This is a genomic window from Pseudomonas sp. GW823-FHT02C02 (assembly GCF_058797635.1).
The window spans coordinates 457,523-513,644 of the sequence record NZ_JBXAJV010000002.1; the positions used below are offsets into that span (position 1 = coordinate 457,523).

At 59.5% G+C, this 56,122-nt stretch carries 54 protein-coding genes and 1 pseudogene (1 of these 55 only partly in view); 31 read left to right on the forward strand and 24 right to left on the reverse strand.

Annotated elements, in window-relative coordinates:
• Window positions 1-594: the 5' end (the start) of an OmpP1/FadL family transporter gene (locus AC1ROI_RS04795; RefSeq protein WP_102593359.1), read on the reverse strand. It extends 675 nt beyond the left edge of the window; the window shows 594 of its 1,269 coding nt (coding positions 1-594); it begins with the start codon at window positions 592-594; the stop codon falls past the left edge of the window.
• A gap of 220 nt (window positions 595-814) precedes the next feature.
• Between AC1ROI_RS04795 and AC1ROI_RS04800 the strand changes: the two genes are divergently transcribed.
• The gene (locus AC1ROI_RS04800) at window positions 815-1,609 is read left to right on the forward strand and encodes a transporter (protein WP_256580129.1); all 795 of its coding nucleotides are present in this window, start codon (window positions 815-817) and stop codon (window positions 1,607-1,609) included.
• 117 nt (window positions 1,610-1,726) lie between these two features.
• Here AC1ROI_RS04800 and AC1ROI_RS04805 read toward each other — a convergent pair whose 3' ends face one another.
• Together AC1ROI_RS04805 and AC1ROI_RS04810 are read right to left on the reverse strand one after the other, a co-directional pair.
• Entirely contained in the window at window positions 1,727-3,385 is a 1,659-nt protein-coding gene (locus tag AC1ROI_RS04805) for an arylsulfatase (RefSeq protein WP_083377110.1), read from the reverse strand.
• Between the two features lie 312 nt (window positions 3,386-3,697).
• The gene (locus AC1ROI_RS04810) at window positions 3,698-4,147 is read right to left on the reverse strand and encodes a hypothetical protein (protein WP_102593361.1); all 450 of its coding nucleotides are present in this window, start codon (window positions 4,145-4,147) and stop codon (window positions 3,698-3,700) included.
• Between the two features lie 635 nt (window positions 4,148-4,782).
• Here AC1ROI_RS04810 and AC1ROI_RS04815 point away from each other — a divergent pair.
• Window positions 4,783-5,184, forward strand: a complete 402-nt coding sequence (locus tag AC1ROI_RS04815; RefSeq protein ID WP_256580128.1) for a VOC family protein — start codon at window positions 4,783-4,785, stop codon at window positions 5,182-5,184.
• Between the two features lie 135 nt (window positions 5,185-5,319).
• Here the strand turns inward: AC1ROI_RS04815 and AC1ROI_RS04820 are convergent, their stop codons facing one another.
• Window positions 5,320-5,568 (reverse strand): hypothetical protein, encoded by a 249-nt coding sequence (locus tag AC1ROI_RS04820; protein ID WP_077750078.1) that lies wholly within the window; start codon window positions 5,566-5,568, stop codon window positions 5,320-5,322.
• Window positions 5,569-5,775: 207 nt separating this feature from the next.
• On the opposite strand from AC1ROI_RS04820, the gene AC1ROI_RS04825 reads away from it, so the two are divergent.
• From AC1ROI_RS04825 to AC1ROI_RS04835, 3 genes and pseudogenes are all read left to right on the forward strand, one after another.
• Entirely contained in the window at window positions 5,776-6,117 is a 342-nt protein-coding gene (locus AC1ROI_RS04825; RefSeq protein WP_077750079.1) for a YajG family lipoprotein, read from the forward strand.
• 248 nt (window positions 6,118-6,365) lie between these two features.
• Window positions 6,366-7,364 (forward strand): acyltransferase family protein, encoded by a 999-nt coding sequence (locus tag AC1ROI_RS04830; RefSeq protein ID WP_102593362.1) that lies wholly within the window; start codon window positions 6,366-6,368, stop codon window positions 7,362-7,364.
• Window positions 7,365-7,562: 198 nt separating this feature from the next.
• Window positions 7,563-8,292 (forward strand): annotated as a pseudogene (locus tag AC1ROI_RS04835) (MBL fold metallo-hydrolase); the annotation flags it as partial.
• 66 nt (window positions 8,293-8,358) lie between these two features.
• On the opposite strand, the gene AC1ROI_RS04840 reads toward AC1ROI_RS04835, so the two are convergent.
• Window positions 8,359-8,757 carry a winged helix-turn-helix transcriptional regulator gene (locus AC1ROI_RS04840; protein WP_083377109.1) on the reverse strand — a complete coding sequence of 133 codons (399 nt, stop codon included), beginning with the start codon at window positions 8,755-8,757 and terminating at the stop codon, window positions 8,359-8,361.
• Window positions 8,758-8,848: 91 nt separating this feature from the next.
• On the opposite strand from AC1ROI_RS04840, the gene AC1ROI_RS04845 reads away from it, so the two are divergent.
• The 4 genes from AC1ROI_RS04845 to AC1ROI_RS04860 all read left to right on the forward strand — a co-directional run bounded on the left by AC1ROI_RS04845 (window position 8,849) and on the right by AC1ROI_RS04860 (window position 11,488).
• On the forward strand, window positions 8,849-9,985 hold the full coding sequence (locus AC1ROI_RS04845; protein WP_102593364.1) for an alkene reductase: 1,137 nt from the start codon (window positions 8,849-8,851) through the stop codon (window positions 9,983-9,985).
• Window positions 9,986-10,164: 179 nt separating this feature from the next.
• On the forward strand, window positions 10,165-10,329 hold the full coding sequence (locus AC1ROI_RS04850; protein WP_010459110.1) for a DUF2986 domain-containing protein: 165 nt from the start codon (window positions 10,165-10,167) through the stop codon (window positions 10,327-10,329).
• A 90-nt stretch (window positions 10,330-10,419) separates the two neighbouring features.
• Window positions 10,420-11,010, forward strand: a complete 591-nt coding sequence (locus AC1ROI_RS04855; protein WP_102593365.1) for an eCIS core domain-containing protein — start codon at window positions 10,420-10,422, stop codon at window positions 11,008-11,010.
• 19 nt (window positions 11,011-11,029) lie between these two features.
• Window positions 11,030-11,488, forward strand: coding sequence for a metallophosphoesterase family protein (locus AC1ROI_RS04860; RefSeq protein WP_102593366.1), 459 nt, complete (start codon window positions 11,030-11,032; stop codon window positions 11,486-11,488).
• A 93-nt stretch (window positions 11,489-11,581) separates the two neighbouring features.
• Here AC1ROI_RS04860 and AC1ROI_RS04865 read toward each other — a convergent pair whose 3' ends face one another.
• Entirely contained in the window at window positions 11,582-12,646 is a 1,065-nt protein-coding gene (locus AC1ROI_RS04865; RefSeq protein WP_077750086.1) for an alpha/beta fold hydrolase, read from the reverse strand.
• A gap of 280 nt (window positions 12,647-12,926) precedes the next feature.
• Between AC1ROI_RS04865 and AC1ROI_RS04870 the strand changes: the two genes are divergently transcribed.
• Both AC1ROI_RS04870 and AC1ROI_RS04875 read left to right on the forward strand, forming a co-directional pair.
• Complete coding sequence (locus tag AC1ROI_RS04870; protein WP_102593367.1) at window positions 12,927-13,862, forward strand: Ppx/GppA phosphatase family protein; 936 nt, start codon at window positions 12,927-12,929, stop codon at window positions 13,860-13,862.
• Window positions 13,863-13,992: 130 nt separating this feature from the next.
• Window positions 13,993-14,421 (forward strand): DUF1801 domain-containing protein, encoded by a 429-nt coding sequence (locus tag AC1ROI_RS04875; protein WP_010459115.1) that lies wholly within the window; start codon window positions 13,993-13,995, stop codon window positions 14,419-14,421.
• 180 nt (window positions 14,422-14,601) lie between these two features.
• Here the strand turns inward: AC1ROI_RS04875 and AC1ROI_RS04880 are convergent, their stop codons facing one another.
• Window positions 14,602-15,045, reverse strand: coding sequence for a hypothetical protein (locus AC1ROI_RS04880; protein ID WP_102593368.1), 444 nt, complete (start codon window positions 15,043-15,045; stop codon window positions 14,602-14,604).
• A 455-nt stretch (window positions 15,046-15,500) separates the two neighbouring features.
• On the opposite strand from AC1ROI_RS04880, the gene AC1ROI_RS04885 reads away from it, so the two are divergent.
• From AC1ROI_RS04885 to AC1ROI_RS04900, 4 genes are all read left to right on the forward strand, one after another.
• Window positions 15,501-16,505 carry a PdxA family dehydrogenase gene (locus tag AC1ROI_RS04885; RefSeq protein ID WP_010459116.1) on the forward strand — a complete coding sequence of 335 codons (1,005 nt, stop codon included), beginning with the start codon at window positions 15,501-15,503 and terminating at the stop codon, window positions 16,503-16,505.
• 41 nt (window positions 16,506-16,546) lie between these two features.
• Window positions 16,547-17,425 (forward strand): alpha/beta fold hydrolase, encoded by an 879-nt coding sequence (locus AC1ROI_RS04890; RefSeq protein WP_102593369.1) that lies wholly within the window; start codon window positions 16,547-16,549, stop codon window positions 17,423-17,425.
• Window positions 17,426-17,488: 63 nt separating this feature from the next.
• Window positions 17,489-18,769 (forward strand): MFS transporter, encoded by a 1,281-nt coding sequence (locus tag AC1ROI_RS04895; RefSeq protein ID WP_102593370.1) that lies wholly within the window; start codon window positions 17,489-17,491, stop codon window positions 18,767-18,769.
• Window positions 18,770-18,921: 152 nt separating this feature from the next.
• Entirely contained in the window at window positions 18,922-19,257 is a 336-nt protein-coding gene (locus AC1ROI_RS04900) for a hypothetical protein (RefSeq protein ID WP_010459119.1), read from the forward strand.
• 141 nt (window positions 19,258-19,398) lie between these two features.
• On the opposite strand, the gene AC1ROI_RS04905 is transcribed toward AC1ROI_RS04900, so the two are convergent.
• Window positions 19,399-21,084, reverse strand: a complete 1,686-nt coding sequence (locus tag AC1ROI_RS04905; RefSeq protein WP_102593371.1) for a sensor domain-containing diguanylate cyclase — start codon at window positions 21,082-21,084, stop codon at window positions 19,399-19,401.
• Between the two features lie 143 nt (window positions 21,085-21,227).
• Complete coding sequence (locus AC1ROI_RS04910) at window positions 21,228-22,121, reverse strand: AraC family transcriptional regulator (RefSeq protein WP_077750090.1); 894 nt, start codon at window positions 22,119-22,121, stop codon at window positions 21,228-21,230.
• Window positions 22,122-22,259: 138 nt separating this feature from the next.
• On the opposite strand from AC1ROI_RS04910, the gene AC1ROI_RS04915 reads away from it, so the two are divergent.
• Genes AC1ROI_RS04915 through AC1ROI_RS04925 form a run of 3 tightly spaced genes read left to right on the forward strand, consistent with a single transcriptional unit; the run spans window position 22,260 to window position 24,388 of the window.
• On the forward strand, window positions 22,260-23,003 hold the full coding sequence (locus AC1ROI_RS04915; RefSeq protein ID WP_083377104.1) for an SDR family NAD(P)-dependent oxidoreductase: 744 nt from the start codon (window positions 22,260-22,262) through the stop codon (window positions 23,001-23,003).
• A gap of 18 nt (window positions 23,004-23,021) precedes the next feature.
• Window positions 23,022-23,423, forward strand: coding sequence for a VOC family protein (locus AC1ROI_RS04920; RefSeq protein WP_102593372.1), 402 nt, complete (start codon window positions 23,022-23,024; stop codon window positions 23,421-23,423).
• Window positions 23,420-24,388, forward strand: a complete 969-nt coding sequence (locus AC1ROI_RS04925; protein ID WP_102593373.1) for a saccharopine dehydrogenase family protein — start codon at window positions 23,420-23,422, stop codon at window positions 24,386-24,388. The genes AC1ROI_RS04920 and AC1ROI_RS04925 overlap by 4 nt, the downstream gene beginning before the upstream one ends.
• Here AC1ROI_RS04925 and AC1ROI_RS04930 read toward each other — a convergent pair.
• Window positions 24,385-24,690 (reverse strand): DUF7693 family protein, encoded by a 306-nt coding sequence (locus AC1ROI_RS04930; RefSeq protein WP_102593374.1) that lies wholly within the window; start codon window positions 24,688-24,690, stop codon window positions 24,385-24,387. The genes AC1ROI_RS04925 and AC1ROI_RS04930 overlap by 4 nt on opposite strands.
• 172 nt (window positions 24,691-24,862) lie before the next feature.
• Here AC1ROI_RS04930 and AC1ROI_RS04935 point away from each other — a divergent pair, with 172 nt between their 5' ends.
• The 3 genes from AC1ROI_RS04935 to AC1ROI_RS04945 all read left to right on the forward strand — a co-directional run bounded on the left by AC1ROI_RS04935 (window position 24,863) and on the right by AC1ROI_RS04945 (window position 27,931).
• Window positions 24,863-25,243, forward strand: coding sequence for a c-type cytochrome (locus tag AC1ROI_RS04935; protein WP_077750094.1), 381 nt, complete (start codon window positions 24,863-24,865; stop codon window positions 25,241-25,243).
• Between the two features lie 881 nt (window positions 25,244-26,124).
• Entirely contained in the window at window positions 26,125-27,333 is a 1,209-nt protein-coding gene (locus AC1ROI_RS04940) for an MFS transporter (RefSeq protein ID WP_102593375.1), read from the forward strand.
• Between the two features lie 118 nt (window positions 27,334-27,451).
• Complete coding sequence (locus tag AC1ROI_RS04945; protein WP_010459133.1) at window positions 27,452-27,931, forward strand: VOC family protein; 480 nt, start codon at window positions 27,452-27,454, stop codon at window positions 27,929-27,931.
• Between the two features lie 25 nt (window positions 27,932-27,956).
• Here AC1ROI_RS04945 and AC1ROI_RS04950 read toward each other — a convergent pair whose 3' ends face one another.
• The 8 genes from AC1ROI_RS04950 to AC1ROI_RS04985 all read right to left on the reverse strand — a co-directional run bounded on the left by AC1ROI_RS04950 (window position 27,957) and on the right by AC1ROI_RS04985 (window position 40,104).
• Window positions 27,957-28,820 carry an alpha-amylase family protein gene (locus tag AC1ROI_RS04950; RefSeq protein WP_077750097.1) on the reverse strand — a complete coding sequence of 288 codons (864 nt, stop codon included), beginning with the start codon at window positions 28,818-28,820 and terminating at the stop codon, window positions 27,957-27,959.
• Complete coding sequence (locus AC1ROI_RS04955; protein WP_102593376.1) at window positions 28,817-29,791, reverse strand: alginate O-acetyltransferase AlgX-related protein; 975 nt, start codon at window positions 29,789-29,791, stop codon at window positions 28,817-28,819. Before AC1ROI_RS04955 ends, AC1ROI_RS04950 begins: the two co-directional genes overlap by 4 nt.
• The gene (locus AC1ROI_RS04960) at window positions 29,788-30,441 is read right to left on the reverse strand and encodes an alginate O-acetyltransferase AlgF (protein ID WP_083377096.1); all 654 of its coding nucleotides are present in this window, start codon (window positions 30,439-30,441) and stop codon (window positions 29,788-29,790) included. The genes AC1ROI_RS04955 and AC1ROI_RS04960 overlap by 4 nt, the downstream gene beginning before the upstream one ends.
• An 8-nt stretch (window positions 30,442-30,449) precedes the next feature.
• Window positions 30,450-32,993 carry an NfrA family protein gene (locus AC1ROI_RS04965; protein ID WP_102593377.1) on the reverse strand — a complete coding sequence of 848 codons (2,544 nt, stop codon included), beginning with the start codon at window positions 32,991-32,993 and terminating at the stop codon, window positions 30,450-30,452.
• On the reverse strand, window positions 32,990-35,104 hold the full coding sequence (locus tag AC1ROI_RS04970; RefSeq protein WP_102593378.1) for a glycosyl transferase family protein: 2,115 nt from the start codon (window positions 35,102-35,104) through the stop codon (window positions 32,990-32,992). The genes AC1ROI_RS04965 and AC1ROI_RS04970 overlap by 4 nt, the downstream gene beginning before the upstream one ends.
• 12 nt (window positions 35,105-35,116) lie before the next feature.
• Window positions 35,117-37,330, reverse strand: a complete 2,214-nt coding sequence (locus tag AC1ROI_RS04975) for a hypothetical protein (protein ID WP_102593379.1) — start codon at window positions 37,328-37,330, stop codon at window positions 35,117-35,119.
• 41 nt (window positions 37,331-37,371) lie between these two features.
• Window positions 37,372-38,610: a non-hydrolyzing UDP-N-acetylglucosamine 2-epimerase gene (gene wecB, locus AC1ROI_RS04980; RefSeq protein ID WP_081854013.1), complete on the reverse strand. Its 1,239-nt coding sequence runs from the start codon at window positions 38,608-38,610 to the stop codon at window positions 37,372-37,374.
• 606 nt (window positions 38,611-39,216) lie between these two features.
• Window positions 39,217-40,104 (reverse strand): LysR substrate-binding domain-containing protein, encoded by an 888-nt coding sequence (locus AC1ROI_RS04985; RefSeq protein WP_102593380.1) that lies wholly within the window; start codon window positions 40,102-40,104, stop codon window positions 39,217-39,219.
• 134 nt (window positions 40,105-40,238) lie between these two features.
• Here AC1ROI_RS04985 and AC1ROI_RS04990 point away from each other — a divergent pair, with 134 nt between their 5' ends.
• From AC1ROI_RS04990 to AC1ROI_RS05005, 4 genes are read left to right on the forward strand one after another with little or no spacing between them, the layout of a single operon-like run.
• Entirely contained in the window at window positions 40,239-41,291 is a 1,053-nt protein-coding gene (locus AC1ROI_RS04990; protein WP_102593381.1) for an agmatine deiminase family protein, read from the forward strand.
• Window positions 41,292-41,295: 4 nt separating this feature from the next.
• On the forward strand, window positions 41,296-42,204 hold the full coding sequence (gene aguB / locus AC1ROI_RS04995; protein ID WP_077750105.1) for an N-carbamoylputrescine amidase: 909 nt from the start codon (window positions 41,296-41,298) through the stop codon (window positions 42,202-42,204).
• 1 nt (window position 42,205) lies between these two features.
• The gene (locus AC1ROI_RS05000) at window positions 42,206-43,303 is read left to right on the forward strand and encodes an extracellular solute-binding protein (RefSeq protein ID WP_102593382.1); all 1,098 of its coding nucleotides are present in this window, start codon (window positions 42,206-42,208) and stop codon (window positions 43,301-43,303) included.
• Window positions 43,304-43,326: 23 nt separating this feature from the next.
• On the forward strand, window positions 43,327-44,445 hold the full coding sequence (locus tag AC1ROI_RS05005) for an agmatine deiminase family protein (protein ID WP_102593383.1): 1,119 nt from the start codon (window positions 43,327-43,329) through the stop codon (window positions 44,443-44,445).
• A 49-nt stretch (window positions 44,446-44,494) separates the two neighbouring features.
• On the opposite strand, the gene AC1ROI_RS05010 is transcribed toward AC1ROI_RS05005, so the two are convergent.
• Window positions 44,495-45,445, reverse strand: coding sequence for a helix-turn-helix domain-containing protein (locus tag AC1ROI_RS05010; protein WP_010459147.1), 951 nt, complete (start codon window positions 45,443-45,445; stop codon window positions 44,495-44,497).
• Between the two features lie 294 nt (window positions 45,446-45,739).
• On the opposite strand from AC1ROI_RS05010, the gene AC1ROI_RS05015 reads away from it, so the two are divergent.
• The 3 genes from AC1ROI_RS05015 to AC1ROI_RS05025 all read left to right on the forward strand — a co-directional run bounded on the left by AC1ROI_RS05015 (window position 45,740) and on the right by AC1ROI_RS05025 (window position 49,171).
• Complete coding sequence (locus AC1ROI_RS05015) at window positions 45,740-47,047, forward strand: ABC transporter substrate-binding protein (RefSeq protein ID WP_102593384.1); 1,308 nt, start codon at window positions 45,740-45,742, stop codon at window positions 47,045-47,047.
• 196 nt (window positions 47,048-47,243) lie between these two features.
• Window positions 47,244-48,017: an L-iditol 2-dehydrogenase gene (locus AC1ROI_RS05020; protein ID WP_077750110.1), complete on the forward strand. Its 774-nt coding sequence runs from the start codon at window positions 47,244-47,246 to the stop codon at window positions 48,015-48,017.
• Window positions 48,018-48,244: 227 nt separating this feature from the next.
• Complete coding sequence (locus AC1ROI_RS05025) at window positions 48,245-49,171, forward strand: Gfo/Idh/MocA family protein (RefSeq protein WP_077750111.1); 927 nt, start codon at window positions 48,245-48,247, stop codon at window positions 49,169-49,171.
• Window positions 49,172-49,259: 88 nt separating this feature from the next.
• Here AC1ROI_RS05025 and AC1ROI_RS05030 read toward each other — a convergent pair whose 3' ends face one another.
• The gene (locus AC1ROI_RS05030; RefSeq protein WP_219734250.1) at window positions 49,260-49,970 is read right to left on the reverse strand and encodes a tRNA (adenine(22)-N(1))-methyltransferase; all 711 of its coding nucleotides are present in this window, start codon (window positions 49,968-49,970) and stop codon (window positions 49,260-49,262) included.
• A gap of 276 nt (window positions 49,971-50,246) precedes the next feature.
• On the opposite strand from AC1ROI_RS05030, the gene AC1ROI_RS05035 reads away from it, so the two are divergent.
• The 3 genes from AC1ROI_RS05035 to AC1ROI_RS05045 all read left to right on the forward strand — a co-directional run bounded on the left by AC1ROI_RS05035 (window position 50,247) and on the right by AC1ROI_RS05045 (window position 53,571).
• Window positions 50,247-52,106, forward strand: a complete 1,860-nt coding sequence (locus AC1ROI_RS05035; protein ID WP_077750115.1) for an ABC transporter ATP-binding protein — start codon at window positions 50,247-50,249, stop codon at window positions 52,104-52,106.
• Between the two features lie 254 nt (window positions 52,107-52,360).
• Window positions 52,361-52,855 carry a cupin domain-containing protein gene (locus AC1ROI_RS05040; protein ID WP_010459158.1) on the forward strand — a complete coding sequence of 165 codons (495 nt, stop codon included), beginning with the start codon at window positions 52,361-52,363 and terminating at the stop codon, window positions 52,853-52,855.
• A gap of 257 nt (window positions 52,856-53,112) precedes the next feature.
• On the forward strand, window positions 53,113-53,571 hold the full coding sequence (locus AC1ROI_RS05045) for a MarR family winged helix-turn-helix transcriptional regulator (RefSeq protein WP_010459160.1): 459 nt from the start codon (window positions 53,113-53,115) through the stop codon (window positions 53,569-53,571).
• 14 nt (window positions 53,572-53,585) lie between these two features.
• Here the strand turns inward: AC1ROI_RS05045 and AC1ROI_RS05050 are convergent, their stop codons facing one another.
• The 4 genes from AC1ROI_RS05050 to AC1ROI_RS05065 form a co-directional block, all read right to left on the reverse strand.
• On the reverse strand, window positions 53,586-54,038 hold the full coding sequence (locus AC1ROI_RS05050; protein ID WP_102593386.1) for a hypothetical protein: 453 nt from the start codon (window positions 54,036-54,038) through the stop codon (window positions 53,586-53,588).
• Between the two features lie 110 nt (window positions 54,039-54,148).
• Complete coding sequence (locus AC1ROI_RS05055; RefSeq protein WP_010459164.1) at window positions 54,149-54,577, reverse strand: nuclear transport factor 2 family protein; 429 nt, start codon at window positions 54,575-54,577, stop codon at window positions 54,149-54,151.
• Window positions 54,578-54,775: 198 nt separating this feature from the next.
• The gene (locus tag AC1ROI_RS05060; protein WP_102599589.1) at window positions 54,776-55,099 is read right to left on the reverse strand and encodes a hypothetical protein; all 324 of its coding nucleotides are present in this window, start codon (window positions 55,097-55,099) and stop codon (window positions 54,776-54,778) included.
• 131 nt (window positions 55,100-55,230) lie between these two features.
• The gene (locus tag AC1ROI_RS05065) at window positions 55,231-55,803 is read right to left on the reverse strand and encodes a chorismate mutase (protein ID WP_102594920.1); all 573 of its coding nucleotides are present in this window, start codon (window positions 55,801-55,803) and stop codon (window positions 55,231-55,233) included.
• Window positions 55,804-56,122: the final 319 nt, after the last annotated feature.

The window sequence follows — 56,122 nt, forward strand, 5'->3', positions numbered from 1 at the left end:
GTACTGACCGTCAGCGCGATCGGTGAAACCGAAGGGAGAGCGGTCGATGGCGGTTTGCGCCTGCAACATGCCGTACATGGCCTTGACGCCAACGCCCACCGACCATTGCTCGTTGAAGCGATACGCCACGCTGGGCACCAGGGACAGACCCAGCAGGCTGGAGTTCTGCGCGAAGTAGCGGCCGGACCAATCGTTGTCGTAGTTGACCGCCAAGCCGAAGTCGCCGTACTGGCCGAAGCCGACGCTCCAATGTTCATCCAGTTCATGGCTGATGAAGAAACTGCCACCGGGGATCGGTTCGAGGGCATTGCCACTGCCGCTGCCGGCCACATTGCTGCCGGCGTCGCGATCGAAGCTCAGGTCGCCATACAGCACTTGCAAGCCGCCGGTGATCTGCGTGCCCGGCAGGTAACTCATACCCGCCGGGTTACTGGCGATGGTCGCTGGGCCTTGGGCCCGGGCGGCGGCACCGGCGTTGGCCAGGCCAGCGTTATCGGTGCCGATTTCGTAGAGCATGATGCCGCCGGCCCAGGCTTGCTGGCAGCACAGCGCGAGGAGCGTACAAGCAGGCAGGGCAGTGGTTTTGGTTGGCATGGTTAACCTCTATCCATTTTCGAATTAACGTAGCGCACGCACGCATGTCCATGGAGTAACAGCAGGCATCCCACGCGCCTTCTCAAGTCGAATTGATACTAGTCGAGAAAACCTGAACTAAGCTCTCCGGGTCGCTTCGCATCGAGGCGGCACAACCGCAGTGGTAGTGCATATTCTCGTTATCGAGAAGGAGCTACTGATGAGCAAAGTCGTCCACCTCATGCCTGTCATTGCCCTGGTAATTATCTGGCCCGATACCGGCAAAACTGCCGATAGCCAGGCCGAGCTGGCCAAACAATCACTGAACCCGGTTGCTGCGCTGTACAGCGTGCCGATTCAGTACAACTGGAACCAGAAACTCGGCCCCAGTGGCGAGGGCTACCAAAGCGTCACCAATATCCAGCCGGTGCTGCCCTTCACCCTCAATGACGAGTGGAACCTTATTTCCCGAACCATCCTGCCAGTTATCGATCAACACGGTCTGGTACCGGGTGGGCAGGCGGACAAGTCCGGGGTCGGTGATGTGACCCAGAGCTTCTTTTTTTCACCCAAACACCCGACACCGAGCGGCTGGATTTGGGGGGCAGGACCGGTAATCCTGGTGCCAACCGGCAGTGATGAGCTGTTGAGTGGTGAGCAGTGGGGGGCGGGTCCTACCGTGGTTGCCCTCAAGCAAAGTAACGGCTGGACCCGCGGTATCCTGGCCAATCACATTTGGTCGCTGGACCACAGCCCTCCCGATGAAAAAGACAAAATCAACCAGACCTTCCTGCAACCGTTCTTCAGCTACACCACCCCTACCTACACCACCTTCGGCATCAACACTGAGTCCACCTACGACTGGAAAACCCGCGAATGGTCAGTGCCAATCAACCTGTTCGTGACCCAGCTGTTCAAAGTGGGTCATCAACCCATGAGCTTGCAAGTGGGCCCACGGTATTGGGCTGAAAGTCCGAAAGATGGCGCACAAGGCTGGGGGGTTCGGGTGGCGTATACGCTGTTGTTTCCAAAATGATTCCAGCTCCGCTGATGCATCTGTAGGCGTCACGAGTGGTCGCTGCTCGCAAACGTCAAAATGGCGAAGTGGCGAAGTGGCGACCTCTGATGAAGCCGCCATGTTTCTCCTGTCTGATCAGTTACCTGCTGGCATCGGCAGGTTGATGCCTTCCTTTTTCAAGGTGTCACGCACGGATTGGAATTTCTGGTATTGCGACAGCTCGATCGGCCCGTCATAACCCATGCTTTGCAGTTTGCGTGGTGGGTAATCGACGTAGGTTTTCATTAGCTTCATGATCGCGCCTGTGATCGGCACCATCGTCCAGGTACGCTCAGTAAAGTTGTTCATGAACAGGTCATAGCGCTCTTGCGGGTCTTGCCACAAGTCAAAGACCTGCGGCACGGTAGCTACATATTTTTCTGCGCCTTTCCATCCCAGGTTAGTGTCCACCGCCAGGCCGCCAGTTTGCGCGCCATCATCGCCGCGCAGGTTGAATACGGCCTTGTAGTTTCCGACACGCGCCGCACCCGGGGACAGTTCGTTCTCGGTGAAGTAGAACCACTCCTTGCGCGGAGAAGGGCCACTGCCGGTGAGTACAGGGGTCATGTCGTAACTGTCGAAGATGATTGGCTGACCTTCGCGATCTTTTTCCGGCAGCTTCACGCCAGCGACAGAGGCGAAGGTCGCCATCAAATCCAGGCCACCGAGCAGCTCGTGGTTTTTTGTGTCGGGCTTGATCTTGTCTGGCCAGACGGCAATGGCTGGTACCCGGTTACCGCCCTCACGCACTGTGCCCTTGGTCCCACGGAACGGGGTGTAGCCGGCGTCCGGATAAACATCCTGCCAGGCACCGTTGTCAGTGGTGTAAACCACAAGCGTGTTCTTATCCAGGCCCAGTGCCTTGAGCTTGTCCAAAATGCGGCCGATGTGGGTATCGAGTTCGACCACCGAGTCGGCGTACTTGGACTTAGACATGGATTTATGCACGAACTCCGGTGCAGGCATGTTCGGCTGGTGCACTTTCATGAAATTGACGTTGATGAAAAACGGCTTGTCCGATTTGGCTGCCGTGTCGAGAAACTCCAGGGCAGCTTTTTCGACATAGTTGTCAAAGAACGGAATGCCGACCACGCCAGGTTTTCCATCCACGACAGGCGTGTCCACGTACTGGCCGTTGACCTTGAATTCTTCGATCGGTTTTTCCCCGGCCTTGCCGGACAATGCGCCCTTGGTCACCTGTTGGAACATGGCGCGGGTTTCCGGGTCCATGTCCGGGAACCAGGTCGGATCGGCGTAGGTGTAAGCGTTGAGGTGATACAGGCCGACGTATTTCATCACGTCATAACCTTGCGCATTGGGTAGCGCATAATCGGCTTCGCCCAAATGCCATTTGCCGGTGAAATAGGTGTCGTAGCCACCGGTTTTCAGCACCGATGCCAGCGTCCACTCGGCTGCTGGCAGGCCACCGCCCTGGCCCTGGAAGGCCACGGTGGTCATGCCGCTACGATTAGGAATACGCCCGGTTTGCATGGCTGCCCGACCCGGTGTGCAGCTTGGCTGGGCATAAAAAGAGTAAAAAGTGACCCCTTCCGCCGCCAGCTCATCGATGCTAGGCGTCGGCATGCCTCGACCGACCCCACCGCCGTAAGGGCCCAGGTCGCCATAGCCGGTATCGTCGGAGACGATAAACAGAATATTGGTCTTTTCCGTCTGAGCCGCATGGGCAAGTCCGTTCAGTGACAAAAGCGCAGCAAACACTATTGATAGTTTGAAACGATCCGATAGCTGTTCCATACCAGGATTCCTCGTTGTTTCATGGTGCTGGCAACCGGTGATGGTGCACATCAACATTGACCCATGGTGCATTGACCACCGAGTAATTAGCCTAGGTACTGCGTACAGAATCATTTCCCCCTGTGGCATGACCATGCACGGGTTAAGGCGCAGGAAGGAGTCTAGTGCGGTTTTTTCAAATCAACGGGGCGATAGCCGTGTTTTGTTGGTGTATGTAACGCCAGGATTACAAACTGAATAGATACCAACCATGAACGCGGTAAACACAATCGCCACAAAGCGCGACTCGACTTAAAAATGACTACCGACGGTTCATCGAGTCGCGTGTGCAATATCGCCGCAGAAAATATCGGCGCTGCCATCCTCGGGTGAAGTACGCACGACAACGGCGTACTTGCCGGAAAGCAGGTCTGGCATTGTAATGGGCGCGCTTCTGTAAAAGGTCCATCCACCGGTGCCTGCATTGGGTTCGGTGTTGACCTTATCGTTCATTGCGTACGCGACTGGCCCGGGTTGCTGGCAACTGCCTTTGTTGATGAAGGTGTAGATGCGCGGCGGCAGGATGGTCCCGTTTGGAACGCCGGTAATGTAGAAGTCAAAGTTGGTTTGATTGCCTTCGCCAGTCAATATAGTCGTGGCGGTATGACCAGGGTTTTTATGGGTCGCTGCCAACGGAAGATTCATTGATTGGTGTGAGGAGCTGGTGCAGCCGAAGAGACTTGCGGTAGTCAATAGCACTGACAGGGGGAGACGGAGTTTCATTGCCAACCTCCAATATTGGAAGTAGTGCGGTGGGGGGACTATTGGGTATAGCTCAATAACGTCGCTGTGCGTTCTTGAACGTCTACTTTTATAGCCCGTTAAATCCCTGAATCCCCCGGTTTATCAATCAGACGTTGTGAGCTCGCATGCTCACACGCTTGAGCACCTGCAAGTAGGTGGGTGGTTGCGGCACGATGCCGCGCTGGCGCTAAAGTGCATGCAATTTAGGCAAGCGGAAATAGGGCGCTGACGCCATCAGATGATGCTCAATATGAAAATTGACCCGGATCGGCGCCACGCAAGCGCGGGCGATCCAACACGGACTGTGTGGTTCGGGTACTGAGCAGTACGTCCGGGCTTGATTCCAGGCAGGCCTGCTCCGCCATGGAGCGAATGTTTCTCACTGATCGAACAGACCTGCTGGCAATTGGCGGCTGCGAAGGACTCTGCGTCGAATTGCGTCCAGAAGGCCCTCAGCCACAACGTGACCATCCCGCGTAACCCGCAATCCGGTCAGCCAACCGGCCAGAAAGAAGAAAGGGACAGATTTGTTTTCTGTACTTTTGACCGGCAGCTTCTGGCCGAGAGTGTGTAAAAACGTCAGATTTGGTTTTCTACATCGACGCCAGGAGACCGTGCTGACGTTTCGCAAACTGATCAAGTCCGTGACGTTTCCACGAACAGTTAAAACCGCTCAGCAAGCTCTTAAAGCCCTTTGGATGGGGCAAAAAAGACCGGTTTTTACGCCGTTAACGCTTTCATCAAGCCAGTGGTGCATATGGGGCGAGAGCGCACCGTCCTTCTTTGTTCTGATATCGGCGAACGACGCACCTGCCAGCGTCGGTAATGGGGTGACCATCAGTTTCGAAGCGCCGCCCCGTGCCGCCATCGACGCGTTCCATGCAGCCGTTTTGGCCGCTGGCGGTACCTGTGAATGCCTGCCGGGACCGCGTGGCTGGGCACCGAATGCCTACGCTGCCTATGCCCGTGATCTGGACGGCAACAAACTGGCGGCCTATTGCTTCAGTCCCGATTAAAACCCGGTTCGCCTTGATTTTCGCCACCATGATCCTGTTGGACATACCCAGCAGGGCGTAGCGCGATTACCCCACTAGATGATCCACCAACGGGTGAACCGTCTCATCGACCGAGACCGGAGTCTGGACCCGCTGTCATTGGTCGGGCGCTAGCCATGTATCCACCACCCGCCGATCCAGCTCCTCCCAATCAGCCATGCCCAACACCCGCGTGGTGTTCAGCCCGCGCAAATAACCGCGCAGCTGGTTGGCGGTGGCACGGGTTAACTCCCGGTCGTGCGGGTTTTCGCACAGCAGTACAGTTTCGTACTGGATCAAGTACTCGGCCACCCGGTCACGGAACTCGGGCAGGACGGCGTCGCGGATCAGGTCAAACGTTCTCAAGGAGAGGCCTCATCAATGTATTTCGGTTGTGATTGAGTGTGTACGAGTCTGCACGGCGCGCAACTATTGCGTGAGGTAATAGTGATAATCACGAAAGACAAGTTCTGCTTTGTCAGTAATCACCGGAAAATCGCCCCCATCGAACACAGCCCGTGACGCTGACCCGTCACGCGATGAACCGGACTTTTTATTTTCAGGATGACATCCATGCGCCCTTTATTTGTGCCTGCCATGGCGTTTGCCTCTTTATTGCTCGCCGGTTGCGCCTCTGCGCCGAACGACCCGACGCTGACCCTGCAGACCAGTAAGACACCTGCGCAATACGCCGACTGCGTCGTACCGAAATTGCAGGGCAGTGCGTTGAACCCGACCGTCTCGCAGACCCAGCGCAGCTACCGGATCGTGGTGCCGAGCAAAGTCTCTGCGGACAACGTACTGGAGGCCTACAAGTCCGGCAGTGGCGGCAAGGTGTTCATCTACGAGCGGCACTTGCTGGCCTCGAACTTCCTGCCGTCGAGTTTCGGACGCGCCGCCCAGGATTGCATCTGACCCCGACCCGTAAACGTTTTTCAAGCGCTCCTTTGGTTGGCCGCAACCAACCAATTTTTTGCCCCGCACCGCCTTTCGGTCGCGGGGCTTTTTTTTGTCAGGGCCAATTCGAATCGCCATACGGCACGGATTGCCTGGTCGATCTCACACGAATGTAAACAGGTTCCCGCAGCACGAAATAATCCTGTTCTCAGGACGCAAAGCATCGTAGTTTACGCGCCATAAATACAAGGACGTCAGGAGTGTAAGTGGGCGCTTATCGTTTGCTGTTGGCTATTCTTGTGGCCGTTTCTCATATGGGTAAAACGTTCGTGGGGCTTAACCCTGGCGTGGTTGCCGTGATTTCCTTTCTGATCATCAGCGGCTTTGTAATGACCTCGCTCATTGAGCGCAATTACAAGGCGCCGCAGAAAATCGGGCTGTTCTACATGGACAGGGCCTTGAGGCTTTACCCTCAATTCCTGTTCTACTTCCTGGCATCGTGCGCCGTGATTTATTGCCTGCTGCCCGGCACGCCTCAAGCCGCCGAGCTGACGCTCGGGAACATCGCGGCGAGCCTCACGATGGTGCCCCTCGGCTTCTACATGTTCGGGCTCGCCGGGCCGCTGATTTTGCCGCCGGCCTGGTCTCTGGGGCTGGAGATGTGTTTCTACCTGGTGATTCCATTCCTGTTGATCTACAAGGCGAGGGGCGTTGCGTTTGTCTTGTCTGTCGCCGTATTTATGACTGCGTGTCTTGGTTTCCTCAACACCGATGTGTACGGCTATCGCCTGTTGCCGGGCGTCTTGTTCATGTTCCTGTGCGGCAGCTACCTGTACAAACCGCAGGCGAAGGGTTTAGCGATCGCTGCCGGCACTGCCGTGGTGGCTGCCTTGATGTTTGCGGCCATCGAAGCGGGACTGATTGAGCGTCGGCCGTTTAACGCGGAGGTGACGGCGGGCATCGCCTTAGGCATCCCGGCCGTGTACGTGCTGACGAAACTCAAGTTTCACCGGGTTGACGAATTCCTCGGGGACATCAGCTATGGCGTGTTTTTGAATCACTTTGTGGTGATGTACTTCCTGCGTGCTTTCTGGCCCGTGGCCTACGACGCGCACATCGTTGCCGCCGTTCTGATCCTGTCGTTCGGGTTGAGTTGCGTTTCGTACTACAGCATCGAACGGCCGGCGCTGAAACTCCGCCATGCGCTTCGGGCGGGCGCGAGGTTCAGCGTGGGTAAACGGCGAGGCGGCGAAAAGGTGGCTTAGTGCGTGTGACTTCGTAGAGCCCGTCTCCACACTTTTGCATGAAACGATCACGCTAAGGTGCAAGCTCACCATACCCGGGTATGGTAGCTGGCGTGGTGCGTCGCGATGCAGACTCGATTCCTGAACGATCAGTCCCTTTCACCTCGAGAGAGTGGCTTTCGCTTAAGACCCCTTGAGTCAGGCAATCGGAGAAAAACCATGACGACGCATCTGAACATCCCCACCCCAAAGGATGGAGCATCTCAGCCAGTGAGCGGTCAGCCGGACTCCGGCTTAAGCTTGTACACCACCTCGAATTTCGGCGGAACGGGGGCGCAAGAGATGGTTTCTTCGCGCTATGCCCTGCGAGTCGGCGAGATTGACGTGCTGGTGATCAGCGATGGGGTGCTGCCGCTGCCGACGTCGACGATGTCCACCAATGTCGACCCCGCCGATCGCGAGGCCTGGTTCAAGGATCAATACCTGGGGCCGGACGCATTCGATTGGCCGCTCAACGTTCTGGTGCTGCGCAGCGGCGACCAGACCATCTTGGTCGACGCTGGGCTGGGTGGGCAGTTCCCCGGCTTTCCGCGGGCCGGGCAGTTCCCCAAGCGTCTGGAGTCGGCCGGCATCGACCTGGCGTCGGTGACCGACGTGGTGATCACCCACATGCACATGGACCATATCGGCGGGCTGCTCGTCGATGAGGTGAAGAACCGGTTGCGTCCTGATGTGCGAATTCACGTTTCGGCGACCGAGGTCGATTTCTGGGCGACTCCCGACTTCACCCAAACCACCATGCCGACGCCGGTGCCCGACGTTTTGCGGTCCACGGCCCAGCAGTTCATGGATGCCTTCCACAACCAGCTGAAGACGTTCGAAGACGAATATGAGGTGGCACCGGGCGTGGTCGTCAAGCTGACCGGCGGCCACACTCCGGGGGGCCACAACTTTTACCGGGCCAGCGCTAACCTGGCCCAATGCGTATCAGCACGGCGCGATGCCGGGCACCCAGTCAGGCATTCTCATTCTCTGATCGGATAATGCGATCTCGAACAACTGCCTCGCAGGGCAACAGCCGATCGGCCTCGTCGAGTTCCATCGCGTGATGGACGCCCCATTCGATCAACAATTCTAGGATGGGCCGCAGGCTTTCGCCCAGCGGGGTGAGCAGGTATTCGACCCCCTGACGATCCCGGGCGCTGGGTTGCCGGCTCACCATCCCGTGTTCCTCAAGCGCTCGCAGTTGCTCGATCAACACCTTCTGTGAAACGCCGACGATGCGCTTCTCCAGATCACAGGTGCGTTGCGGTCCGTCCAGCAGCACATGAAGGATGACTCCCTTCCAGCGCCCGGAGAGCACAGCCAGCGTGCGCTCGATCGGCAAGCCCGGTAGTCTATTGATTGTCTTCATTGGGTACCACTGACTAAACGGTGTGTAGATAGGCACGACTGACGATCAGTACGCTTTTCCTTCCGATCAGATGCGACCCGAAGGAAGCCCAATGATAGACCTGTTTGAATCTCAGTTGGTTGGCGGCACCCTCAGATTGAAAAACCGTATCGTCATGGCGCCCATGACGCGCACGCGGACGTCCGAGGGTGACGTCCCCAATGAATTGATGGCCACCTATTACGGGCAGCGAGCCAGTGCCGGCCTGATCGTCGCCGAGGCAACGGACGTTGCGCCTTCCAGCAATGGCTACGCCATGACACCCGGTATCTACACACCAGCCCAACGGCAAGGCTGGCACCTGGTGACCGATCAGGTTCACCGCAACGGCGGCACGATATTTCTGCAACTGTGGCACGTCGGCCGGATGGCCCATCCATCGCTCATGCCGAACGGCGAGGCGCCTTGGGGCGTGACCGACGAAAGGGCTGAGTCGCAAGTGTTCGCTCACGGCCCGGATGGCAAGTTGGACCACATCCCGGCGGGCCAGCCTCGGCGCCTGACGTCAGAGGAGGTGATGGCATTGGTCGACACGTTTACACAAGAGTGCATCCACGCTCGGGAGGCCGGGTTTGACGGTGTCGAAATCCATGGTGCCAATGGCTATCTGGTCGAGCAGTTCATGAACTCGGTGCTCAATACGCGCACCGATTCATATGGAGGCGGCAGCTTGGAAAGCCGTACACGGTTCCTGCTGGAAGTCGTTGAAGCGGCGGTGCGTGAGTGGGGGCCGGGGCGTGTGGGTGTGCGCCTGTCGCCGTTTGGCAAGTTCAACGGTATTCCGGCGGACCCGCTGACCGAGGAAACCTTGCTGTACGTGGCGGAGCGTCTGGGTCGTCTCGGCGTCGCCTATCTGCACCTGGTCTACGAGCTGATGCCTGAGGAAAACATGGAGTTGGCCGAGTTCAAATCGAACCACCTCGACCACGCTCTGCTGGCCAAGGTTCGGGCCGCGTTCCCTGGCGCAATCATCTGGTGTGGCGGGTTCACTGATCGCAACAGCGCGCAGGCTGCGCTCGACACCGGGTTGGTGGACTTAATTGCCTTCGGCAGACCCTTTATCGCCAACCCGGACCTTGCAGAGCGTCTCAAGCACGGCTGGCCGTTAGCCGAAGCGGACCGATCAGCGTATTACACCCGCCGCGGCGAGGTCGGTTATACGGACTTCCCCGCCTATTCCCTGGGGTAGTGCTTTTCGCAGCCTTGGCCTGATTGCGGCGGTGGCAGGCGTTCGGTGGCGGGCGGTTCTGCCAGCGCCTGCGATTTGTCGTCAATTGCTCGCGTTGTGCATCCTGTGCGCACCCCGGGGATCGGGTCCGGCCATTTAAGCTGATATCATTCGGGCGCTGACACACCGAGTGGAAAACCATGAATCGTCAAAAAAAAATCAAGCAGCTATTAAAGGCGCATGCCAAAAAAGCCAGTGCCAAACTTGCACCGGCAAGCAAGTCTAAATACATCAGCAAGGCTGATCGATTGAAGCTCGCGGCTGAATCCACTCTCGACCCCACCACTTCCTCTGAGAGCGAGTGAGTTGCAGGAAAAAGTGGTCTGTCGTGTCCAGCGATGTTTTGCCGACACGCCGATTCACTGTTAGCGCCGCATCCGTCCCAGGAGCGTCCAATGCCGCCCATCATCACGCGCCTGGTGGCGCTTGTTGTTCTTTGCCTGACGCTTGAAGTGTCAGCCCAGTCCGGCGCCTGCCCGGCTGGCGAGAAGCAAGTGTGCCTGGACGGCTGCATCTGCCTGCCAGACATGGGACTGACGGATGACCTTTACCAGATCGCCGCGCCAGCCTTGGCGCTGTGGCTGACCCAGGCCCGCGCCGACGCCGCCGTCACCGGCCTGCAACCCATTCCACCGCACATCCGGGAGCAATTGCTGCGCTGGTACGATCCCGTCGTCCTCGATGCCGCACGCTACAAAGTCAGCGATAACGGCCAGTTCAACGCCGCCACTGCCATGCTGCAAAACCCCGATGTCGGTGCCGTGACGCTGATCGACATCATCCTCTTCCGGGATGCTGAAAGCGCAGAGCAGAACATCGTGCTCTGGGCGCACGAGCTCAAGCATGTGCAGCAGTTCCAGGAATGGGGGGTAGAAGGATTTGCCCAGCGGTATACACAAGATTTCAATGCGGTGGAGGCGCCGGCTTATGCCATACAGGCTGAGGTCAGGCGGACGTTGCGGGACGGAGCTGTCACTCATCCTTGAACCTGATCTGGAGCGGCGCATGAAAGTTGGTGTGATTTCCGATACTCACGGCTTGCTCCGTGCCGAAGCCCTGGCTGCCCTGGCGGGTTGTGAGCGGATCATTCACGCGGGCGACATCGGCAACGCCGACATTCTCGATCAACTCAAGGCTATCGCTGCGCTGTACGTTGTCCGTGGGAATAATGACCTGGACGCCCCGTGGGCAGAAAAACTTCCTGACCTTCTTCGTTTTGATCTCGATGGATGGGAAACGCTGCTGGTGCATGACATCGCCGATGTCCCGGCCGCGCTCGACTCAGCCATCAAGCTAGTGATCACCGGTCATTCGCACAAACCACGGATAGAGTGGCGTGGCGACCGGCTTTACCTCAATCCCGGCAGTGCGGGGCGGCGGCGTTTCAAGCTGCCGGTGACGCTGGCGCTGCTGGATGTGTTCGAAACGTCCCTGGAGCCGCGTCTGGTGTCTTTGCTGGAATGATGTTCAGAACGGGGTCAGCGGAATTTTTTCCAACATAAAACGGCTCGTTGATAAAACGAGCCGTCGTTGTGAAAGGACTATTTCAGATCGGCCTCAAAGGTGATCCGCATCAATCACTGCCTTGGCGAACGCCTGTGGATCTTCCTGCGGCAAGTTGTGACCGATGCCGCCGCTGATCAGCCGGAACTCGTATTTGCCGGTGAAGCGCTTGGCGTAATCCTCGGGGGCTGGGTGCGGCGCACCGTTGGCATCGCCTTCAAGGGTGATGGTCGGCACGCTGATGGACGGCGCCGTGGCCAGTTTCTGTTCGAGCGCCTCGTATTGAGGCTCGCCCTGGACCATGCCCAGGCGCCAGCGGTAATTGAAGACGGTGATCTCGACGTGGTCGGGGTTGTCCAGGGCCTTGGCGCTGCGGTCAAACGTGGCGTCATCGAACGCCCATTTTGGCGACGCCAGTTGCCAGATCAGCTTGGCAAAATCATGAGTGTTTTTCTCGTACCCGGCACGACCACGGTCGGTGGCGAAGTAAAACTGGTACCACCACTGCAATTCGGCCTTGGGTGGCAGCGGGTTTTTACCGGCCGCCTGATTACCGATCAGGTAGCCGCTGACCGAAACCAGCGCCTTGACCCGCTCTGGCCACAGCGCCGAGACGATGCCGGCGGAACGCGCGCCCCAGTCATAGCCACCGAGCACCGCTTGTTTGATCTTCAGGGCATCCATGAAATCAATGACGTCGCTGGCCAATGCAGCCGGTTGGCCGTTGCGAAGGGTTTTATCGGACAGGAAATGCGTATCGCCATAACCACGCGCGTACGGCATCAGCACGCGATAGCCCTTCGCCGCAAGCAGCGGGGCGACTTCGTCATAGCTGTGAATGTCATACGGCCAGCCGTGCAGAAGGATCACCACCGGACCATCAGCCGGGCCTGTTTCGGCGTAGGCCACGTTCAGCAGCCCTGCCTTGATGTGCTTCAGCGGGCCGAACGGGGAGGGTGTGGCCTGAGCGGCGTCGGCCTTGACCGCCGCCGGCTGCACGGTGGCGCTCGTTTGTGCGTGGGCCGCACCGAGCGCGCCGAACAGGGCGAATGCCAGGATCGACGAGCTGACCAGGTGGCGACGAGTCATGCCGGTTTTGTTCTGCATTGCCATCTTCATGGTGATGTCTCCGTTGCAAGGCGTTGGCCAGGGGTTCTGGCTGAGCCCCTTGAAACCTTGAAAACATTTGAACGCGGCGACGTATCTGGCCTGTGTCGAAACGCAGGCCCGGTGAAAACGCATGTATCAAGAGGGTAGCCGTACACACTGTGATACACAGCGACGCAGGGGGGGCGGTGTCATCTTGGTGTCACCTAAGGCATGGCAGGATCATCACAAACCATCTTCAATACCCAGCGCACCCGCCCGCGGGCTGATGAATCTGCCAGGAATCCCCACCATGAAAGGGAACGCCTCTCTGTTTGCGGCCATTGACCTGGGCTCCAATGCGTTTCGCCTGATGATTGGCCAGTCGGTCAGACGCAACCAGCAGATTGTGATCCAGGAAGTCAAAACCCTGCGCGAGCCCGTCCGTTTGGCGGAAGGATTCCAGGGCGGCGCGCTGGATGAGTTGGCGTTGGATCGAGGGTGGCAGGCGCTCGCGCGATTCGGCAAAAAGCTGCGCGGCTTCGAGGCCGGACGGGTGCGGGCCGTGGCGACCAGCGCGGTGCGCGAAGCCGACAATGCCCAGTTGTTTTTGACCAGCGCCGAGCGTCACCTGGGGTTTCGGATTGACGTGATCTCCGGGCATGAAGAAGCCCGGCTGGTGTATGCCGGGGTTGCCCACACGACACCGAGTGCCGCGAGTATGCGGCTCGTGGTGGACATTGGCGGCGGCTCCACCGAGTTGATTCTGGGGCAGGGCGCACAGCCCCTGTTGACCGAAAGCATTGCCATTGGCAGCAGCACTTTTGGCACGCGTTATTTTCACGGAGGCTGCATTACGGCTCAGGCCCTGCTGGAAGCCGAGCGCGTCGCCACTGTGCAGTTTGAAAAGGTCGCACGTCGTTACCGGGCGCTGGGTTGGCAGCAGGCCATCGGCTCTTCAGGCACCGCGCGGATGCTCGCCAAAGTCCTCAAGGCCAACGGCTTGAACGATGATGACCAAGGCGGAATCACCTACGGCGGCCTGCTGCGCCTGTCGTTGCGCCTGCTTGAAGCGGGGCAGGTCAATCACCTCAGGCTGGCGGGTTTGCAACCCCATCGCCTGAATAGCTTGCCTGGCGGACTGGTGGTCATGCTGGCCGCGTTCAAGGTCTTTTGCCTGTCGCAAATGACGCCTTCGGAAGCGGGTTTAAGGGTCGGGGTGTTACATGGATTGATGGCCAGGCATTGACTGGACTCTGATAACTGACTGCAGTCATTACCGGTCAGGGACGCAAGCCGTCAGTCAGCGCGCCTCAAAGGCGGGTGAACGCCATCTATCATGAACCGGGCGAATCCATCCTGAAGGAGGCGGTTATCTCATGAACAAGGAACCCATCGGCTCAAAGAACGCAGAGGACGAAGGCGCCTCTGCGCTGATAGACGCGAGAATCAAAGAGCTGAGTGACTGGCGGGGCGAAACGCTCGCCAGGATTCGAACGATCATCCAGCACGCCGACCCCGATGTGGTCGAGGAATGGAAATGGCGGGGCGTTCCGGTGTGGTCACACGCGGGCATCATCTGCACCGGCGAGACGTACAAGAACGCCGTGAAAATGACCTTCGCCAAGGGCGCTTCGCTGGAGGATCCTTCGGGACTATTCAATGCCAGTCTTGAAGGCAATACCCGACGGGCGATTGATGTGCATGAAGGCGATGAGATTGATGAGAGTGCGTTGAAGGCGTTGATCAACGCTGCCGTCGCGTTCAACACCTCGCGAGCGGCCGTGCGTGCCAAACCGGCGAAATGAAAGATGATTTACGCCAGTCAGCGCGGCATTACTGTTAGATGTGTGCATGCACGAACAATATCAATCAAAACGGCGTTGTTGTCTCTGTGCCCCCGGGATTAAGTTAATTGCCCAAAAGAGCGTTGTGTGTTTGTAGCTATCAATAAGTCTGTCGTCCTTTCACAGTTTTTATTTTTTGCTTTATTGGCTTTTAGTGGTTTTCTCGAAGTCACTTAAAAAGTCTTTGTAGGGATAAGGTTTGCCGTTTACGTTTATGTAAGTTTCATTTTTTAACTCGTCATGAATCTTGATAGCACAATTTCTCTCGTCTTCAGGTGTTAGATTTCCTGGGAAACGATGCGAGTAGGTGCTGTTTTTCTGGCTGATTATATAGTTTATGTACTTTTCTTCTGAATGATTGAACGAGCGATTTTGAGTTTCTCCTAGATCTGCTCGAGTTGAGTTGTAGACTGCTGCGGCTGCATCTACAGCACTAAGGGTATTATCAGCGGTCGTGGATGTCCAAGAGCCGATATGGATGTCGCCACTGTAGGCCATCCTATTAATGAAGTCAGCTTGGGGGTCGATCTCGAAAGTGGGGGGGGCGAGTTTTAGGTTGATCCGGTCTTTTTCTTTATCTGTCATGATGGACTCCAATTATAAGTAGATAATTAAAATTGCCTGCGTTTCGCAGGAATATAGATATGCAAGGGCAGTCGATAATTTATGCGGCTCATTCTTTTGCTTCGTAACAGAAGATAGAACTACACGTGCAAGTCGGCACCTGTAATAAATAACAGTTTTTAAGAATTTTTAGCTATACGTTTTGCGCCCAATACATCTGCACTCAAACAACCTGATAGACCGACGGGCAGTTGATGTGCATGAAGGCGATGTGTGCACCTAAACAACGCCTCAATAATTCCCTCCCTCTCAAACCACATTCTGTGAACCCCCACCCCACGTTTTGCACCTTGAAGGCCCGGCCCGTCGGCCTAGGATGGGCCTCAGTGGTTGCACCGGACTTCTGGCCTGCGTTCCGCCATCGGCGCTGCCCATAACAATAAAAGACACACCTTGCCTGGACTGGAGAAGAACTGATGAAACCCCTGATTGGACTTATGCTGGGCGATGTCACCGGCATTGGCCCTGAGTTGGTCGTCAAGCTGTTGTCGACGCCTGAAGCACGTGAGCGGGCGGATGTGGTGATCATTGGTGACGAGCGAGTGCTCGAGCTCGGCATGCGTGACGCCGGGCAGCGCATTCCTTACCAGAAGATTGTGCACCTGCGCGAGGCCGACCACTCCCAGGCCGCCGTGCCCTTGATCGATTTACATAACGTGGATCCTGCGCTGTATGAGCGCGGTCTGGTCAACGCGGAGTCGGGTCGTCTGACCGGCGAAACCCTCAAGATCATGACCGACATGGCCCTGGCCGGTGAGCTCGATGGCATTTGCTTCGCGCCGCTCAACAAGGCCGGGCTGCATCGCGGTGGCTGGAAGTACCACGACGAACACCAGATGTTTGCCGCCTGGACCGAACATGTCGGTTACTTCGGCGAAGTGAACATCATCCCGCAGTTTTCGACCTTCCGCGTGACCTCCCATGTAGCGCTGCGCAAAGCCGTCGACATGGTGCAACCGGACCGCATCGAAGGGGCGCTGCAACTGGCCCATGACACGTTGCGTGCGCTGGGCAACAACGCGCCGCGTATCGGCGTCGCGGCACTCAATCCCCATGGCGGCGAGAACGGTCTGTTTGGTGATGAAGAGATCACGATCATCCGCCCGACGCTCGAAGCCTTGCGCCTCAAAGGCCTGGCCTGCGAGGGGCCGTTTCCATCGGACACGGTGTTTATCAAGGCGCGCAACGGTGATTTCGACGCAGTGGTGATCATGTATCACGACCAGGGGCAGATCGCGACCAAGCTGCTGGGCTTCTCGTCCGGCGTGACCCTGACCGGTGGCCTGAAGACTGTTTACGCGACTCCGGCACACGGCGTGGCTTATGACATCGTCGGTAAAGGCATTGCAGACGTCGGCGCGATGGCGGCTGCGTTCCGGGTCGCCGCTGACAACGCTGCCGCGCGCAAATCCAAGCGCTAAACACCCGCCAAGTGATCGAGAAGAAAATCGAGGCTGACACCATGTTCGAGCATTTCACCAAGACCATTACCAAAACCAGCGGTGCCGAGATTGTCACCGTCGTGGGCGGCGAAGGCCCACCGTTGCTGCTGATGCACGGCAACCCGTTCAATCACCTGTCCTGGCACAAGATCGCGCCGCGCCTGGCCAGGGATTTCACCGTGGTCTGCACCGACTTGCGCGGTTACGGCGACAGCTCCAAGCCCGAGGGCGGTGGCGATCATTCGGCCTATTCCTTCCGTGCCATGGCCCAGGACCAGGTTGAAGTCATGCAATCGCTGGGTTTCGAGCAGTTCTACGCCGCCGGTCACGACCGTGGCGCGCGGGTCCTGCATCGCATGTGCCTGGATCACGGCGACAAGGTGCTCAAGGCCGGTTTCGTCGACATGCTGCCGCAGCATTATTTGTTGAATAACGTGACACGCCAGTGGGGCAAGTTTTCCTGGCACTGGTTCTTCATGACCCAGGACGCCCCGACGCCAGAGCGAATGATGGACGCCGATCCGGAGTTCTTCATCCGCCGCAAGCTGTCGAAGACCGATCAGGGCACCAGTTTCTTTGGGGCCGAAGCGCTGGCCGATTACATCCGCTGCATCAAGAATCCGGCCACCACCCACGCCATGTGCGAAGACTATCGCGCCACCTTCGGCATCGACCTGGACATGGACACCGCCGATTTCGACGCGGGCCGGCGGATCGACAATCCGGCACTGATTCTCTGGGGCGAAAAGGGTGGCGTCGGGCGCAACCATAACGCCGCGGAAATCTGGAGCCGCTACGCCACCAACATCGCGCAGACCGCCACCGTGCCCTCAGGCCACTACCTGCAGGAAGAATGCCCGGACGAGACCTACGAGGTGTTGCACGGCTTCTTCAAGTAACGCAATGACAGGCGGTCCGGGATGACCGCCTGCCCACTAGAACTATAAAAAAAGGTGGAAAAAATGATTCCGACTACGCTCGCGCAAAAACGCAGGGCAACGCTGACGTTCGTGTTGCTTTGCATCATGGCGTTCATCATGTACGTGGACCGCACCAACCTGGCCGTCGCCGCCCCGACGATCAGCAAGGAGCTGGGTTTCAGCAACACCAACCTGGGCATGATGTTTTCCGCCTTCGCCATCGCCTACAGCTGCTTCATGATTCCCGGCGGCTGGTTCAGTGACCGTATCGGCTCGCGCAAGGCGATGTTGCTGTACGGCATAATCTGGTCGGCCGCGACCATTGCCACAGGGCTGGTCAGTGGTCTGGTGGTCTTGGTGATTGCACGTTTCGTGGTTGGTATCGGCGAAGCGCCGATCTACCCGACAGCGGCGCGCATGATTGCCCGCGCCATCCCTATCACCCAGCGCGGCACGGCCCAGGGCATGATGCATGCGTCGGGACGCCTGGCCAATGCACTGGCGCCGTTGATCGTGACGTTCATGATCATTCAGTTTTCGTGGCGACTGACCTTCGTCATTCTCGGCGTGGTGACGTTGATCTACATGTTCGTCATGTATTTCAGCCTGAGCGAATCGAAGAAACTGCTCGAAACCGCCGCCGTGCCGCTACCACCCGTGGCGGCCAAACCGGTGAATTGGCCGCAGATGCTGCGCAAAGTGTGGCCGGCCGCTGCCACTTGTTTCTGTCACGGTTGGGTGCTGTGGTTCTTCCTCAACTGGATTCCATCGTTCTTCACCCAGCGCTACGGCATGGACCTGACCCACACCGCGTTGTTTTCGACCTTTGTGCTGCTCGGCGGGACCGTCGGCACCGCGGTCGGCGGCATGCTCTCGGACTGGCGCTTCAAAGTCACCGGCAACCGTCTGCGCTCACGCCGTGACTTGATCATCTTTGGCTTCCTGGCCTCGATCATCGGCTTGATTCCGCTGATGTTCACCCACGACCTGATCATCTGCGCCTGCGGCCTGAGCTTCTCGTTCTTCTGCTCGGAACTGGCCGACTCGCCGCTCTGGGTCATTGGCACCGAGGTGTCCCACGAACATTCGGCGACTTCCAGCGCGTGCACCTTCACCGGCATGGCCTTGGCGGGCGCCGTGTCACCGGTGGTGATCGGCTGGTTGCTGGACATCACGGGGAACAACTGGGCCGTGGCGTTCGGCGCTTCCATCGCCGTGGTGCTGATGGGGCCGTTGCTGGCGATGTTTATCAAGCTGGACGACGAGACTGCTCCCGAGCCTGTTTCATCTGCGCGTTCACCGGCTGCGATAACTCAGAGCTGAGGCGCGACGTTTCACTCTCTCGAACAAAAGCCGCCGCCAACCAAGGGGCGGCCAATCAGCTGCTTTAGCTGATACCAATTGGCCACCTCATCCGTTAGAGTGTGCGCCGCCCGAGAGATGGATCCCGGGCAATATCTCATGGAGCTTTTTCAGTGAAGTACGTTAGTAAAGTTGTCGCAGTAGCCCTGTTCGGTCTGGTTCTGGCGGGTTGCACCGGCACGCCGATGAACACCCAGCATTATGAAAGCAGTCAATACACCGTCCTGGGCCACAGTGAAGCGAGCGCCACGGGCCTGCTGCTGTTCGGCGTGATCCCGATCCAGCAGAACAACCGTTTTGTTCGCGCTCAGAACGCGGCGATCAAAGCCAAAGGCGGTGACGCGATGATCAACACCCAGGTGCAGGAAAACTGGTTCTGGGCGTGGGTCCTGACCGGCTACACCACCAAGATCTCCGGTGATGTGGTCAAGCTGAAAAACGTTCAGTAAGCCCAATACCCGGTCTTGATTGCGGATGCGCAATTGTGGCGAGGGGATAAGTCCCCTCGCCACAGGTTGTCGCTCAGTTGAAGATGTTCTTAAGTGAATAGCCTTGCGGTTTAACCGGGTTTACATCAGTGGAAGCTGAGGTCAGTGGCGTTCAGTCACGCGAGCCTGCGGAGCCACCCGATTCCTTCCCGACCACTTCGCCTGATAAAGCTGCTGATCGGCACGTTTGATCAGCGCGGTGGTATTGCTGTCCGATATCTCGGCCAGACCAATGCCGATGCTGACCGTGACGTGCCCGGCCGTAGCAAAAATGGCTGCGGCAATCGCGGCGCGAATCTTCTCGGCAACGACCTCGGGGCTCTCGGGTTCCTCGACTTCCGGTAACAGCACCGCAAACTCCTCGCCACCGTAACGGGCCACGAAGTCAGTGGCGCGGGTGTTGTCCTGGATCAGCCGGGCGAGTTGGTGCAGCACCTCATCGCCGATTGCGTGGCCGTGGGTGTCATTGATTTGCTTGAAGTGGTCGGCGTCGATGAACAGCAACGCAAAGGGCCGTCCGGTGCGTTGAAACAGCAGGTTGCACTCATTCAGTTTCTCGTCGAATCGGCGCCGGTTGTACACGCCGGTCAGTGCGTCGTGGGTGGCCAGTTTCAACAGATCGGCGTTGGCCTGGGTGAGGGCGGCGGTGCGTTGCGCGACCGTGGCTTCCAGCGACGCATTGGCTTCCTGCAACTCGCGCTCCTTGCCGAGCAAGGACTCCGTCATGCCCTGGAGGGATTGGCCCAGCTGGGCAATTTCTCGCACCGAATGGTCCCGCGGAAACGTCACACCCGGTTGTTGGTTTTGTACCCGTTTGGCTGACTTTGCCAGCTGTTCGATCGGGCGGCTGAGGTACAGCGCCAGGTAGTACGCCACCAGAGCAAACACGATGGCGGCAATGACCCCCAACAGCAGCAATTTGTAAAACAGAATACGTGCGGGTTGAAGCGCGATATCCAGTGGCTGGCGGACCGCGATGTACCACGTCAGGTCCGTGCTCGAGGGCGTGGGGACCGCGACCACGCTGGTCAGGTAACCGTCGCCGACTGACCAGCCGGCGGTATCGGCATGGTTTTCCCGGGCGACCGGCATGTTCGCCACACGTTGCCCCATGAGCGCTTCGGGATAGAGCACTTTGCCGTCGTGGTCGACGATCAGCGCCTCCACCTCGGGCGTCATGTCCTTGCGCAGCACGGCCGCGTCGACAATCCGCGTCGCCCAGCTCCAATGGGCATGGGCGCCCAGCACACCGATCACCTGGCCCTCGGCATTGCGGATCGGCGCGGCGAAATCGATGAAGCGCAAAGGCTCGCCACTGGCGGTTCCGGGCAGCAGTTTGGCCAGCAGGACCGCCTCATGAGGATCGCCGGTATAAGCACCGCGCAACCCGGCCTGGAACCAGGGGCGCTCCTTCACCGATTGATTGACCAGAAGGTCGTCGACGGCTTGCCGTACACGCCCGTTGGCGTCAGCCACGCCCATCCAGGCGTACTCGGCGCGAGATTGCGAACGCAGTTCCATCGACGACAAGATATCCGGATCGCCCAGGTCGCCGTGCTTGAATAACGGCGCTCGACTGAGCAGAGACACTTCGAGCTGACGCTCATGCAGTTGTGCGCCCAATAGCTCGGCCGCCGACCTTGCCGTACTCAACAACGCATTGCCGCTGGCCTGCTTCATTTGCTCGGTGGCGATGTGGCCCACGTAGAAACCCACACTCACCAGCGTGAGCAACGACAGACCGGCAAACCAGAGTGTCAGGTGGCTTCGCAAGCTGGCTTTGATCATGGAAGACACCTGACGGTTTGAAGTCGCAGCATGGTATGCGCAATGGTCGGGTGGGGGCCAGTGGCGGCGCTTTCATGGCATCGATCGGTACACGCATTCGCCAACGCGATGACAAGAAACGAGTCAGTCGGACCGAAGCGCCCTCAGTCGGCGCGTCCGCGCAGTTGCGCGAGAATCCGCGCGGCATCCCGGGCCGGAGGCAAACCGAAGACGCGGGCGTAGTCCCGGCTGAATTGGGTAGCGCTTTCATAGCCGACATCGAACGCGGCGCTGGTGACGCTTTTAGCGTTCGCCACCAACAAAGTCCGCGCCTGAAGCAGCCGCACGCGTTTTTGATACTGCAAGGGGCTGAGCGTGGTGACGGCTTTGAAATGGCGGTGGAACGCTGACACGCTCATCGACGCTGTGCGGGCCATGTCCTCGACCCGCAGCGGCTCGGCGAAGGCGCGGCGAATCCACTGGATCGCGAGGCTGACACGGGCCATGGCCGTATCGGGCGCGGCAATCTCGCGCAGCATCCAGCCGTGCGGTCCTTGCAAAACCCGATAGAGAATCTCCCGCTCGTACACCGGGCTCAGGGCCGCGATGTCCGCCGGCCGGTCCATCAATCGCAGCATGCGCACCCAGGCGTCCATCAGCTCGGGTGTGACCGCGGCCACTGAAAAGCCGGCCTCCTGTCCTGACGGTGCGACAGGTTTTGGCAAGTCTGTCAGTAACGTTGCCAGTACGGCAGGGTCCAGTGTCAAGGCGACGGCGAGGTACGGCTCGCCGGACGTGGCCGGGTGCACACTGCCGACCGCCGGCAGTTCAATCGACATCACGAAATAGGTCGCCGGGTCATACCTCAATGTGCGATCGCCGACGGTGATGGTCTTACTGCCTTGCAGGATCAGGTTGATCATCGGCTCATAGACAGCGGCCAACTGATGTTCGGGAATCGCACCCTGGACCATGGCCACGCGCGGAATGCCCGTCTCTGTACGCCTGTTTTCGGCCCTGGCGGCGAGGGTTCTGAGTTCATGCAGTTGGTTTTCCATGGGGAGACATCTGACCGCAGGGGGACGCACGGCGCAAGCGAAAAGCAGAAACAGGCAGGATTGGAGTAGTAACGGCTGCGCTCGCCCGAGGGTCTATGGTTACCGTGGTTGCTCATCTGATTGACAGTGGAGCAAGCCATGAGCGTTATCGTCATTACCGGCGGCAGTCGAGGCATTGGTGCCAGCGCCGCAGTGCACTGTGCCCGGCGTGGAATGGGCGTCATCCTGACCTACAAGAGCAACGTGCAAGCGGCGGATTCGGTGGTTCAGCGCATCAAGTCCGAAGGTGGTCATGCCGTCGCCCTTGAACTGGATGTCAGCCATGCCGGGCGCTTCGGCGTGTTCGTCGATGCGGTACGAGAGGCGCTGCAATCGAACTGGCAAACCACCACCTTGGGTGGTCTGGTCAACAATGCCGGCCACGGCCTGTTCAATCCGCTTGAGACGGTCACCGAGGCGCAGTTCGACGACCTCATGAACGTTCACCTCAAGGGCCCGTTCTTCCTGACCCAGGCCTTGCTGCCGCTGATGGAGGAGGGCGCAAGCATCGTCAACCTGACCAGCGCGACGACACGGGTGGTCACGCCAGGCGTGGCGCCTTATGCCGCTTTCAAGGGCGGACTGGAAGTACTGACTCGCTACATGGCCAAGGAGTTTGGTGAGCGACGCATCCGTGCCAATGCCGTCTCGCCCGGCGCCATTCGCACCGAACTGGGCGGCGGCTTGAGCGAAGAATTCGAGACGCTGCTGGCCTCGCAAACGGCGCTCGGTCGCATCGGCGAACCGGACGACGTCGGTCGAGTGATCGCCACGTTGCTGTCCGAAGAAAGTGCCTGGATCAACGCGCAATCCATTGAGGTTTCCGGCGGTTACATCATCTGAACCAGCGAGGCGCATTCCATGCTTGATCATGTGTTTATCTCAGTCAGCGACACCCAACGCTCCGTCAATTTCTATACCGCGGCGCTCACACCGCTCCGCATCACTCACTCGCTCGATTTCGACGGCAAGGATGGCCCGCCGGGCCACCCGGACCTCAAGGGTTTCGGTGCGCAAGGCCGGGTGTTTTTCTGGCTGCGTGAAGGGGTGGTGGAGGGGCGGGCTGCGCATGTCGGGTTCGTTGCGAACAGCAGGGGCGAGGTCGATGCGGCCTATGCCGCTGCGATGAAAGCAGGCGCTACCGATAACGGCGCTCCCGGCGCACGGTTGCATTACGACCCGAATTATTACGCGGCTAACGTCCTGGACCCAGATGGCTACAGCCTCGAATTCGTCTATAAAAACTGGCAGCACCGACAATGAGCAAACTTCTGATTTATGGCGCAACCGGGTACACCGGCCGAATGGTCGCAGCACAGGCGAAGGCAGCCGGGCTGGACTTCGAAGTCGCTGGACGTGACGCGACAAGCGTGGCTGCGCTTGCCCGGGAGCTGAGCGTGCCTTATCGCACCTTCACGGCCGACGCTCAAACGGTGCAAGCGCTGAGCGGCGTCACGGTCTTGTTGAACTGCGCCGGTCCTTTTGTGATGACTGCAGAGCCGTTGATGCGGGCCTGCATCGAGGCCGGGGTCGACTATCTCGACATCACTGCCGAAATCAACGTTTACCGGCTGGCGGAGCGGTTGGGCGAGGATGCCGGTGTGATGCTATTGCCAGGCGTCGGCTGGGACGTTGTCCCCACGGACTGCCTCGCCCTGCACGTTGCCCGTCGTGTCGAACATCCGCAATCGCTACGGATCGCGCTGCAGGTTGCAGGCTCCATGTCCCGTGGATCGGCCAATAGCGTTGGAGAGATCATCGGTGCAGGATTGATGACGCGGGTCGACGGCGTACTCGTTCCTGCACCGGATGCGCAACCTCGTCACTTCGACTTCGGCGCCGGGCCTGTGCTCTGCGCGCCGCTGTCGTTCGGTGATCTGGTCACGGGTGGGCGCTCGACGGGTATCCCCAACATCGCGATGTTCGTGCACATCAGCGGTGACGCATTCCCCGAGGGCGACTTGTCCCGACTTCCCGATGGCCCCTGCGAGCAAGAGCGCCTGTCGCATCGGGCCCGTGCGGTTGCTGAGGTAACGGGGGCAGATGGGCAGGTTGCGCGGTCGGTGATTGAGACTATCAACGGCTACTCCTACACACCGTTGGCCGCGGTGGAAGCGGCGCGACGCGTGTTGGCCGGGGAGCGGCGTTCCGGGTTCGAGACACCGGGTCGTCTGTTCGGAGTCGAATTCGCCGAGAGCATCGCCGGGACGGTGATCGTTGATCTCTAAGGCTGGCGCTGAAGGCACAGCAAGCGCTCGATCTGCGCTAACTCCCAGGTGCTGAGCAAACTGACCGGGTCGGTGCCGTAACGTTGCCAGCGGTCGAGTTCACCCTCGCGGCCGTCCGGGGCCTGGCAACGTTGGCAATGCAGCAGACGGGCGCCGTCGAAACCGAGGCTCAGGCGCCAGCCTTCGATATCGACGTGCACGTGGCCGGGCTCGGGTTGTCTGGCGAGGCGCGATAGCGGCCGGAGTTCCAGCGCGGCGTCGCGCAACTGCTGGTAAACCTCGCGGGCGGTCAAGGGTGGCACAGGGCATCTCCGGTGGAATCGCAGGGTTGCACAGGATAGAGTCTGCGCTTGCCGCTGTCAGCGGATAGCGGGGTCGTTATTCCACCCGTCTGCCGGCGGCTTACTGGAAGTAGGTTCAACCGGGTGCGAGCTGATTTACGTGCGCTTGGCCACAAATGATTTGGAGCAGGACATGAATAAAGCCGCAGCCCTCATGGTGCTCATTGCGGGGGTGTTCGGCGCGCAAGTCCAGGCGGCCGGCGATGCTGAAGCCGGCGCGACACTGTTCAAACGGATATGCGGCGGCTGCCATCAAGTGGGTGAGTCGGCGCGGGGTTCGTTCGGGCCGCAACTCAATGGCATTTTTGGACGCCCGTCAGGTAGCACGACGGATTATCAATACTCCGACGCCATGAAATCGGCCGGCATTGTCTGGACCCGCGAGACCCTGATCGCGTACCTCGAAGATCCAAAGGAAGTAGTGCCCGGTACCCGGATGATTTTCTGGGGGCTCAGCGATCCGGAGAAGATTGAAAACCTGTTGGCGTATCTTCAGACCTTTCAGCCGCAGTAGGGCACCCTGCATTGACGCAGTGCGGCTTTCGATCAAACGCTCGGACCCACCCTCAGCAAGGCGACGTGCGGACCATGACGATCTATATGTAGGAAGGCACCTACAAAAACTCACGAAACCATGATTTTTCACACTCATAATCGAACTGGGTAACCGCCCGGTGGGGCGGTTTTACTTCGTTAGGATGTGTCAGTTTTTTCCCGGTATTTGACTTCGATGTTTCAGGGGTAGACTCTTGGCGTCGCTGGAACCCGTAGCTGAAACCGGATAGAAATGCTCTTGCCAAATAGACTCGAAGATCATCGTGTATCTCTAGTGCAGAAACAAAACATTCTGGTTGTCTGGCCGTGAATGTTGTTTTTCATGCGCCATGAATACACCGTTTTTGTTAGCTGTGAGCTGTCTGGGATGGGCGTTTTAGGTGGCATTGGTTACATGTGATAACACGGGTAAGAGGGGGTGGCGGATATGCCTGCCCTAAATAGTTAGTTCTAATGATCGACGTGTTGCCATTGGATAGTTTGCGGCAGATGGCAGGTTAGATTGATTAGATAATATTCCAAGGACTGCACTTGCATGATGTAAGTGCGAACAATCGATAGAAGTGAGTTTGTTCACTTCTGGAGGCAAGGATGCACGACCAAGTTACGTCTGAATTTTCTGTTCATCTGTGTATTCATCAACTATTCGAAGCCCGGGTTGCACGCAGTCCTGAAGCCACGTCGCTGGTCTTTGAGGGTGAGACGCTCAGCTATGGTGAACAACTGCCTCGCTTGCTTGCTGGTTCACATGTGCCATTGAGTCGCCGATAAACCGCCCGCAACAGTTTGCGGGCGTGCAGCGGGGTACCCATCGGCGAAGCATTATAAAAAGGAGAAATCATGGCAAATCCCTACCGCGAACTGCTCACCACCCCGGGCGTCATGGGGTTGGTGATTGCGAGTTCCATTGCCCGTCTGCCGCAGGCAATGATCGGCATCGGCATCATTACCATGTTGGTGCAGCAGACGGGACTTTATTGGCTGGCTGGCTCGGTCGCCGGTACCTTTACCCTGGCAAATGCGCTGATCGGCCCGCAGGTGTCGAAACTCGTCGATCAGCGGGGGCAGAGTCGGGTGCTGCCCTTAGTCACCACCTTCAGCATTGGCATGTTGCTGGCGCTGATCGTTGCCGTCTCTATGAGGGCGCCGACCCCGCTGTTGTTTATTCTTGCGGCACTGGCGGGCACGATGCCCAGCATGCCCGCGATGATAAGAGCACGCTGGACACAGCTTTTCCGTGGCAAGCCGCAGTTGCACACGGCTTTCTCCCTGGACACGGTGCTGACTGAGCTCGCTTTCATTATCGGTCCACCCCTGGCCATCGGTCTGAGCGTCAGTTTTTTTGCCGAAGCCGGACCGCTTGTCGCGGTCTTGCTGCTGGTCATCGGCGTGAGCGCTTTTCTTCTGCAAAAGCAGACAGAACCGAAGGTCATCGTGGGCGTCAGGAAGAGCACCGGCTCTACCTTGCTGATTCCCGGCGTTCGCACCATCGTTCTGGCACTCCTGGCGATGGGGGTGATTGGCGGATCAATCGATGTGGCGGTGGTGGCCTTCGCCAACGCACAAGACTGGCCAGCGTCCGCCAGCTTCATCCTCGCAGCCTATGCGCTCGGCTCAATGATCGCGGGCCTGACGTTCGGCGCGTTGAGGGTCTCCTTGTCGATTGAAAAGCAGTTCTTCGTTGGCGTTCTGATCACGGCAGTTACAGCCGTCTTGCCCATTTTCTCGCCGGACGTCTACATCCTTTCCGGGATGCTGTTTGTGGCAGGCATGTCATTCGCACCAACGATGGTCGTCGTCATGAACCTTGGTACGATCATCGTTCCACCGTCCAGGATCACCGAAGGCCTGACGTGGATGACGACGGGCATCAGCATCGGCGTGGCGCTCGGTGGCGTACTCGCGGGGCTGGTCATCGACGCCTATGGCGCACGGGCAGGGTTCGGCGTCGCCATCGGCGCGGGGCTGGTCATGGTGGTGATCGTGCTGTTGGGGCTACGTACACTTCGCTCCACATCAGCGGTTTGCGCCGAGCCGAGTTTCCAGTAATCAGCACGCTGGACTTCGTCACAGCATTGATCTGCCGACAAGGGGCATGGCCCTCTTCGTGGTCCATCTGGTCGCTCAGCTAGAATGACCATTCATTCCCCATTGATGGAGAACCAGAATGGTCAGCAAAAACACGATTTGCCTCTGGTACGACGGCGCCGCGCTGGAGGCCGCGACGTTCTACGCCAAGACGTTTCCCGACAGCGCGGTGGGCACCATCCTTCGCGCGCCTGGCGACTATCCAGCGGGCAAGCAGGGCGATGTATTGACGGTCGAATTCACGGTGATGGGCATTCCGTGTCTCGGCCTGAACGGGGGCTCGGGGGTCAAGCACAACGAGGCGTTCTCGTTCCAGGTGGCGACTGACGACCAGGCCGAAACCGATCGCTTGTGGAGCGCGATTGTCGGAAACGGCGGCCAGGAAAACGTCTGTGGCTGGTGCCAGGACAAATGGGGACTGTCGTGGCAGATCACGCCCCGCGTCCTGACGGATGCCATCAATAATCCCGATCAAGCAGCGGCCAAGCGCGCGTTCAACGCGATGATGCAGATGGGGAAAATCGATGTCGCGGCGATAGAAGCGGCGGTCAAGGGTTAATCCGACCTGACGCTGATGATCTACGTTATCGCGCCAGTTGCTCCACCAGTTCAGGCGTCACGTAGTGCGGTCCGTCGAACAGGTACAGCGGATAACCGTCATAGGCCGCCAGTTGCGGTTTGAGTTCGGCGGCGGTGGCGGAGCGAAATCCGCCGCCGAAGTTGGGGCGAAAGGCTTCGACGATGATGCGCACCCGGTCTTTGCCCAGACGCTCGCGCAACGCGTCGGCGTAGGTCCTGGCGACCGGTGCGGTGCGGGCGTAGACACCGACGCCGTCCTGGAAGAACACGCCAATATCATTCGGCAGCCACTGCTTGAGCCATTCTGCCGTGGCGACAGGGCCGATGTTCGCACCGTCATACACGCTGATCCATAACGGTCGTGGCAGCTTGGCCAGCAGGGCGGGCAGTTCTTTGGCGCGGGTCCAGCTGGGGTCGACTTCGGCGGGGAAATACCAGCCGGTGACGTGCAAGGGCGTCGGCAATTTGGCGATGCGTGCCGAGACTGCCGCCAGTTGCTCAATGTTGTCCCGTGAGCGGTTTTCGCTGAAATAGCCGGCCAGTCCAAGGATGACGTCTTGCGCCCAAGGGGCCTTGGCGATGCGTGCCCAATCGGGCAGAACCGGCACGCTGGGCAGGCCGGAACCGGCAACGAATGCCTGATCGTCGACGACAGTCCATTGCACCAGCAGCTCGCGGGCCCCCAGCTTTTCCCAGTGGCCATTGATGCCGACGGTCTTGTTGTCCGGCTGCCAGACGATGCCGACGATCCCTGGGGTCTGGGCCTTTTTGTCCGTCACGTAGAGCACGCCGGTCCCGGTGCCGAGAATGGCGGCAAACAACAGACCCGCAATGGTCGCGCGACTGGCGGTGTAACCAAGAATGTTCACGGAAGCGCCTTATTGATGCGCTGATGCCATTGGCTCAGCGAGGTGACGCCTTTGGCGTTCCAGTTAGCTGCGGCATCGGGGCCGAGGTGGAATTGGCCCTCGTTGAATTGCCAGACGATCACTTGCGGTTTGTGTTGGGCGAAATCCGCAGACTCCAGGTATTGCAGCAGCGTAGCCCATGGGCCGACATCGCCAGGATTCCAGGTCAGCGCGACGGGACGGTCCAGGGCATTGGAAAGCTTTTGCGTAAAGCCCAGGTAAGGTTGGACAAAGCTGTTGCCGATCACCTGAACCGGTGCCGGTGCGTCATCGATCAGCAAGTCGTTCTGGGCCTGATGGCGAACGGTGTAGATGTCGCGACCAATCGATTTACGTTTGATCGCCGGCAGGAAATTGCTCGCCAGATCGCCGAACGCGCGTCGGTCGAACCACTCGCCCAGCGCCGCGCCACCGCCGGGTTCGCCTTGCAGGCGGTAACGCTCGGTAATCAGTTGCGCCGTGGCGTCGGCGGTGTTTTCCGCGCTCCAGGCTGTCCAGTGGTAGTCGGCGCGATAAAACGCGGTCTGTTTGCCGTGTTCAGTGCGTTGCAGGACGGGCTTGATGTTCAGCGTGGTCAGGCCTGCCTGAGTCAGCTCGCTCTGTAAATGGTCGTAGCGCTGCAACACGGCCGGGCTCAAGGGCTGATTGGCGGGCAGGCGCGAGGCATAAAACGGCGCTTTCATCGGCACTACCAATACGACCAGACTGATGTGTTCCCGCGCAAGGTTCTGCTGGAGTTGTTTCACCAGCGCAATGTTGCGAGTCGTGCCGGGATTATCGACCTTGCTCAGGCTTTCCCAGGCCGGGAACAGCCAGCCACCTTCGCCGGTAATGACCGCCGAGGCCGCTTCAACGCCGGTGCCCGACAGGCTCAACAAGACACCGGCGATCAGGGCGGAAACCGGCCAGCGAGATTTCCATTGAAGGGTCATGGCGCGGTCTGGTCGACAAGGCCGATCAGGCGTGGAGCCTGCCGGGAGCCGACCAGGAACAGGCTGTAACGATCGCCGGCCTTGAAGGGCGCCAGCTTGAACGGCAGGCTGATGTTCTGCTCGCAATTGGCAACCAGCGTTGCTTGCACCGGGTTAATCGTGCGCTGGGCCTGACCGTTGAACGGCACTTGATTGAACACCGGGGCATGGTTAGCCAGTTTCACCCCGGCCTTTTCGCAACCGCTGGCCAGGTTGTAGAGGTTGAGTTCGGCACGCAAGTCTTTGCCGCGCAGCGGCGGGTCGATGACCAGGCGGGGTGCCCGCGCCGGGTCACTGTCGAGAATCAGCGTGACCCACGCACTTTTCGGTGCGCTCAGGCCCTTTATCTCGCGACCGTTGACGGTCACTTGCAGCGGCTGTCGCGAGTCCACGACCTGAAAAGGACTGGCCACCGTCGCCTGGGTCGAAAGGGCGAAACTCGCGCCCTGGCCCACCTGGACCTGCATGGCAGTGTCGGAGGGGTTGACCACCCGCACCCAGGCCGAACCCTCCGGCAGTTTTGGCGCGTACAACTGGGCAATTTCAGGGGCGGCGTTTGCCCCCATCGGGATCAGGCCAAGTCCCAACCACAAACAGAATCGAATCTTCATGCAAGTCCTCAATAGGAATAAGTCAGGCGACCGAAGACACCTTGAGCGCGATCATCACCCAGCACCTTGACGCGGTACTGCAGGGATAAGTCGAGATAGGAGCGGGGCGCGTTGTACGCATCTTCGCGGAACCAGTAGCGCACGTTGTTGCCGACACCGATGCCACCGGCCTTGCCGGACGATGAGTCCGATTTGCCATCGGAGTCGGTGCCACTGTTCATCTTCGAGTCGTAATCGAACGCGGCCACCACATGGGGGAACGTCACCCAGCGTGAGCCCGCGCCACCGATGGCATAGCTGCGGCCGACCTGCCATTCGCTGTTGAAATAGTCCCGCGAGTCGTTGACGTAATGTCCGGCTTCAGCGAACAACTGCGAAGTCCACCAGCTGGAGGCATCGACCCGCAGATCGGTCCCGACGCTTGCGCCATAGCCCAGACGCAGCAGCCAGTCACCGTCGACGTCCGACGATCCCAAGGGGAAGGTGCGCTCGACGGCGGCCATCACGTTCAGCGACGTGAAGGGTTTGACCCGTACACCCACCGCGCCTTGCAGCGCATCGAAACCGGTGTCCGAATCGCTGTTCTTGCTCCACAGCGTGTCGGTGACGCGTCCGTAGAGTTCGACAAAACGTGCATTGCGATAGCCCAACGGGCGCCAGGACAATTCGGTGCTGTTTTGCAGGCTGTCATTGCTGCTATTGCCGCCGCTCGGCGCTGAGCTCAGGCCGCTGCTGGTGCTGTTGCCGCGGTAACTGGTGGTGTTGGTCAAACCCCAGGTGCGCGAGACATCGGCCACGGCGCGACGGGTGTCGAACAGCTGCTGCGGGGACAGGTCCGGTTCACCGGCATTGTTTGCGTCGATGACGCGCTTGAAGTAGCTGACGGCTTGTTCGTCATCATTGACCCGCATCGCGTTATAGGCCGCGTCCTGAGTGGCTGTCGGCGTCAGTCGCGTCTCGGCATCGGCCTTGCGGAACGATGCGTGGGCACCCTCATCGTCGCCGGCCTGGACCGACAAGTAAGCGATCTGCAGGTCGCTCATCGATTCCAGTTCACCCGTGTCCCGCGCTTGTTGCAGCCGTTCGCGCGCGGTTCGGCGCTGGCCGATGGCGCTGTACAGACTGGCTTCTTCATAAGCAGGCAGGCTCCCCAGCGCCAAGGCCTGGGTAAAGTCTTCGCGAGCCCCGGCGTCGTCACCCGATTGCTGGCGCAGACGACCGCGTTGGGCCAGCAGTCGGGCGTCATCGCCGGTGAGCTTGAGGCCCTCGCTGGCTGCTGCGATGGCTTCGGGCACTCGTTTCTGATCACTCAAGGCGCTGACGAGCAACCGTCGGTACGCCGGATTCTTCGGCGCACGGGCAATGGCTTCGTTGGCCAGGACGACGGCCGAGGCGGGGTCCTTGCTGGCGAGTGCGGCGTAAGCCTGACCGGCCTTGTCGGTTCCGCCGTCGCGCTGGTTGCCCGGCCAGATATCGCAGACCAGGCCAAAAGCGGTTTCCTGACAGTTCAGGGCCGGGGCCGGAAACTGGGCGACAGCGTTCAACCCGTTGTTTTTTTGCCTGAGGGCCATTCGGGCGGCTGTGCGTCGACGGGCCACTTCGCCGCCTTCGTCATCGGCCAAAGGTTGCAGCTGATCAAGCGCCCGCTGGGGCTCGCCATGGGCCAGCGCAGCATCGGCGGCGAAGAAGCGAATGTCGCGGGTTTCGGTTTCCAGCAGGCCATCGATGGCCAGGGCGTGATTCAGGTCAGCCTCGGCTGCCGCTGTTTTACCCTGACGATCAAGGGCGTAGCTGCGCAGGATCCACGGTGCGATTTCGCCATCGTCCTGAGCCAGTGCGCCAGACGCGGCCAGCTCGGCCCCTCGGTAATCCTTGGCTGCGAGCAGGGCGCTGATCAGCAGTTGCTGATTGGCGCCGATTTCCGGTGCCCAGGCGACGGCTTTCCGGGCCTTATCCACGGCCAACGGCACCTGGCCTTGCTCCAGGGCGCGATAACTTTCGACGGCCAGCGGTGCGGCCAATTGCCGACGAATCGCTTCGCGGCGCATCAGTAACGTATCGTCGTCCGGGAACACGGCCAATGCCTGAGTGGTGGCCTGATCCGCTTCTTGAAGATGTTGTTGACGCTGCAACGACTCGATCAGCAGCAGTCGATAATCCATGCGTTTGGGCGCCTGGGCGATGGCTTTGCGTGACGCCTGTGCCGCCGCGCCGAAATCATCGCGATCATAGGCCTTGAAGGCCTGGGCGGCGGCGCCGAAGCCTGGAGCCTGACGTGACTGTGGGTAGCGCTTGGGATGATCACGCAGATCCTTGTCCCGTTGAGCCAGCACGATCAGCCTGTTCAAACGGGTGATGTCGGCGCGCTGACGCAACGCTTCGCGGGCCTTGGCGATGGCCAGGTCGTAGTCTTTGCGCTCGTAGGCGCTGTAGGCCTCGTTGGCGGTGACGTAGGCCGGACCGGTCAACGGTAATGGCAGTGTTTCGGCATGAGCCAGCGCAGGTATCAGGCTCAGCCCCGTGGCCATGAGAGTCAGCAAAGGGCGATTCATGCCGGAAGCTCCTCAGGGTAGTGGCTGTGTTGACGTGCCACGGCCTTTTCGATGGTGGCGCGGGGCAGCACGCCGCTGTCGACCAGATAGTCGCCGATGCGTCCGTGACGCTGCGGGCGGTACTGCAACATGGTGCGGTTGAACACGTCGCGATCCAGCAGGCCCATTTCGATCAACAGGTCACCCAACAGTGGCGCGCGGGCATCTGGTACCGACTGGCCTTCGCGCACATTCATCAGGCGCAACTGCGCAACGATTTCGCTTTCACGGGCAATCAGCTGCACCGGCTCGCTGCCCAGTACCTCGCTGACTTGTTGCAGACCTTCGGCCGGCAACGGACTGGCCACGGCCAATTGCACTCGGCCGTCGGCGTTCAAGCCCACCGGCACCACTCGCCAGCGCAGCGCGAATTCATCATCCAGGGTGAGGGTCGACGCCTGCGCCTTGTGGGCCACATCGAACACCCGCGGCAGGTCATTCTGGAAGGCGATGGCTTCGGCCAGCGTCTCGTCGTCCAGCCAGCCATTGCTGAGCAAGATCCGCCCCAATGGCATGTGCCGGGTTTTCTGTTCGGCGAGGGCGCTTTGCAGGTCGGTTTCGTTGATCGCCTGCCAGGACAGCAACACGCTGCCCAGCTTGCGCGGTGCGGCGGCGACCAGGTCAGTGGACGGGAAGTCGTGCATGGTCTTGTCCCACACCAGTTTGCGGTTCATGACCTTGCCAACCAGGAACATGCGCCAGGCCCGTGACGCGGCCATGAAGTTGACGAAGTTGCCCACCACCATGCGCGGGATCGACAGCAAACCGTGCTGCCAGCCGTACAGCACGGTGGTGAAATAACAGCGATGCGCGATGCGCCAGGCCAGCGCAACACCGTTGGCCAGCAGCAAGTATTTGATGAAGCCGTTGGTTTCGAACGGCGTGGGGAAACTCACGTCCCACAGGCCGCTCTGGCGCAGGATGATCAGGCCCAACAGCTGCACCAGAATCACGTAGGCGATGATGCTGACAAACGCCGTCACTACGCCTTTGCGGTCACGGAACAACAGATATCGGTTGGCCAGCGAACCGTTCCAGCCCATTTGCTCCCAGCCTTGCAGGCCGATGCCCAGCGTCCAACGAGCCTTCTGCCGGAACGCGGTGCGGAAGGTGTCGGGAAAGAACTCGCGCACGCACAACGGCATCTTCAGCGTCGATTCGTAAGGCTTGCGAAACCAGGATTTGCGCAGCACACGAAACTGCACCGGGAAGCGCACGAAGATCGCGTTCATGCCGACCTTGGCCAGGCGTGCGCCGACGTCGTAGTCCTCGGTGAGGCTGTCAGTGTTAAACGGCTGGTTCTGGGTTTCCCCGGCCAGCACACGCAGGGCGCGATGGGAAAAACAGGTGCCGACGCCGGCAGACGGCACCGTGTCGGTCATGCTTTCACGCACCACCAGGTCCTTGCCGTGCCATTCGGCGAACTCGTCCATGTAGGTGCCGGCCACCCATTCGTACCAGTTGCGTTCCAGCGAAACCACGGGCAACTGGATCATGTCCTTGCGCGGCAGCAAGTAGTTGAACAGACGCAATTCCATCGGGTGCAGCACGTCTTCGCTGTCGTGCAACACGACGCCGGCGAAGGTCATGCCGTGGGTTTTCTCATGCAGGAAGATCGCCTGGATCACCCAGTTCAGGCAGTCGGCCTTGCAGGTCGGCCCGGCATGCGGGACTTCCACGCGGTGCAACTGCTTGTAGCGCCGACGCATGCGCTCCACTTCGTCAATGGTGCGCTGATCGTTGATGTAGGTGCCGACGAAAACCACATAGTTCTGGTAATCGAGGGTCGACACCATGTTTTCGATCATCGGCGCGATGACGTCATATTCCAGCCAGGCGGGGACCATGATTGCCAGCGGCTGCTCATCCCGGGCCATCAACTGCTCGGCGGTCAGCGGTCGGTATTTGCGGTCCGCGGTGAACTTGCGAAACAGCCGGCGCGACCAGTACCACAGGTCAATGAACAGGTCGTCCAGGCTGGAAATCAGGATCAGCACCGCGACCACGATGGTCGAGATCTCCAGAAAGCTGTAGTAGTGAGCCAGCCAATAGGGCCAATAAAGCGACGTCATCGAAGGGTTCCGTCACTGGCGATTGCGACGGGCGTTACGGCCAGCCAGCAACAGGATGAGAACCAACAGGATGCCACCCGGAATCAGCCACAACAGCGACGGTGTCCGCCAGGCGTCGAGGCCCTTGGGTTCTTCGTTGTCGATCAATTGGCTGCCGCTTGGATCCTGAGTGTCGAAGGTGGTCAGGGCACTGTTGTTGCCGAGGATGGCTACATCGCCGCGGGTCAGTAGAATCTGTTTGGCGAAGCGTGGCGAGTCATTGCCCAATGCGCGATAGACCATACCGTGCTGGCCGCCGGCATCGACCACTTGCAACGAGGCAAGGTGATTGAGCGGATGCACGTCAAGCAACACTTGATCCTTGTGATTGATGCGCAGGCGCCCCTGCTCATCGACCTGCACGGACTCCTTGCTGTCTTTGATCGGCAGCTCGAAGGCGAGGAAGGCCTTGTCCAGCGTGACCGAGGCTTTCGGATCTGTGATGACCTTCAATTGCGCACGCAGCGGCGAGACCCCGGCGGCATCGGCGACTGAAATCACCTGCGGCAAGCTGCTCGCCGGATGATCGAGGTAGGCCTGAGGCACCAGGAGTTGGGTGTCCACGGCAAAGCGCGCGGCCATGCCGGAGAAGTCATCACCCAGCGCGGTTTTTTCCAGCACGATGTGGCTGGTCGGCAGCACGGAAACCGGGAAGGCTTGCGGCGTTTCCAGGCAACGATCACTCACGGGCTGACGCTGGAACGACACGCGTAGCACGTTGGTCGCGCCCACGGCGTAACGCGGGATGCGCGCTTCGATGCGTTGTTTTTCACCGTTGGCCACCAGCTGCTGCGCGCCAATCAGGTAGTCATTGAGAAACAGTGAGGCCACCGGCGCAGTGTCTGATGCGCCGGGCGCGGCAGACACGTCGACCACAGCCTTCACCGGCAAGCGACCGTCGTAAGCCACGCTGCCCAGAGGGAATGACGTGCTCCAGTCAGACTTGGCCAGCACGTCGATGGCGCCGGGATTGCCGCCCAGGCGAGACAGGGCGACACGGCCGTCGCTGCTCAAGGGCAGCTGCGCTTCGCTGACGGTTAATTGGCGACTGCGTGCCAGTTTGTTCCAGGCGCTACTGAACAAGGCCAGCGCCTTGCCGGTGGCATGCGGCGCAATCATCAGAACCGGGCGCGTGCCCACGAGGGCCAGGCGCACATTGTCAGTGCCATTGGCGGCAAGGCCGGCATTGATATGCGTCTCACGCCATTGCGTGAACGCGTTGGCCGCCGTGGCATCGAAGCCCTGGATCTGGCTCTGCAGCGCGTCGAGGGATGCATTGATCGCTGTGAGCAGTTGCGGGTCGTTGACCGCCAGATCCGCCTGGACGTTCGGCGTCTGGCCCAACACCAGCAACGCGCCGATCTCCGCCGGGTTCGCCAGGGTGTGTCGACCTTTGCCGTTGAGGCTGGCGAACGCTGGAATACCTTGCAGTTCGGCCGGAATGCGCAGGCCGTTCAGGTCGACGCTGTCTTGTACGGCAGGGAAGGGCAGGATTTGACTGCGCTTGCCAATCCGCTCCAGTGCCACACCCAGACGCCATGCCGAATCGTAGCTTTCAGCGGATAAGGTGCCGGGCGCGACCATGATCCCCGGTTTGCCAGGCAAGGCCGTCCACGCAGCGCCGACGTCGCGCAACTGGCTGGCGTCATAGCTGTAAGTCAGGCGGGTGTCGGGTTCGATACGTAGAACATTGCCGATGGCGCGTTCGTCTTCGCACAGCACACGGGACACGATCGACGACCAGGCGATGCCCAGGCGCAGCGAGCCGCTGTCCCGCGCTTTTTTGTCCACGCCCAGCGTGACGCTGGCGTCACCCTGGGTTTCGCTCAGCCCTTGGGCACGCACCGGATAACCGTCCAGCGACAGCAGCAGCGTGTTGCGGCCGCCTTCGCCATTGAGGTAACTGGCGTCGAAATTCAACGTCGCATCCGTCAGCGGAACACCTGCCGGCACCGGCAGATACAGTTCGCGGCGGGCATCGGTGGAGCCGAGGATGATCGGTGCATCGATCCCCAGATCGCTCAAGCGCACCTCACGCTCTTGTCGGGTGTCGGCGTTGAGCCGGTTGATCGCCTGGGTGAGCGGACTGTCCGCGGCCAAGGCAAAGGTCGGCATGAGCGCGAGAAGGCTCACACCACAGGCAAGGGCGCTGAGGGCACCCGTATGGATGGCAACGGAAGACTTCATTCAGGTAGATCTCGAGCTGATAAGGGGAGGAACGGTTTGGTTTATCGAGAGGTAAAAGCGGGGTAATGCTTCTCGGGCGCAGGCTGTGCAGACGGGTATTGCAGGAACTTGGGCAAGGACTGGCCGGCCACGATGAAATCGTCCACCGGACGGCCCATCAGGGCATCGACGATGCGCGCACTGGCCTTGCCGTCGCCGTAAGGGTTGGCCGCCTGGGAGCAGCGGCGCCACAACAGGTCGTCATCGAACAGCGCGTTAACGCCAGCGATGATCGAGCCCGGCGAGGTACCGACCAGGCGCACAGTGCCCGCCGCCACAGCTTCCGGGCGTTCGGTCACATCACGCATGACCAGCACCGGTTTGCCCAGGGACGGTGCTTCTTCCTGCACGCCACCGGAATCGGTGAGGATCACATGGGCCCGTTGCATCAGGCGCACGAAGGCCAGGTAGTCCAGCGGCTGGATCAGGTGCACGTTGGGCAGACCGCCCAGATGCTCGGTGACCGGGCCCATGACATTGGGGTTCAAGTGCACCGGGTAAACGATCTGGATATCCGAACGCCGAGCCAGATGACTCAGGGCCTTGCAGATATCCAGGAAGCCTTCACCGAAATTTTCCCGACGATGCCCGGTCACCAACAGGACCTTGCGGCCGGTCTGCAGGAACGAAAACTGCCGGTCCAGGCTTGCGCGCAGGTCGGCATCCTGTTCAATGCGCCGTGCGGTCATCTGCAGCGCGTCGATCACCGTATTGCCGGTGACGAAGGTGCGACCCTGTAGGCGTTCGTCGAGCAGGTTCTGGCGCGACTCGTGGGTGGGCGCAAACAGCATGTCCGCCCCCAGGTCGATGCAGCGACGGTTCATTTCTTCCGGCCATGGGCTGTAGATATCACCGGTTCGCAGCCCGGCTTCCACATGGCCGACCGGGATCCGTCGATGGAACGCCGCCATCGCAGCCACCATGGCCGAGGTCGTGTCGCCGTGCACCAGCACCCGGTCCGGGCAGGTCATTTCCAGCACCGGGTCGATCGCCCCGTAAAGCGCCGCCGTCAGGGAGTTGAGCGTTTGCTGCGGGGTCATGACATCGAGGGTGTAATCGGCCTTGAGGTCGAACAGGTCCAGCACCTGTTTGAGCATGCTTTGGTGTTGGCCGGTGATGCATATCTGCGAATCAATGCCGGGTTCCGCAGCGAGGGCTTTGACTAACGGCGCCATCTTGATGGCTTCTGGACGGGTACCGAAGATCGAAAGGATTTTAATCCTTGAATGATGACGAGCGATGATGCCTTCCTCGCGCAGTTTTAGTGCGCAGCACAATGCAGGCCCAAGTTTTATTGAACTTGAGCAAGCCGGTGTTATTTGAATTTGATTAATACCGGGGATCAGCGTTGATGCTGATATTCACTTCGTGTGAGGGGGAAAGCGCCTGTAAGCCCGGAAGCGGCGGAATTATTAGCATTGAAGAGAGATGTTTTAAAGCGTTACATGGGATTTATTATTTATTAAATGAGTTTGAAACTTTTATAACTGATCCCTGTCTTTTTTTGGTTTTGTGTTTTTCTGAAGGGGTTTTGTTTTAGTTGGTAATAGAATATTAACTTATTGTTTTTAAAGGGTTTTAATATTTAAAGTCCATTCGTCGGTGTGTTTGAATTTTTGAATGATTGTTGCAGTCTCGGTCGGCGGCATTAGCGAGTGGTTTTTGTGAAATACAAGTCACTTAAATGGCGCCTGAATAATGTCATGGCGCACTGGAAGTTCTTTTGAACTAATTAAGTTTTTTGTAAGCGACTTCTCTCAATAGCACTAGGCTGAGTGTTCTGTTGTTCAATATGAACTTCATCAACGGACTTGGCTGAGGATACTGGCCATTAGCCGAGTCCCCTTTCATATTGCAAGTGCGGGAGACGTCTGGCTCGTTGCGTCCAGGTTACTTAACAGCCACTCGACGAAGCTTCGCGCCAGCGGATTGTTCTCGCTGTCACGATGGGTCAGCAAGGCCCAGTTCGGGCCGCGAATGGTGTCTTCCACCAAGGGCTGCAACAGTCCGCTGTCACGTGCCGGCCGACTCAGCAACTGACTGACCAGGGCGATGCCGAGCCCCGCGCAGGCGGCGTCCAGCAGCAGGCCGGGGTCGGAGAAATTCAGCCCCTGATCCTTCTGCCCGACATCAATCCCGGCCTCCACCGCCCAATGACTCCAGTCCATCTCCCGCTCTCCGTGAAGGGTGGTGCGCTGCTCGACGGGCACCGTCAACACGTCTGGATGACACGCCGGGTACAGGCGGTCGGCGTGCAACACCTTGAAGCTGCACTCGGCCTGGGAACTGATGTCGTCACGCACCGCGAGGTCGATGGTCTGGGTGGTCATGTCCGGGACTTCATCGGTGCTGAAAATCCACAGGTCGACCTCCGGGTGCTGACGACGAAAATCCCCCAGACGCGGCAGCAACCAATGACGGGCGAATGTCGGCGTGGTGTTGAGCACCAGTTGGTTGGGTTTCTGGTATTGCCCGAGGCGACGAATGCCGACCGCCAGTTGCTGCAATAACGCCTGGGTGGTGCTGAGCAGATCGTGGCCGGCATCGGTCAGGCTGACGCTGCGTCCACTGCGAAAAAACAACGGCTGCTCAAGGTACGCCTCAAGCGTGCGGATCTGCTGGCTGATGGCCGACTGGGTCAGGTGCAACTCGTCGGCCGCCTTGTGAAAACTGCCCAGGCGGGCGGCGGCTTCAAAGCCGCGAAGGGTGTTGAGCGGGGGCCAGTGCTTGAGCATATCGATAAGTTCCTCTAATCACTTTTCTACAAAATCCATCGTTTGTTGGCCTTGTTTTACGGCCGTAGCATGCATGCCAGGACCGCGAAGGCAATTTTCATTGAACACAATGACTTAACTCAAGGGTGCTTGTCATGCAGCAGAACGAACTTCAGAACAGTGGCTGGTGGATGCCGGCAGAGTGGGTGAAGCACGCCGCGACCTGGATGGTCTGGCCACACAACCAGGCGCTTTGGGAGTCGGGCTGGGGCGTCACCTTGCCGTTGGTGCAAGAGGATTTTGCCCGGGTGGCGAACGCCATCGCCCGGTTCGAACCGGTGAAAATGGTCGTCGACCCGTCGGCCGTTGCGAGTGCCAAAGCGCTGTGTGGGCCCAACATCGAATTGATCGAATTGGCCGTGAACGACAGTTGGTGCCGCGACTCCGGCCCGAGCTTCGTCTGCCATCCGCAACACGGTCTGGGCGGGGTGAGCTGGCGCTTCAATGCCTGGGGCGGCAAGTCGCTGCATAACCTCGACGAAAGCCTGGCGCGCCGCGCACTCAATCGCCTCGGCGTGCCGTGCTTTGGCACCCCGCTGAGCAACGAAGGCGGTGCGATTCATGTCGACGGCGAGGGCACGCTGATCACCACCGAATCGGTGTTGCTCAACCCCAATCGCAACCCGGGCATGACCAAGGCCGAGATCGAGGAAATCTTCACCCGTCTGCTGGGGGTGAAGAAAACCATCTGGCTGCCGGGTGACCCGGACTACGTGACGGGCGACATGACTGACGGCCACGTCGATGGCGTCTGCGCCTTCGCCCGCCCCGGCGTGTTGCTGGTGGATGCCACCCACGACAAAGATTCGGTGTACGCCGAGGTTGCACGGGAAAACCGTCGCGCACTGGAGCTGGCCACCGATGCCCACGGGCGCACGTTCGAGCTGATCGAACTCTATGAAGCCACCGATGCCGTGGACACCGAAGCCGAAGTGTTCTGTGCCTCGTACACCAACTTTTACATCGCCAACCACGCGATCATCATGCCGGCCTATGGCATCGACGCCGACCATGCGGCGGCCGAAGTGTTGGCCCGGGCGTTCCCGGAGCGCGAGGTGGTGCCGGTGCGGATCAATCACTTGGCCCATGGTGGCGGCGGGGTGCATTGCATCACCCAGCAGCAGCCCGCCTGGCCAGTGCAGGGGTGAAACCATGACGCTACTGACGATTGCTACCACCCAGATGCCGTGCACCTGGGACTTGCCGAACAATCTCGATCAGGCCGAGCGACTGATCCGTGAGGCGGCCGCGAAGGGCGCCCAGGTCATCCTGTTACAGGAGCTGTTCGCTACGCCGTATTTCTGCATCGAGCAAAGCCATAAACATTTGGCGTTGGCCGAAGAGTATCGATACAGCGGCGTACTCAAACGCTTTGCTGCGCTGGCCAAGGAGTTGGGGGTGGTGTTGCCGCTGAGCTGGTTCGAGAAGGCTGGCAATGCCTACTTCAATTCCCTGAGCGTGGCCGACGCCGACGGGCGCTTGCTGGGGGTGTATCGCAAGACCCACATCCCCAACGCCATCGGCTACCAGGAGAAGGAGTATTTCAGCCCCGGCGACACCGGTTTCCGTGTCTGGGACACGGCGTTCGGGCGCCTCGGCGTCGGGATCTGCTGGGATCAGTGGTTCCCCGAGACCGCCCGCTGCCTGGCGTTGATGGGCGCCGAAGTCTTGCTGTTTCCCACCGCCATCGGCTCTGAGCCGGGGTGTGCAGCGCTGGATTCCCGTGACCACTGGCAGATGACCATGCGTGGCCATGCCGCTGCGAACATCCTGCCGGTGGTGGCGGCCAATCGCGTCGGTCGTGAGGTGGCGACCACCGATGCGGCCTTGCAAATGAGCTTCTACGGCTCGTCGTTTATCTGCAACCACAAGGGCAAGTTGCTCGCCGAGGCCGATCGCGACAGCAGCGGCGTGCTGGTCCACAGCCTGGACTTGCACGCCATGCGCGAAGAACGCCTGAGCTGGGGCATCTACCGCGACCGTCGCCCGGACATGTACGGGGCGTTGCTGAGTCAGGACGGTCGTCACCTTCATGCACGCTGGAACACTCAAGGAGTTTGATATGCGCATTCCCCGCAAGCTGTTGCTCGGCGCCTTGGGATGGGCAATCGCCTCGTCGCCGCTGCACGCCGAAGAGAAGACCCTGCGGCTCTACAACTGGGCCGATTACTTCGCCGAAGACACCCTCGCCAGATTCACTGCCGAAACCGGGATCAAGGTGATCTACGACGTCATGGACGGCAGCGAAACCCTGGAGGCCAAGATGCTCGCCGGCGGCAGTGGTTATGACCTGATCTTCCCCGGCGACACCGTCGCCGAACGCTTGATGCGCGCCGGCAGCCTGCTGCCGCTGGATCGCTCAAAACTCACCGCTGTGGACGACATCGAACCCGGTTTGCAGAAGCTGCGCAGGCAGTACGAAAGGTCGAGCCAGGCCACCGTCCCCTACACCTGGGGCACCATCGGACTGACCTACAATGACGAACAGGTCAAACAGCGTTCGCCCGACGCCCCGGTCAACAGCCTGGACATGTTGTTCAAACCGGAACTGGCGGCGAAATTTGCCGATTGCGGCATCTCGATAATCGACTCGCCGGACGAAGTGCTGGCGGTGGTGCTCAACTACCTCGGGCGTGAACCGCGCAGCGCCAAGCCTGAAGACCTGGCCGCAGCGAGTGAGTTGCTGATGAAGCTGCGACCGCACATTCGCAAGTTCCAGTCGCAACCCGTGACCGATCTGGTCAACGGCAACCTGTGCCTGTCCCTCGGTTACAGCGGTGACATGACCCAGGCACAACGCACCTCGGACAGCGCCGGCAAGCACACTCGATTCGAGTACCGCATTCCCCGCGAAGGCACGACCGTGTGGATGGACACCATGGCCATTCCAGTCGACGCCAGACACCCGGAGTACGCCTACGCGTTCATCAACTTCGTCATGCGCCCGCAGAACATGGCGGCCATCAGCAATTTCACCGGCTACCCGACATCCAACGCCAAGGCCCGCCCGGACGTCGATGCGACGATGCGCAACAACCCGGATATTTACCTCGATGAGGCCACCTATGCGCGGCTGATTCCGGGCAAGGACATTCCCCAATCCGACATGCGGGCGCGGATGCGCACCTGGACCAAATTCAAGACGGCGACAGCGAAATGAGTGCTTCAGACAAGGATCAACACATGCCGACACGTCGGGATTTCATCAAGCAGGTGTCGGTGATTGCCGGTCTCGGCGCCGCAGCTTCCCTCGGCTTCAGCTTTGCGCCCGTGCACGCAGCGACACAAGGTCGTTGGCGCATGCCGGACGAGGGCGACCGACATGAACGGGCCTTCATCGCGTTTGGCGCACAGAGCGCCATCTGGGAGGATTTCACGCCCGAAGTGCAAGCGACCATGGGCCTGATCGCCCGCACCATCGCCCGCTATGAGCCGGTCACCGTGTTCTGCCGCCAGGGCGAGCGGCGTCTGGCCGAACGACAGTGCGGCACGGCCAATATCACCTACGTCACCACTGAGCTTGACGACATCTGGATGCGCGATATCAGCGCCAATTTTGTCATCGATGGCGAAGGCGGACTCGGCGCCGTTGATTTCAACTTCAACGGCTGGGGCAACAAACAGCAGCATGACGAGGATGCGCAAGTGGCCGCTTTGGTGGCCGAGACTACGCAGGCACGTTATCTGCGCAGCGAACTGGTGGGCGAGGGCGGCGGTATCGAAGTGGATGGCCACGGCACGGGGATCATGACCGAAAGCAGCTGGATCAACCGCAACCGCAACCCCGACTGGACCAAAGCCGAGGTCGAGCAGGAACTGAAAGACCGTTTGGGGTTGCGCAAAATCATCTGGTTGCCGGGCATCAAGGGCAAGGACATCACCGACGCTCACGTTGATTTCTACGCGCGGTTCGTCAAGCCGGGCGTGGTGGTCGCCAACCTCGACAACGACCCCGATTCATACGACCGGAACGTGACATTGGCGCACCTGGACATCCTCAAAAACGCCACCGATGCGGATGGCCGCAAGCTGCAGGTGCATACCTTGTCGCCACCGCTCAATCCGCGCAAAAGTCAGTTCACCCGCAACAACCCGGACTTTGCTGCCGGATACATCAACTACTTTCTGGTGAATGGCGCGGTCATTGCGCCCGAGTTTGGTGACAAAACGGCGGATACGAAGGCCTTTGAACTGTTGTCGCAGCTGTACCCGGACCGGGAGGTGGTACAGCTCAATATCGACGCCGTCGCGGCGGGTGGCGGAGGGATTCACTGTGTGACCAGTCATCAGCCGGCGGTTTGAGCGCAATGGAAGCGAGTCCAGGCTGAACCGCCTGGCTCGCATCGCTCATTCAATGGGCTTTGGTGAACGGCAGGGAGGCGTGGGGACCGTTGCGATTGAACAGGGTCATCGCCGAACCGCGACGGTATTCACTCGGGGTCTGGTCCATTTCGATACGGAAGTGCCGATTGAAGTTGGACAGGTTTTCATAGCCCACTTCAAAACAGATGCCCGCCACTGACATCTCGGTTTGCAACAGTAGCCGGCAGGCACGCTGAACCCTGAGCTTGCGCATCAGGTCGATGAAACCGTGGCCGGTGACTCGCTTGAAGAAGCGCGAAAAACCGGGCTCGCTCATGTTCAGGCGCTGGGCAATCACCGATAGGCGAATGTCGCCTGTGAGCTCGGTCAACAAGTAGTCAAAGGCCTTGTGGATGCGCTCGGAGCTTTGGGCATCCAGGGTTGGCGCGTAGTAAGCGCTGGCGAGCACATGGACGTCTTGGGAAGGCGCTTTCATCAGTGCATTGATCAGTTGCAGAAACAGAATCAGGCGTTCGAGCCCCTGAGCGGGGCCAATGTCTTCCAGCAGATGTGCGGCCTGCACAGCCGTTGCGCCGCAGAACTCCAGGCCCCGGCGTGCACGTTCAAACAGGTGCTGAAGCTCGCCCAGTTCGGGCATCGTTTCACGCAAGGCCAGAATCGCGGCACCGTCGAATTGCAGAACCACATCGCGTCCTGCCAGGAACTCGCCGGGTGCCAGATCGCCTATCCAGTCATGGGGCAGATCAGGGCCGATCAGCGCCACATGTCCGGCACCGAATGCGCCGATGTAATCGCCCGCAACCAGCTTGCCGCTGCCTTGGCGGATCAGATGGATTTCGAATTCCGGGTGGTGATTCCAGCGAGCCAGGGAGTAGGGGTAGTCGTGTTCATACCAGCGAAAACAATGATCGGGCTCGGGAAGAATGACCTCCAGTTCGGCGGGGCGCTGTTCAAACAGCGCGGCTCGGCTATCAGGCATGGCAGGTCTCTTTCTTTGTTATTTGTTGTTCGTATGCAGGCAACATACGCCTTCCTGCCTGGCGCTTGCTAGCTCGGGGATTGCTTGGCACTGATACTTTTTTGATCGCCAGGCTGTGTCCCGGGGACGGTAAAAAAAGTATCGGGTCGCCGTCCTCTGTGCGTTTGTCCGGGGTTTTCCAAGCTGGTGTAATCAAGCCGTCCACCATGGCTGCGCAGCTGTATTTGCCCGGCAATGGTTAACAACAAAAATAATAGCTTCCGTCGTCCAGGGCGCGAAGCGGAGAGCACTACGATGACCATCCCGAAAGCACTGTACATTTTTGCCGGCCTGTCTTTTGCCCTCGTCAGTCATGCAGCCGAAACGGTCACCATCGCCACTGTGAACAATGGCGATATGATCCGGATGCAGCGGCTCTCCAAGATCTTTGAACAGCAGCACCCCGACGTGAAGCTCAACTGGGTGGTGCTGGAAGAAAACGTCCTGCGTCAGCGCCTGACCACCGATATCGCGACTCAGGGCGGGCAGTTCGACGTGCTGACAATTGGTACTTATGAAACACCGCTGTGGGGTGCCAAGCATTGGCTTGAGCCGATCACGGCACTGCCGCCGGCCTACGATCTGCAAGACATCTTCCCCTCGGTACGCCAGGGCTTGTCGGTCGACAACACGCTCTATGCCTTGCCTTTCTATGGTGAAAGCACGATCACTTATTACCGCACCGACCTGTTCAAGGGCGCCGGGTTGACCATGCCGGAGCATCCGACCTGGACGCAGCTCGGCGAGTTCGCCTCCAGGCTGCACGAACCCGATAAAGGACAGTACGGCATGTGCCTGCGGGGCAAGGCAGGGTGGGGTGAGAACATTGCGTTGTTGAGCACCATGGCCAATGCCTTTGGCGCCCGCTGGTTCGATGAACAGTGGCAGCCGGAGCTGGCCAGCCCGGAGTGGACCGCCGCGGCGCACTTCTACGTCGACACCCTGAAAAAGTATGGGCCACCCGGTGTGTCGAGCAATGGCTTCAACGAGAGCCTCGCGCTGTTCAACAGCGGCAAGTGCGCGATCTGGGTGGATGCCAGCGTGGCGGGATCTTTCACGACGGACAAGGAACAGAGCAACGTCGTCGACCGCGTTGGCTTTGCCCCGGCACCGACGCAGGTCACCGACAAGGGTTCGTCGTGGCTGTATGCGTGGTCGCTGGCGATACCGGCCACCTCCAAGCATAAAGAGACAGCCAAGGCGTTCATCACGTGGGCCACGTCGAAAGAATACATTCAGCTGGTCGCTGAAAAAGACGGCATCGCCAATGTTCCGCCAGGCACGCGTCAATCCACGTACAACGAGGCCTATCTGCAAGCGGCGCCTTTCGCGCAAGTGACCTTGCAGATGATGCAGCACGCTGACCCTGCACACCCCTCGATCAAGCCGGTTCCTTACGTCGGCATCCAGTACGTCACGATTCCTGAGTTCCAGGCGATAGGCACCTCCGTGGGGAAACTGTTTTCCGCTGCGCTGACGGGGCAAATGTCTGTCGATCAGGCACTCGCTGCCGCACAGACCTCCACCGAACGTGAAATGAAACGCGCCGGTTATCCCAAGTAGCCAACGGTGCATCGGGGCCACTGTCCTGGTTTGTCTGGACACCGAGTGGCCTCCATCGCGGACAAGCCACGCGCCCACAGGATTGCGCAATTAATGTGGGAGCGGGTCTGTCCTGATGCGTCTCGCTGCCTGAACGCTACACCCCGCCTGCCCTTGATCGGGCTTACCCGAATGTTAGAAAACGGATGAACCATCAATGAAACGACTCGAAGGAAAAAGCGCGCTTGTCACAGGGGCTGCCCGAGGCATTGGACGTTCCTTTGCCCAGGCTTACATTCGCGAGGGAGCGACCGTCGCTATCGCGGACATCAACCTGGAGCGTGCCCAAGCCACGGCCACCGAGCTGGGGCCTGACGCATACGCTGTCGAGATGGACGTTACCCGCCAGGCGTCCATCGATGCGGCCATCGCCGCTGTCATCGCGCAGACCGGCAAGCTGGATATCTTGATCAACAACGCCGCACTGTTCGACCTTGCACCCATTGTCGATATCACCCGCGACAGCTTCGAGCGTCTGTTTTCGATCAATGTGGCAGGAACGCTTTTCACCCTGCAGGCAGCGGCCCGTCAGATGATCATTCAGGGGCATGGCGGCAAGATCATCAACATGGCCAGCCAGGCCGGACGAAGAGGGGAGGCCCTCGTGGGGGTGTATTGCGCGACCAAAGCGGCGGTGATCAGCCTTACCCAATCCGCAGGGCTGGACCTGATCAAGCATGGCATCAATGTGAATGCCATCGCCCCAGGTGTCGTCGATGGCGAGCATTGGGACGGCGTCGATGCAATGTTTGCCCGCTATGAGAACCGGCCATTGGGTGAAAAGAAAAAGCGCGTGGGGCAGGAAGTGCCTTTTGGGCGGATGGGCACCGCTGAGGACCTGACGGGCATGGCGATTTTCCTCGCGTCGTCCGAGAGCGAATATGTGGTGGCTCAGACCTACAATGTCGACGGTGGTAACTGGATGAGCTGACCTGTTTTTGCGCCGGCGTGGCGACGGTGCGATGCCTTCGCCACGCCGGGTTCAGGGGGGCGTCGGTGGCGGGCCGCTATCGACCCTCGGCGTTAGTTGGCAGGGATAGCATCGCTCACGCTCGCGTGCCAGATGAAACGTGAGCACATCATCAATGACTTCCCCGCCACACAAACGTAATCTTGCCGATTCGCGTATCAAGAAAAACAAAAAATCAGGAGTCATTGATGCAACCGATCCGTCTCGGTCTGGTGGGCTACGGCAAGATTGCCCAGGATCAACACGTCCCCGCTATCAACGCCAACCCCGCGTTCCAGTTGGTTTCTGTCGCCACGCAAGGGCAACCCTGCGCCGGGGTCGAGAACTTTCGGTCCCTGGGTGAGTTGCTCGACAAGGGCCCGCAGGTCGATGCGATTGCGTTTTGCACACCGCCGCAGGGGCGCTTCGCGCTGGTGCAACAAGCGCTGGCCGCCGGCAAACACGTGCTGGTCGAAAAACCGCCGTGCGCCACGCTGGGTGAAGCGATGGCATTGGTGAGCCAGGTGCAGGAGCAAGGCGTCAGCGGATTGTTCGCCTGGCATTCACGCTATGCGCCCGGTATCGAAGCCGCCCGTGCGTGGCTGGCTACCCGCACCCTGCACAGCGTGCAGATCGACTGGAAGGAAGACGTACGCAAATGGCACCCCGGTCAGGCGTGGATCTGGCAACCGGGCGGCTTGGGCGTCTTCGATCCCGGTATCAACGCGTTGTCGATTGCAACCCATCTGTTGGCGCTGCCGCTGTTTGTCGAGTCTGCTGAACTGCGAGTCCCCAATAACTGCCAGTCGCCGATTGCCGCTTCGATCAAAATGTCTGACGCGCGTCACCTCGACGTGCGCGCAGAGTTCGATTTCGACCACGGTCATGACGAACTCTGGAGCATTGAGATTCGCTGCACCGAAGGCACCCTGCGACTGGACAACGGTGGCGCACTGCTGAGTATCGATGGCGTGCGTCAAGCCGTCTCGGAGGAGGGCGAGTACGCGGCGGTGTACCGACATTTCCAACAGCTGATTGGCGACAAAACCAGTGACCTGGACCTCCAGCCGCTGCGACTGGTGGCTGACAGCTTTTTTGTCGGCAGTCGGGTATCGGTTGAGCCGTTCTACGATTAACGGCTGCTCGGTCAAAGGTTGGGGCAAGCGTCAGCGCGCACAGAACCCGAAAATGACACCCGAGCGCTGCTCCAGAATCGGGCTGACGCTACATAACGGCGGCGGGTTCCAGCAGCTCGGTGATCCATCGGGCCTGCCGGGCGATCTCTTGCAGCTTCGCCTCGGGCACGGCCTGCCGCGCACGGGCGAAGTGGGTCAGGGTCTGCTGCTTGTGGCGCAAGATGCGCTGCCACTTGAGCAGGAACGCCGGGCTGCGTGCCTGCATCTGCAGCGGGCCGAAGTACAACTCCTCGGCGGTGTACGTCACCGCAGAGGCGCGCTCGGCGACGATGATTTCGTAGTCAAAGCGGTTTTCCCGCAGCAGTTCCTCGCAGAGGATGCGGTAACCGTTGTCCATCAGCCATTGGCGCAACGGCTGCTCGCCGCCGTTGGGTTGCAGGATCAGGCGTTCCTGGCCGCTCAGGTGCGCCTTGCCGCTGTCGAGGATGTCGCGGATCGTCTCGCCGCCCATGCCGCAGATGCTGATCGCCGTGATCCCATCTTCCGGCTCGATGGCCGCCAGGCCATTGGCCAGGCGCACGGTGATTCGCAGGTCTTGACCGCTTTCGCGCACGGTGCGTTCAGCCGAGTGGAACGGCGTCAATGCCACCTCACCGGCCACCGCCGATGCGATGACGCCCCGGCGCATCAACGCCACCGGCAGGTAGCCGTGATCCGAGCCGATATCGGCGAGGCGCGCACCGGCTGGCACATGCGCCGCCACGCGTTCCAGGCGCATGGACAATGTCTGTTCGTTCAACCGCAACCCCTTTTCACCACAAACGACCGGCACTTTGGCCGAATCGGGGCGCCATTCTGTCGAGCAACGCCGTGCATTTCAAATTCCTGCGACCGGGGCCATGGATCGCCCGGTGCCTTGGCGCTCGAAGCGAACATGAATCCGAGCACTTTCTGCCATTGCTGAGTCAGTTCGGCGGTGCAATCGGCCAGCAGCGCCTTACCTCAATTTCACAAAACCCTCAAAGCAACCGTTCAATGGCAGAATCTCCCCCACTTGATCGTTTTGGAGAACACCATGCTTCGTGCGTTTGAACGAAGACTCGACCCTTTTCCTCCTGACGAGGTACCACCACCACCCGCCGGTCTGGCTCGTTTCCTGTGGGCCTGTACCCGGGGCGCCCGCGGTTACATCCTTGCGCTTGCGTTGCTCAGTGCCTGTGTATCGATCTACGAAGCCTGGCTGTTTTCCTTCCTCGGTCAGGTCGTGGACCTGCTCTCGACCTGGCAGGCGGGCGGTGAAGCGGCGGCGCAGGAAAGTCGCGTGTTGTGGGGCATGGGCATCGTCATGGTGACCAGTGTCGGGCTGGTGGCGTTGCGCACCATGGTGCAGCACCAGATATTGGCGATTAACTTGCCGTTGCGGCTGCGTTGGGACTTCCATCGCCTGATGCTGCGGCAAAGCCTTTCGTTTTTCTCCGATGAGTTTTCCGGGCGAGTCACTACCAAGGTGATGCAGACGGCGCTAGCGGTGCGCGACGTGCTCTTCACCCTGATCGAGATCGCACCCGGGATCGGGGTGTATTTCATCGCGATCATCGCACTGGCCGGCGGCTTCGCGCTGAAACTGATGCTGCCGTTCGTTGCCTGGGTCGTGTTGTTCGGTCTGGCCATGCTGTACTTCGTACCCCGTCTGGGGAAAGTCGGGCAGGAACAGGCCAATGCGCGGTCGATGATGACCGGGCGTATCTCGGACGCCTACACCAACATCACGACGGTCAAACTGTTCTCCCACTCCAATCGTGAAGCGCACTTCGCGCGTGCCGCGATGGAGGATTTCAAGCAAACCGGCTTTCGCCAGATGCGTCTGGTCAGCCAGTTCGAGATCGTCAACCAGGCATTGGTGGTGGCGTTGATCATGGCAGCCGGTGGTTATGCCCTGTGGCTATGGCACCTGGGTGAGGTTGGCGCGGGTGCCGTGGCGGCAATCACCGCCATGGCGCTGCGGATCAATGGCATGTCGCACTGGATCATGTGGCAAATGACCTCGCTGTTCGAGAGCATCGGCACCGTACAGGACGGCATGGCAACACTGACCCTGGGCGCCAAGGTGCAGGATGCACCGGGCGCGGGCGCGCTGGTGACCTCTGGCGGCGCAGTCACCTTCGATAAGGTGAGCTTCAACTACAATGGCGAACGCCAGGTGCTCGACGGCCTGAGCCTGAGCATTCGCGCGGGCGAAAAAATCGGCCTGGTCGGCCGCTCTGGCGCTGGCAAATCCACGCTGATCAACCTGCTGCTGCGCTTCTACGACGTCGACAGCGGGGAGATTCGCATTGACGGCCAAAACATCGCACACGTGACGCAAGAAAGCCTGCGCGGCTCCATCGGCATGGTCACGCAGGACACCTCCCTGCTGCACCGTTCTATTCGCGACAACATCGCTTACGGCCGTCCCGATGCGACCGAGGCGCAAATTCGCAGCGCCGCGGCCAATGCCCAGGCCGATGGATTCATTAGCCAACTGAGCGACCGGCAAGGCCGTACCGGCTACGACACCCTTGTGGGTGAGCGCGGCATCAAGCTGTCGGGCGGCCAGCGCCAACGCGTCGCGATTGCCCGTGTGATGCTCAAGAACGCCCCGATCCTGCTGCTTGACGAGGCCACCAGCGCCCTGGACTCGGAAGTCGAAGTCGCCATTCAGGAAAGCCTCGATGAAATGATGCAGGGCAAGACCGTGATCGCTATCGCCCATAGGCTGTCCACGATTGCGGCCATGGACCGACTCATCGTCATGGATGACGGACGCATCATCGAACAGGGCACTCACAGCGAATTGCTTGGGAAGAACGGCGTCTATGCGCGGCTGTGGCAGCACCAAAGCGGCGGATTCCTGGGTGAGGACAAGGGTGTGTTCGAGGCGATGGATCAGGTGTGAGGGGGGAGGGTGAGCGTCCGGGCGAACTGTTGGTTGGCAACAGCCCGGACTGAATTCATCCCTCCGTTGGAGGTTGTGTCAGCGCAGACGCTCGCGAAGTGAAAGGGCTGGCCATCGCCGTGAGTCGGGGGGGTGTTATGACACCTGTTATTGAATTGATTACATTGCGTATCAACTGAAATACGCATCAGCGGCATTATCACAGGCGATCGCCACCCCTACAGTAGAGAGGACATTTTTCTCAGGGGCCTCCCATGATTCAGAGCATTATGAAAACTGCTTGCCTGACTACGTTTCTTGCCCTGTGTACAACCCTGTCGGTGGTTCAAGCACAACCATTGCCGCTCGGTAAAACCGGTGCTTTGTATAACGAAGACGTGGAGTGGCGTAGCTTTCCAGCGTTTCCGCAAGCAGTAAAACTGGCTGTACTGGTCGGTGATCCTGCCAAGCCAGGCCCCTACGTCGTGCGAGTCAAAGTACCGAATGGCACGAAGTTAATGCCCCATACCCATCCTGAAGACCGTATATACACCGTCATGTCCGGTGTGTTTTACATTGGTTTTGGGTCTGTGTTTGATCCGGACAAGTTGGTCGCTTATGGCCCGGGCAGTGTCGTGGTGCTCCCGGCTAACACGCCGCATTTTCACTGGGCCAGATCGGGGGAATATATTTCTCAGGTGTACGGAACAGGTCCGCTGGGGCTTGAGTACATTGACCGTCGTGACGATCCTCGTCATGCGTCAAAGTGAAGAAGAGGGGCAGGGCAGGCTCATCCCTTGGCCCGGTGACGCAAGCGCGAGTATGAAATCAGCATGCTGGTCAGCTCCTGCGTGAAAGTGATCTGAACCGCGCGATCAAGGGGCGTTCCCGTTGGACCGGTCGTCGGCCTTCAAAGGCCTGATCGACCTGAAAGCGCCGGCCGTAGTAGTGAGCACTTCCGATGCCATCGCATGCGACGTATAGTCTGACCTTGCAGTCCATCCGTCTTTGGCCACAGAGAACGCTCATGAAATCCACCGAAAAGACAGCCGCCCTCGACCTGAAGCTTTCCGACTTCCTGTGCTTTGCTGTCTATTCCTCTAACCTCGCTTTCGGCAAGGCATACAAGCCAATGCTTGAACGGCTCGGACTTACCTACACGCAATACATCACCCTTGTGGTGCTGTGGGAAGAAGACAACCAGACCGTTGGCAGCCTCGGCGAAAAGCTGTTCCTCGAATCCAACACCCTCACGCCGATCCTGAAGAAACTGGAGGCGATGGGTTATCTGCTGCGCCAGCGCGACCCGGAAGACGAGCGGCAGGTTCGCATCCGCCTCACAAGCGAGGGGCGAAAACTGCGTGAAGGCCTCACGGAAGAAGGCTTCCCGCAAACCGGTCTTGATCCCGACGAATTCGTGCAAATGCAGAAAGCCATTGTGAAATTACGGGACAACCTCATCCGTACTACGAAAGACAGGGAATAAGCCGTTTCGAATGGCTACTTCACTGCGCCTCCCTGCTTGATGTCACCGCAAAAAATATCGACGTTGCCACTCTCCGGAGCCGTTCGCACGACGATGGAATACTCGCTGGAAAGCAGGTCTTGCAGGGCGATCGGTGCACTTCTTGAGAACGACCAGCCGCGTACAGGTTCGCGCTGGGTGTTGACCTTGTCGTTCATTGCAAAGGCCACTGGCCCGGGTTGCTGGCAGGTGCCTTTATGGATGAAGCTGTAGAGACGCAAGGGCAAAGTCGCTCCGCTGGGAGCTCCCGTGATGAAGAAGCTGAGTCCGGTCTGTTTTTCCCAGCTTGTCAGCGTGACGTTGCCGATCTGCCCGGTGTTCTGTCGGGTGGCGACCAAGGGGACAGACACGCCATGGTCTGTTGAAGTGGCGCAGCCGAAAAGGCTTACGCTGATCATTAGGGTTGCAAGTGAGCATCTGAAGTTCATTGCCAACTCCTGCGTAAGAACTGCAATGGGTGATTAGCCGGTATAGAGCGAGGTGCTCGGGTTGCCTATCGGCCCCCCTGCAGCACCTCGCGCCAACCGATGCTTTGCAATCAGGCTTTGCTGGCGGCCAGAAAAGCGCCAAGGCGTTGTCCCATTTGCTCGCCCAAGGCTTGCAAGGCACTGAATGGGCGAACCATCACCTCGAATTCAACGATTTTTCCGTGTTCATTGAAGCGGATCATGTCGATACCCTTTAACTCTTTACCGTTCACTTTGGCGCTGAACTCCAGGACGACGCTCAAGCCGTCGGCCGTCGACAGTTCCCGGTGATAGGCAAAATCCTCAAATACGTTGACTACCGTGTTGAGAATCATCGATACCACGGCCGCTCCCGGGTAGGGCGTGTGGGCCATCGGTGAGCGGAATACTGCCTGTGGGTCCAACAACTCGGGCAGGGCGCTCAAGTCACCCTTGCGGATCATGTCGTGCCATTGCTTCAGGGAGTGTGCGGCGTTGGGGTGCAGGTTCAGCTCAGACATTTTCAACTCCTGTATTTTTGTTGTTCTGTAGAACGTTTCAGTGTTGCACATGCAGTGTCGCCCGATGGCTTGCTGCAAGACCCTGATAGTGCCGCCAAGATCGACTGGCGGCTATGCGAATGTACTAAAAGTAGCTCACGAAAAAGCCCGGCGGGTCAGGCCGGGCTTTTTGATGGGTACCGCTGTGAAGCCATTCATTCAGGCAACGCGGTTTTCGATCAGACGGTCGGAACCACCTTCGGCGACGCGGTTCTCGATCAGACGGTCGGAACCACCTTCGGCAACGCGGTTCTCGATCAGACGATCGGAACCACCTTCAGCTACGCGGTTTTCGATCAGGCGGTCAGAACCACCTTCAGCAACGCGGTTTTCGATCAGACGATCCGAACCACCTTCAGCCACACGACTTTCAATCAGACGATCCGAGCCGCCTTCAGCGACAACCGGGTGAGCAGAAGAAGCGGCGAAAGCGTTAACTGCAAAAACCGAGAAAGCGATGCTGAGAAGGATTTGGCGTTTCATGATGGTGTGCTCCGGGGTGTAGTTGTTTGGTATGGAGGCGATGTTACGCCCCGGAGTTTTTAAGAGAACTTCATTGAGTTAATGGTGACTATTGATGCAGTCAATGGCTGCCCGAGACTACCGTCGGCCTGTCACTGATCGGCGACACACAGCTCCCCGGTCGCGCGTATCAATGCCTGACCATGCAGTTGGTCCTTGATCAGGCCGGCGCGTGCCTCGCCCAGCCAGTTGGGGCAGTTCGGGTCTTTGCGATAGGGCGCGAACTCAGCGTATTGCTGCAACAGCCGGTTTTGCAGCTCATCCAGTTGGGGCCTGATCTGTTTGGCAAGGTCCGGCCGCGGTGTGTCAGGCGCCTTGCCGGCCGCCCGCCAATTGGCGAGCAGTCCGTATTGCACGAGCTTGTTGGCTTCAATCTGTGCGGCGATCAACTCGGCGACCTGTTCCGGGTCCAGTTTGCGTTTAACCGCCATCTTCCTGGCGTTAGCGATGACTTGCGCTTCTCGGGCACTGTCCTGGATGGGTTTGCCGCTGTCCCACTTGGCCAGCGCCACCAAATCACCAATGTTCAGTCGCTCATTCATCGTCACCAGCAGCGGTTGCAAACTCTCGGGCGCTGGGGAGGGCGTGCTCGCCTGTGCGCCGCCAGCGAGTAAACCGATCAGGGCGCAGGCCAGCAGTTGCGGGATGCGTGGGGAGTGGGGCATAAGCAAAACCTCGTCAGAACTCAGGACTCACACAATCAGGTGTTGTGTATCACACAGGTGCGCCAAGCATACAACGCCTGGAGCGCCCGCTGAGTCAGACTGAAACTCAGAACAAACATACTGATTTCAGTCTGCACTGTGCAGACTCATGGACAGTCAGGCTGCATGTTCATTTTTTGTAAGTGTTGTTGAAACAGGCCTTTCAGCCGGGCCGCAGACCCACTGGCGCGCGAGGTCAAAAGCTCAAGCGGGTGGACACCTGAGGTCGATGCGCCGGCCTCATTCGCCAATTGCCTGCTGATACCCGCCGCGTGTGGAA

Coding starts and splice junctions, on each gene's coding strand:
- AC1ROI_RS04895 (WP_102593370.1), top strand. CDS start 17,489: ATGATTCCGACTACGCTCGCGCAAAAACGCAGGGCAACGCTGACGTTC.
- AC1ROI_RS04990 (WP_102593381.1), top strand. CDS start 40,239: ATGCAGCAGAACGAACTTCAGAACAGTGGCTGGTGGATGCCGGCAGAG.
- AC1ROI_RS04925 (WP_102593373.1), top strand. CDS start 23,420: ATGAGCAAACTTCTGATTTATGGCGCAACCGGGTACACCGGCCGAATG.
- AC1ROI_RS04965 (WP_102593377.1), bottom strand. CDS start 32,993: ATGAATCGCCCTTTGCTGACTCTCATGGCCACGGGGCTGAGCCTGATA.
- AC1ROI_RS05060 (WP_102599589.1), bottom strand. CDS start 55,099: ATGAAACGCCAAATCCTTCTCAGCATCGCTTTCTCGGTTTTTGCAGTT.
- AC1ROI_RS04975 (WP_102593379.1), bottom strand. CDS start 37,330: ATGAAGTCTTCCGTTGCCATCCATACGGGTGCCCTCAGCGCCCTTGCC.
- AC1ROI_RS05040 (WP_010459158.1), top strand. CDS start 52,361: ATGATTCAGAGCATTATGAAAACTGCTTGCCTGACTACGTTTCTTGCC.
- AC1ROI_RS04855 (WP_102593365.1), top strand. CDS start 10,420: ATGCCGCCCATCATCACGCGCCTGGTGGCGCTTGTTGTTCTTTGCCTG.
- AC1ROI_RS05005 (WP_102593383.1), top strand. CDS start 43,327: ATGCCGACACGTCGGGATTTCATCAAGCAGGTGTCGGTGATTGCCGGT.
- AC1ROI_RS05010 (WP_010459147.1), bottom strand. CDS start 45,445: ATGCCTGATAGCCGAGCCGCGCTGTTTGAACAGCGCCCCGCCGAACTG.
- AC1ROI_RS04970 (WP_102593378.1), bottom strand. CDS start 35,104: ATGACGTCGCTTTATTGGCCCTATTGGCTGGCTCACTACTACAGCTTT.
- AC1ROI_RS05000 (WP_102593382.1), top strand. CDS start 42,206: ATGCGCATTCCCCGCAAGCTGTTGCTCGGCGCCTTGGGATGGGCAATC.
- AC1ROI_RS04880 (WP_102593368.1), bottom strand. CDS start 15,045: ATGACAGATAAAGAAAAAGACCGGATCAACCTAAAACTCGCCCCCCCC.
- AC1ROI_RS04920 (WP_102593372.1), top strand. CDS start 23,022: ATGCTTGATCATGTGTTTATCTCAGTCAGCGACACCCAACGCTCCGTC.
- AC1ROI_RS05055 (WP_010459164.1), bottom strand. CDS start 54,577: ATGTCTGAGCTGAACCTGCACCCCAACGCCGCACACTCCCTGAAGCAA.
- AC1ROI_RS04905 (WP_102593371.1), bottom strand. CDS start 21,084: ATGATCAAAGCCAGCTTGCGAAGCCACCTGACACTCTGGTTTGCCGGT.
- AC1ROI_RS04870 (WP_102593367.1), top strand. CDS start 12,927: ATGAAAGGGAACGCCTCTCTGTTTGCGGCCATTGACCTGGGCTCCAAT.
- AC1ROI_RS04915 (WP_083377104.1), top strand. CDS start 22,260: ATGAGCGTTATCGTCATTACCGGCGGCAGTCGAGGCATTGGTGCCAGC.
- AC1ROI_RS04985 (WP_102593380.1), bottom strand. CDS start 40,104: ATGCTCAAGCACTGGCCCCCGCTCAACACCCTTCGCGGCTTTGAAGCC.
- AC1ROI_RS05035 (WP_077750115.1), top strand. CDS start 50,247: ATGCTTCGTGCGTTTGAACGAAGACTCGACCCTTTTCCTCCTGACGAG.
- AC1ROI_RS04890 (WP_102593369.1), top strand. CDS start 16,547: ATGTTCGAGCATTTCACCAAGACCATTACCAAAACCAGCGGTGCCGAG.
- AC1ROI_RS04810 (WP_102593361.1), bottom strand. CDS start 4,147: ATGAAACTCCGTCTCCCCCTGTCAGTGCTATTGACTACCGCAAGTCTC.
- AC1ROI_RS04845 (WP_102593364.1), top strand. CDS start 8,849: ATGATAGACCTGTTTGAATCTCAGTTGGTTGGCGGCACCCTCAGATTG.
- aguB (WP_077750105.1), top strand. CDS start 41,296: ATGACGCTACTGACGATTGCTACCACCCAGATGCCGTGCACCTGGGAC.
- AC1ROI_RS04860 (WP_102593366.1), top strand. CDS start 11,030: ATGAAAGTTGGTGTGATTTCCGATACTCACGGCTTGCTCCGTGCCGAA.
- AC1ROI_RS04955 (WP_102593376.1), bottom strand. CDS start 29,791: ATGACCCTTCAATGGAAATCTCGCTGGCCGGTTTCCGCCCTGATCGCC.
- AC1ROI_RS04935 (WP_077750094.1), top strand. CDS start 24,863: ATGAATAAAGCCGCAGCCCTCATGGTGCTCATTGCGGGGGTGTTCGGC.
- AC1ROI_RS04840 (WP_083377109.1), bottom strand. CDS start 8,757: ATGAAGACAATCAATAGACTACCGGGCTTGCCGATCGAGCGCACGCTG.
- AC1ROI_RS04800 (WP_256580129.1), top strand. CDS start 815: ATGCCTGTCATTGCCCTGGTAATTATCTGGCCCGATACCGGCAAAACT.
- AC1ROI_RS05020 (WP_077750110.1), top strand. CDS start 47,244: ATGAAACGACTCGAAGGAAAAAGCGCGCTTGTCACAGGGGCTGCCCGA.
- AC1ROI_RS04940 (WP_102593375.1), top strand. CDS start 26,125: ATGGCAAATCCCTACCGCGAACTGCTCACCACCCCGGGCGTCATGGGG.
- AC1ROI_RS05045 (WP_010459160.1), top strand. CDS start 53,113: ATGAAATCCACCGAAAAGACAGCCGCCCTCGACCTGAAGCTTTCCGAC.
- AC1ROI_RS05050 (WP_102593386.1), bottom strand. CDS start 54,038: ATGAACTTCAGATGCTCACTTGCAACCCTAATGATCAGCGTAAGCCTT.
- AC1ROI_RS04850 (WP_010459110.1), top strand. CDS start 10,165: ATGAATCGTCAAAAAAAAATCAAGCAGCTATTAAAGGCGCATGCCAAA.
- AC1ROI_RS04945 (WP_010459133.1), top strand. CDS start 27,452: ATGGTCAGCAAAAACACGATTTGCCTCTGGTACGACGGCGCCGCGCTG.
- AC1ROI_RS05015 (WP_102593384.1), top strand. CDS start 45,740: ATGACCATCCCGAAAGCACTGTACATTTTTGCCGGCCTGTCTTTTGCC.
- AC1ROI_RS04825 (WP_077750079.1), top strand. CDS start 5,776: ATGCGCCCTTTATTTGTGCCTGCCATGGCGTTTGCCTCTTTATTGCTC.
- AC1ROI_RS04805 (WP_083377110.1), bottom strand. CDS start 3,385: ATGGAACAGCTATCGGATCGTTTCAAACTATCAATAGTGTTTGCTGCG.
- AC1ROI_RS04875 (WP_010459115.1), top strand. CDS start 13,993: ATGAACAAGGAACCCATCGGCTCAAAGAACGCAGAGGACGAAGGCGCC.
- AC1ROI_RS05065 (WP_102594920.1), bottom strand. CDS start 55,803: ATGCCCCACTCCCCACGCATCCCGCAACTGCTGGCCTGCGCCCTGATC.
- AC1ROI_RS04885 (WP_010459116.1), top strand. CDS start 15,501: ATGAAACCCCTGATTGGACTTATGCTGGGCGATGTCACCGGCATTGGC.
- AC1ROI_RS04910 (WP_077750090.1), bottom strand. CDS start 22,121: ATGGAAAACCAACTGCATGAACTCAGAACCCTCGCCGCCAGGGCCGAA.
- AC1ROI_RS04960 (WP_083377096.1), bottom strand. CDS start 30,441: ATGAAGATTCGATTCTGTTTGTGGTTGGGACTTGGCCTGATCCCGATG.
- AC1ROI_RS05025 (WP_077750111.1), top strand. CDS start 48,245: ATGCAACCGATCCGTCTCGGTCTGGTGGGCTACGGCAAGATTGCCCAG.
- AC1ROI_RS04865 (WP_077750086.1), bottom strand. CDS start 12,646: ATGAAGATGGCAATGCAGAACAAAACCGGCATGACTCGTCGCCACCTG.